Annotated in this window: 51 protein-coding genes and 3 tRNA genes (1 of these 54 running past the window's edge); 27 read left to right on the forward strand and 27 right to left on the reverse strand. The window is 37.4% G+C overall.

Annotated elements, in window-relative coordinates; all coding sequences use genetic code 11:
* Positions 1-160: 160 nt before the first annotated feature.
* The 3 genes from HX062_RS08825 (at position 161) to HX062_RS08835 (ending at position 2,122) form a co-directional block, all read left to right on the forward strand.
* The gene (locus HX062_RS08825; RefSeq protein WP_286467141.1) at positions 161-1,012 is read left to right on the forward strand and encodes a TraB/GumN family protein; all 852 of its coding nucleotides are present in this window, start codon (positions 161-163) and stop codon (positions 1,010-1,012) included.
* 86 nt (positions 1,013-1,098) lie between these two features.
* On the forward strand, positions 1,099-1,530 hold the full coding sequence (locus tag HX062_RS08830; RefSeq protein WP_430530113.1) for an RNA polymerase sigma factor: 432 nt from the start codon (positions 1,099-1,101) through the stop codon (positions 1,528-1,530).
* A complete protein-coding gene (locus tag HX062_RS08835; RefSeq protein ID WP_182628193.1) occupies positions 1,520-2,122 on the forward strand; it encodes a hypothetical protein in 603 nt (200 codons plus the stop codon). The genes HX062_RS08830 and HX062_RS08835 overlap by 11 nt, the downstream gene beginning before the upstream one ends.
* A gap of 214 nt (positions 2,123-2,336) precedes the next feature.
* Here the strand turns inward: HX062_RS08835 and HX062_RS08840 are convergent, their stop codons facing one another.
* The 3 genes from HX062_RS08840 to HX062_RS08850 all read right to left on the reverse strand — a co-directional run bounded on the left by HX062_RS08840 (position 2,337) and on the right by HX062_RS08850 (position 6,559).
* Complete coding sequence (locus tag HX062_RS08840; protein ID WP_286467143.1) at positions 2,337-4,322, reverse strand: heavy metal translocating P-type ATPase; 1,986 nt, start codon at positions 4,320-4,322, stop codon at positions 2,337-2,339.
* Positions 4,323-4,430: 108 nt separating this feature from the next.
* The gene (locus tag HX062_RS08845) at positions 4,431-5,762 is read right to left on the reverse strand and encodes an MATE family efflux transporter (RefSeq protein ID WP_286467144.1); all 1,332 of its coding nucleotides are present in this window, start codon (positions 5,760-5,762) and stop codon (positions 4,431-4,433) included.
* A gap of 110 nt (positions 5,763-5,872) precedes the next feature.
* The gene (locus HX062_RS08850) at positions 5,873-6,559 is read right to left on the reverse strand and encodes an OmpW/AlkL family protein (RefSeq protein WP_182628196.1); all 687 of its coding nucleotides are present in this window, start codon (positions 6,557-6,559) and stop codon (positions 5,873-5,875) included.
* 165 nt (positions 6,560-6,724) lie between these two features.
* On the opposite strand from HX062_RS08850, the gene HX062_RS08855 reads away from it, so the two are divergent.
* The gene (locus HX062_RS08855; RefSeq protein WP_286467145.1) at positions 6,725-7,084 is read left to right on the forward strand and encodes a CoA-binding protein; all 360 of its coding nucleotides are present in this window, start codon (positions 6,725-6,727) and stop codon (positions 7,082-7,084) included.
* Here the strand turns inward: HX062_RS08855 and HX062_RS08860 are convergent.
* Positions 7,061-8,560, reverse strand: coding sequence for a sodium:solute symporter (locus HX062_RS08860; RefSeq protein WP_286467146.1), 1,500 nt, complete (start codon positions 8,558-8,560; stop codon positions 7,061-7,063). The two genes, HX062_RS08855 and HX062_RS08860, sit on opposite strands and share 24 nt — an antisense overlap.
* 195 nt (positions 8,561-8,755) lie before the next feature.
* On the opposite strand from HX062_RS08860, the gene recR reads away from it, so the two are divergent.
* The 3 genes from recR to feoB all read left to right on the forward strand — a co-directional run bounded on the left by recR (position 8,756) and on the right by feoB (position 12,009).
* Positions 8,756-9,376 carry a recombination mediator RecR gene (gene recR / locus HX062_RS08865; protein WP_182628199.1) on the forward strand — a complete coding sequence of 207 codons (621 nt, stop codon included), beginning with the start codon at positions 8,756-8,758 and terminating at the stop codon, positions 9,374-9,376.
* 194 nt (positions 9,377-9,570) lie between these two features.
* The gene (locus HX062_RS08870; RefSeq protein ID WP_182628200.1) at positions 9,571-9,804 is read left to right on the forward strand and encodes a FeoA family protein; all 234 of its coding nucleotides are present in this window, start codon (positions 9,571-9,573) and stop codon (positions 9,802-9,804) included.
* A 21-nt stretch (positions 9,805-9,825) separates the two neighbouring features.
* Positions 9,826-12,009, forward strand: a complete 2,184-nt coding sequence (feoB, locus tag HX062_RS08875) for a ferrous iron transport protein B (protein WP_286467147.1) — start codon at positions 9,826-9,828, stop codon at positions 12,007-12,009.
* A gap of 41 nt (positions 12,010-12,050) precedes the next feature.
* Here the strand turns inward: feoB and HX062_RS08880 are convergent, their stop codons facing one another.
* The 6 genes from HX062_RS08880 to udk form a co-directional block, all read right to left on the reverse strand.
* On the reverse strand, positions 12,051-12,710 hold the full coding sequence (locus HX062_RS08880) for a SanA/YdcF family protein (RefSeq protein ID WP_286467148.1): 660 nt from the start codon (positions 12,708-12,710) through the stop codon (positions 12,051-12,053).
* A gap of 20 nt (positions 12,711-12,730) precedes the next feature.
* Positions 12,731-13,978 (reverse strand): DEAD/DEAH box helicase, encoded by a 1,248-nt coding sequence (locus tag HX062_RS08885; protein WP_182628203.1) that lies wholly within the window; start codon positions 13,976-13,978, stop codon positions 12,731-12,733.
* Between the two features lie 124 nt (positions 13,979-14,102).
* A complete protein-coding gene (locus HX062_RS08890; RefSeq protein WP_286467149.1) occupies positions 14,103-15,509 on the reverse strand; it encodes a methylmalonyl-CoA mutase family protein in 1,407 nt (468 codons plus the stop codon).
* Positions 15,510-15,520: 11 nt separating this feature from the next.
* On the reverse strand, positions 15,521-16,882 hold the full coding sequence (locus HX062_RS08895; RefSeq protein WP_286467150.1) for a methylmalonyl-CoA mutase family protein: 1,362 nt from the start codon (positions 16,880-16,882) through the stop codon (positions 15,521-15,523).
* Positions 16,883-16,903: 21 nt separating this feature from the next.
* Complete coding sequence (locus tag HX062_RS08900) at positions 16,904-17,209, reverse strand: FtsB family cell division protein (protein WP_255492456.1); 306 nt, start codon at positions 17,207-17,209, stop codon at positions 16,904-16,906.
* Between the two features lie 42 nt (positions 17,210-17,251).
* Positions 17,252-17,860: a uridine kinase gene (udk, locus tag HX062_RS08905; protein WP_182628207.1), complete on the reverse strand. Its 609-nt coding sequence runs from the start codon at positions 17,858-17,860 to the stop codon at positions 17,252-17,254.
* Between the two features lie 223 nt (positions 17,861-18,083).
* Here udk and HX062_RS08910 point away from each other — a divergent pair, with 223 nt between their 5' ends.
* The 4 genes from HX062_RS08910 (at position 18,084) to yajC (ending at position 20,870) form a co-directional block, all read left to right on the forward strand.
* Positions 18,084-18,908, forward strand: coding sequence for a siderophore-interacting protein (locus tag HX062_RS08910; RefSeq protein ID WP_182628208.1), 825 nt, complete (start codon positions 18,084-18,086; stop codon positions 18,906-18,908).
* A 244-nt stretch (positions 18,909-19,152) separates the two neighbouring features.
* Positions 19,153-20,094, forward strand: a complete 942-nt coding sequence (gene nusB / locus HX062_RS08915; RefSeq protein WP_182628209.1) for a transcription antitermination factor NusB — start codon at positions 19,153-19,155, stop codon at positions 20,092-20,094.
* Positions 20,095-20,121: 27 nt separating this feature from the next.
* Complete coding sequence (locus HX062_RS08920; RefSeq protein ID WP_286467152.1) at positions 20,122-20,574, forward strand: DUF1573 domain-containing protein; 453 nt, start codon at positions 20,122-20,124, stop codon at positions 20,572-20,574.
* 20 nt (positions 20,575-20,594) lie between these two features.
* On the forward strand, positions 20,595-20,870 hold the full coding sequence (yajC, locus tag HX062_RS08925; RefSeq protein ID WP_182628211.1) for a preprotein translocase subunit YajC: 276 nt from the start codon (positions 20,595-20,597) through the stop codon (positions 20,868-20,870).
* Between the two features lie 130 nt (positions 20,871-21,000).
* Here yajC and gap read toward each other — a convergent pair whose 3' ends face one another.
* On the reverse strand, positions 21,001-22,011 hold the full coding sequence (gene gap, locus HX062_RS08930; RefSeq protein WP_182628212.1) for a type I glyceraldehyde-3-phosphate dehydrogenase: 1,011 nt from the start codon (positions 22,009-22,011) through the stop codon (positions 21,001-21,003).
* 48 nt (positions 22,012-22,059) lie between these two features.
* A complete protein-coding gene (gene lipA, locus HX062_RS08935) occupies positions 22,060-22,932 on the reverse strand; it encodes a lipoyl synthase (protein WP_182628213.1) in 873 nt (290 codons plus the stop codon).
* Positions 22,933-23,167: 235 nt separating this feature from the next.
* Here lipA and HX062_RS08940 point away from each other — a divergent pair, with 235 nt between their 5' ends.
* Both HX062_RS08940 and nhaA read left to right on the forward strand, forming a co-directional pair.
* A complete protein-coding gene (locus HX062_RS08940) occupies positions 23,168-24,001 on the forward strand; it encodes a DUF4261 domain-containing protein (RefSeq protein WP_286467153.1) in 834 nt (277 codons plus the stop codon).
* 308 nt (positions 24,002-24,309) lie between these two features.
* Complete coding sequence (nhaA, locus tag HX062_RS08945; protein ID WP_286467154.1) at positions 24,310-25,653, forward strand: Na+/H+ antiporter NhaA; 1,344 nt, start codon at positions 24,310-24,312, stop codon at positions 25,651-25,653.
* A 63-nt stretch (positions 25,654-25,716) separates the two neighbouring features.
* On the opposite strand, the gene HX062_RS08950 is transcribed toward nhaA, so the two are convergent.
* The 3 genes from HX062_RS08950 to HX062_RS08960 form a co-directional block, all read right to left on the reverse strand.
* Complete coding sequence (locus HX062_RS08950) at positions 25,717-27,066, reverse strand: DEAD/DEAH box helicase (RefSeq protein WP_182628216.1); 1,350 nt, start codon at positions 27,064-27,066, stop codon at positions 25,717-25,719.
* Positions 27,067-27,149: 83 nt separating this feature from the next.
* Complete coding sequence (locus HX062_RS08955; protein ID WP_182628217.1) at positions 27,150-27,914, reverse strand: C40 family peptidase; 765 nt, start codon at positions 27,912-27,914, stop codon at positions 27,150-27,152.
* Positions 27,915-28,002: 88 nt separating this feature from the next.
* A complete protein-coding gene (locus HX062_RS08960; RefSeq protein ID WP_182628218.1) occupies positions 28,003-29,181 on the reverse strand; it encodes an acetyl-CoA C-acyltransferase in 1,179 nt (392 codons plus the stop codon).
* A 421-nt stretch (positions 29,182-29,602) separates the two neighbouring features.
* Between HX062_RS08960 and HX062_RS08965 the strand changes: the two genes are divergently transcribed.
* The 5 genes from HX062_RS08965 (at position 29,603) to HX062_RS08985 (ending at position 31,490) form a co-directional block, all read left to right on the forward strand.
* Positions 29,603-29,686, forward strand: a tRNA-Ser gene (locus tag HX062_RS08965).
* A 6-nt stretch (positions 29,687-29,692) separates the two neighbouring features.
* Positions 29,693-29,770: transfer RNA gene (locus tag HX062_RS08970), tRNA-Pro, on the forward strand.
* Between the two features lie 15 nt (positions 29,771-29,785).
* Positions 29,786-29,859 (forward strand) — tRNA-Arg (locus tag HX062_RS08975).
* A 159-nt stretch (positions 29,860-30,018) separates the two neighbouring features.
* The gene (locus HX062_RS08980; protein WP_286467155.1) at positions 30,019-30,855 is read left to right on the forward strand and encodes a helix-turn-helix domain-containing protein; all 837 of its coding nucleotides are present in this window, start codon (positions 30,019-30,021) and stop codon (positions 30,853-30,855) included.
* Between the two features lie 86 nt (positions 30,856-30,941).
* Positions 30,942-31,490, forward strand: a complete 549-nt coding sequence (locus HX062_RS08985) for a YbhB/YbcL family Raf kinase inhibitor-like protein (RefSeq protein ID WP_286467156.1) — start codon at positions 30,942-30,944, stop codon at positions 31,488-31,490.
* Between the two features lie 195 nt (positions 31,491-31,685).
* Here the strand turns inward: HX062_RS08985 and HX062_RS08990 are convergent, their stop codons facing one another.
* The 4 genes from HX062_RS08990 to HX062_RS09005 form a co-directional block, all read right to left on the reverse strand.
* Complete coding sequence (locus HX062_RS08990) at positions 31,686-31,910, reverse strand: CDGSH iron-sulfur domain-containing protein (RefSeq protein WP_286467157.1); 225 nt, start codon at positions 31,908-31,910, stop codon at positions 31,686-31,688.
* Between the two features lie 845 nt (positions 31,911-32,755).
* Complete coding sequence (locus HX062_RS08995; RefSeq protein WP_286467158.1) at positions 32,756-33,256, reverse strand: hypothetical protein; 501 nt, start codon at positions 33,254-33,256, stop codon at positions 32,756-32,758.
* A 700-nt stretch (positions 33,257-33,956) separates the two neighbouring features.
* On the reverse strand, positions 33,957-34,634 hold the full coding sequence (locus HX062_RS09000; protein WP_286467159.1) for a hypothetical protein: 678 nt from the start codon (positions 34,632-34,634) through the stop codon (positions 33,957-33,959).
* Positions 34,635-34,902: 268 nt separating this feature from the next.
* Positions 34,903-35,463, reverse strand: coding sequence for a hypothetical protein (locus tag HX062_RS09005; RefSeq protein WP_286467160.1), 561 nt, complete (start codon positions 35,461-35,463; stop codon positions 34,903-34,905).
* A gap of 161 nt (positions 35,464-35,624) precedes the next feature.
* On the opposite strand from HX062_RS09005, the gene HX062_RS09010 reads away from it, so the two are divergent.
* A complete protein-coding gene (locus HX062_RS09010; protein WP_286467161.1) occupies positions 35,625-36,410 on the forward strand; it encodes an alpha/beta fold hydrolase in 786 nt (261 codons plus the stop codon).
* Here HX062_RS09010 and HX062_RS09015 read toward each other — a convergent pair.
* From HX062_RS09015 to HX062_RS09025, 3 genes are read right to left on the reverse strand one after another with little or no spacing between them, the layout of a single operon-like run.
* A complete protein-coding gene (locus HX062_RS09015) occupies positions 36,405-36,608 on the reverse strand; it encodes a hypothetical protein (RefSeq protein ID WP_286467162.1) in 204 nt (67 codons plus the stop codon). The genes HX062_RS09010 and HX062_RS09015 overlap by 6 nt on opposite strands.
* Positions 36,609-36,661: 53 nt before the next feature.
* Complete coding sequence (locus HX062_RS09020; RefSeq protein ID WP_182628225.1) at positions 36,662-37,558, reverse strand: lytic transglycosylase domain-containing protein; 897 nt, start codon at positions 37,556-37,558, stop codon at positions 36,662-36,664.
* Between the two features lie 2 nt (positions 37,559-37,560).
* Positions 37,561-38,217 (reverse strand): alpha/beta hydrolase, encoded by a 657-nt coding sequence (locus tag HX062_RS09025; protein ID WP_286467163.1) that lies wholly within the window; start codon positions 38,215-38,217, stop codon positions 37,561-37,563.
* A gap of 214 nt (positions 38,218-38,431) precedes the next feature.
* On the opposite strand from HX062_RS09025, the gene HX062_RS09030 reads away from it, so the two are divergent.
* Complete coding sequence (locus tag HX062_RS09030; protein WP_002990470.1) at positions 38,432-38,713, forward strand: GNAT family N-acetyltransferase; 282 nt, start codon at positions 38,432-38,434, stop codon at positions 38,711-38,713.
* A 109-nt stretch (positions 38,714-38,822) separates the two neighbouring features.
* Here the strand turns inward: HX062_RS09030 and mtaB are convergent, their stop codons facing one another.
* Entirely contained in the window at positions 38,823-40,142 is a 1,320-nt protein-coding gene (gene mtaB, locus HX062_RS09035) for a tRNA (N(6)-L-threonylcarbamoyladenosine(37)-C(2))-methylthiotransferase MtaB (protein ID WP_286467164.1), read from the reverse strand.
* A gap of 89 nt (positions 40,143-40,231) precedes the next feature.
* Between mtaB and HX062_RS09040 the strand changes: the two genes are divergently transcribed.
* The 7 genes from HX062_RS09040 (at position 40,232) to trpB (ending at position 51,229) form a co-directional block, all read left to right on the forward strand.
* Positions 40,232-41,842: an ABC transporter substrate-binding protein gene (locus tag HX062_RS09040; RefSeq protein ID WP_286467165.1), complete on the forward strand. Its 1,611-nt coding sequence runs from the start codon at positions 40,232-40,234 to the stop codon at positions 41,840-41,842.
* Between the two features lie 107 nt (positions 41,843-41,949).
* The gene (locus tag HX062_RS09045) at positions 41,950-42,675 is read left to right on the forward strand and encodes a LytR/AlgR family response regulator transcription factor (protein WP_182628229.1); all 726 of its coding nucleotides are present in this window, start codon (positions 41,950-41,952) and stop codon (positions 42,673-42,675) included.
* The gene (locus HX062_RS09050) at positions 42,672-45,641 is read left to right on the forward strand and encodes a sensor histidine kinase (protein WP_286467167.1); all 2,970 of its coding nucleotides are present in this window, start codon (positions 42,672-42,674) and stop codon (positions 45,639-45,641) included. The genes HX062_RS09045 and HX062_RS09050 overlap by 4 nt, the downstream gene beginning before the upstream one ends.
* 116 nt (positions 45,642-45,757) lie before the next feature.
* Positions 45,758-46,897: a metallophosphoesterase gene (locus tag HX062_RS09055; protein ID WP_286467169.1), complete on the forward strand. Its 1,140-nt coding sequence runs from the start codon at positions 45,758-45,760 to the stop codon at positions 46,895-46,897.
* A 58-nt stretch (positions 46,898-46,955) separates the two neighbouring features.
* Positions 46,956-48,815: an ABC-F family ATP-binding cassette domain-containing protein gene (locus tag HX062_RS09060; RefSeq protein ID WP_182628232.1), complete on the forward strand. Its 1,860-nt coding sequence runs from the start codon at positions 46,956-46,958 to the stop codon at positions 48,813-48,815.
* A gap of 287 nt (positions 48,816-49,102) precedes the next feature.
* A complete protein-coding gene (locus HX062_RS09065) occupies positions 49,103-49,753 on the forward strand; it encodes a peptidoglycan-binding protein LysM (protein ID WP_182628233.1) in 651 nt (216 codons plus the stop codon).
* Between the two features lie 294 nt (positions 49,754-50,047).
* Positions 50,048-51,229, forward strand: coding sequence for a tryptophan synthase subunit beta (trpB, locus tag HX062_RS09070; protein ID WP_286467170.1), 1,182 nt, complete (start codon positions 50,048-50,050; stop codon positions 51,227-51,229).
* 117 nt (positions 51,230-51,346) lie between these two features.
* Here the strand turns inward: trpB and HX062_RS09075 are convergent, their stop codons facing one another.
* From HX062_RS09075 to HX062_RS09090, 4 genes are all read right to left on the reverse strand, one after another.
* Positions 51,347-53,560, reverse strand: coding sequence for a peptidase domain-containing ABC transporter (locus tag HX062_RS09075; protein WP_286467171.1), 2,214 nt, complete (start codon positions 53,558-53,560; stop codon positions 51,347-51,349).
* On the reverse strand, positions 53,535-54,512 hold the full coding sequence (locus tag HX062_RS09080) for an SPASM domain-containing protein (RefSeq protein ID WP_286467172.1): 978 nt from the start codon (positions 54,510-54,512) through the stop codon (positions 53,535-53,537). Before HX062_RS09080 ends, HX062_RS09075 begins: the two co-directional genes overlap by 26 nt.
* Before the next feature lie 194 nt (positions 54,513-54,706).
* Complete coding sequence (locus HX062_RS09085) at positions 54,707-55,672, reverse strand: ATP-grasp domain-containing protein (RefSeq protein ID WP_286467173.1); 966 nt, start codon at positions 55,670-55,672, stop codon at positions 54,707-54,709.
* A gap of 379 nt (positions 55,673-56,051) precedes the next feature.
* Positions 56,052-57,671 carry the 3' portion of an outer membrane beta-barrel family protein gene (locus HX062_RS09090; protein WP_286467174.1) on the reverse strand. Its footprint extends 753 nt past the window's final position, so 1,620 of the gene's 2,373 nt are visible here — the last part of the coding sequence; the start codon falls outside the window, past its right edge; its stop codon occupies positions 56,052-56,054.

Here is a 57,671-nt window from a genome sequence, read left to right on the forward strand (position 1 = left end):
CGCGAACCGCGCAACTAACAAACCGCGCAAAGAACAAATCGTAGATTCATCGAGCACCAAAACAAAATATAAACTAGGTGAGATAAACCGTACAAAATAAAGTTGTAACGTTTTTGTATTTTGTATACTAACTCTATAGATACCAAATAATTTGAATTAAATGAGGCATTTACTATTTCTTACTTACTTTTTAGTTTTTAATTTCGTAGCTAGTTCTGCTCAAAACACAACTGATAAATCTAATCTTTGGGAGATTTCTGGCAATGGATTAAAAGAATCTTCTTATCTCTTGGGTACCTTTCATTTACTTTGTGAAACTGATTTGCGGGTTTCTGAGAAAGTCTTGACTGCTATCGAAGCAGTGGAGCAAATTGCCTTAGAGGTAAATCTAGTAGATCCTAATGAATTGCTGAGCTTACAAGACTTACTGGTTTCTTCAACTACCTTATCTTCTCAACTTTCAGAATCTGAGCAAATTGAATTTCGAACTTTGTTGCAAAGTAAGTATGGCATGGATGCATCCGATGTCGATCACATGCCTCCCTTTTTGCTGATGGGCATGTTAGCTACAAAAAATATTCCTTGTGCTATTGCTGGTTACGATATGGCGATCCTACAATTAGGATTGGATAAGAATAAAAATATCTTGGGATTAGAGCGTTTTAAAGATCAAATTGACCTCACTAATCGCATTTATTCTGCCAAAGAAGTTCTCGCTCAATTGAAAGAAAAAGAGAGTGCTGCAATGGATTTCGAAAGCATGGTCAATGCTTTCAATCAAGAAGATATAGAAGCGCTTTATCGCATGGCGATTGATCCTAAATCATTATCCAGTGAGGGCAAACGCTTATTGCTTGACAACCGCAATCGCATGTGGATAGAAAAGATGGTGCATATCATGCCTACAGCTTCTACTTTATTCGCCGTGGGAGCTGGACATCTAGCGGGCGAAGCCGGTGTAATAGCCTTGCTTAAGGAAAAGGGGTTTACTGTTCAAGCAATTTTAAACTAAAACCCGTGCAGATCAAATTAGAACAAGAATTTTTAGAACGGATTAACGTCCATAAAGGTATTTTATTTAAAGTATCTAGGCTTTATATGGACACTAAAGCAGATCAGGAGGATTTGTATCAAGAAATGATTTGTCAGCTTTGGAAGTCTTATACTAACTTCTTAGGGGCTAGTCAATTCTCCACTTGGATGTATCGGGTTTGTATCAATACGGCAATTACGTATTTTAAAAAAAATAGTATAAGAGCCAAGTCGACGACTCGCCTAGACAACGAGAAGCATCAGTTTCAATTGGAGGAAGCTAGTTTTGAAGTAGAAGAACAACTAAAGTATCTCTATGGGGCTATTCATGAACTCAACGATGTGGAAAAAGCGCTAATCTTTTTGTTTTTAGAGGGTTTTTCCCATCTCGAAATCGCAAATAATCTCGGAATTTCTGAAGGAAACGCTCGGGTAAGATTAAATCGAACAAAAAATAAATTACAAGACATAATAAAACGAAAAGGATATGAATTTTGATGAGATAAAAAAATCGTGGAATAATCAATCGATTCAAGCAGAAAAAGTGACTGAAGAGACGCTATTGACCTCTAAAAGTCGATTGCCCCTAGATCGCATTCGCAAGAATACCTTACAGGATATTATACTACAAACTTCCGCCGTGATTGGGATTGCTTTTTTTCCTCAATTGCATGCCATGCCTGAAGACAAGTGGTTTTTCTTTTATGGGATTTACATTTTATTTGCTTTTGTATCTTTTTATTATATTATTAAGATGGCCTTGTTTTATCGCTCGTCGAGTACTTTTGAGATGAATTCAAGAGATAGTTTATATGAAGTGTATTTTCAAACCCGAATGTATGTCCAATTGTATGAGAATTTTTGTTTTTCCTTGGCTCCATTTGTCCTGTTTTTTATTCCCTTTTTTACTAAAATTCCTTTGAATAAAATCAATTTGCTCTTTACTAAATGGTACTTTTTGGTGTTTTTGATTCTTTCTTCTGCTTCTGTTTTTTTTATTTGTAGGTTGTGGATTAAAAGGCTGTATGGACGTTATCTCAAACAGATAAAAGAAACGCTAGACCAATTTAAGACAGTTGCAGATGAATAAGAAGCTATTCTTTATTAATAATATGTAGTAGAATGAGAAAAGAACAACTAAATATTTGTAGCAGAGACCTTATCCGCTTTGCTTTTAAGCTATTTCTGATAGGAGTGATAATTGGAGGCTTTGTTGCGTATAAACAAGCATAAAAAATGCCCCAAAAAGTGTCTATCTTTTCGGGGCATGTAAAGTTGTCCAATCATGTAAGGACTTTTTGTAATTAGATAAATTTCATTTTTTGGATTCGAACTGCATTTAAGATCGCGAGTAAAGCTACTCCAACATCTGCAAAAACTGCTTCCCACATACTAGCAATTCCACCTGCACCAAGAATTAAAACGATAATTTTTACGACTAAGGCAAAGGTTATATTTTGAATGACGATTTTGCGCGTTTCTTTTCCAATGTGAATGGCGGTAGCTACCTTTGATGGCTGATCAGTTTGTATGACAACGTCGGCCGTTTCAATTGCAGCATCACTTCCTAGTCCTCCCATCGCAATACCTACATCACTTAATGCAAGTACAGGAGCATCATTAATTCCATCTCCTACAAAGGCTATTGAACTAGTAGGATTTTCTTTTTTGAGTTTTTCAACTTGTTCTACTTTTCCCTCAGGTAATAGTCCACCTAGAGCAAAATCAATACCTGTTTCTTTGGCCACTTTTTGCGTAATGGTATTTTTATCTCCACTTAACATTACTGTTTTTTGTACCCCCATATGCTTCATAAGGCGAATAGCTTCATGGGCATCTTCTTTGATCTGATCCGCAATGGTGATATAACCTGCGTATGTCTGATTAATGGCAACAACAACTATACTCTCTACAATGTCGTTAATCTCAGCTGGAAAATCAATAGTATGTTGTTCAAGTAAAGCCGTATTTCCAACGAGAATTTCTTGGTTGTTAATCAGGCCAGCCAAACCTTTACCCGAAATTTCTCTAACATTTTCTGCAACTAACGCAGTAGGGTAAGCCTCTACAATCGCTTTGGCAATAGGGTGAGTCGATTGTTTTTCAATGGCTGATACAAGCTGAACAAATTCATCTTGTGGATGGGTTGTCTCTACTTTTTGTACTTTGAATACACCCGCTGTTAATGTACCGGTTTTATCCATGACTACAATATCCAATTTCGCCATGAGTTCCAAAAAGTTAGATCCTTTGAACAAGATTCCATTTCTTGAAGCGGCGCCAATACCACCAAAATAACCTAGTGGAACTGAAATAACCAATGCACAAGGGCATGAGATGACCAAGAAGACTAAGGCGCGCTCTAACCATTGTGTAAAGACATAACCATCTCCCAAAAATAGATAGGGAACAAAAGTGAGTAATACGGCTAAAAAGAATACAATAGGGGTGTAAACTTTGGCAAATTTGCGAATATACAATTCTGTAGGTGCTTTACGAGCACTTGCTTCTTGTACCATTTCTAATATTTTTGCCAAGGAACTATCTTGGTATAATTTTGTTGTGCGAACTTCAATTACCTGTTCTAAGTTGATCATTCCCGTAAGGACAATATCTCTTTTTTTATACGTAGATGGTTTGCTCTCCCCTGTTAATGCTGAAGTGTTAAAGCTTCCTTTATCAGAAAGTAACTCTCCATCTAATGGGATTTTTTCTCCAACTTTTACCTGAATGCGCTCTCCAATCGCTACTTCCTCGGGATTTACAATTGTAAAAGCGTTATTTCTGAATACGTTAGCTTCATTAGGACGGATGTCTAAAAGGGCTTTGATATTGCCTTTGGCTTTGTTTACCGCAGATTCTTGAAAGAGCTCTCCAACGGTGTAAAAGAGCATCACAGCAACAGCTTCTGGATATTCACCAATAGCAAACGCCCCTAAAGTAGCAATACCCATTAAGGAAAATTCATTGAAGAAATCCTTTTTAAGCATCATTGAAAACGCTTCTTTTAAAACGGGAAAACCTACTGGAACATAGGCCGCTACATACCACAGAATGCGCAAGGTGGGATTGTTGATAAACCAATCAGCTTTGAGCACATTGGCAAAGAGTACACCCAAAAAGAATAAGAGCACACTAAAACCAATTGTGTACTTGCTATTCATATCACCGTGATTGTGATCGTGGTCATCGTGATCGTGATCGTGATCCCCATGGTTATGTTCAGGGGTTGGTTTTTTGTTGAATTCTAGTTTTGAATTGCAACAGCTGTCTTTATCTTGATGTATCATACCTATTTATATTAATTCTAGATACAAAGTTAAGTACTTCTGTACAATATAAATAGGCATGAGACATGTTTGCAACACTGCTACATTTTTGGTTAACGGTTATGAAGGTTAGCGTTGTCCTTTATTCACATAGTTTTTCTTGAAAATGTACATCAATGGGAAACTTCTGCAGCACATCCATATCGCAAAAGCGATCCAAACGCTATACAGTTGAAAGCCTAGATAATCGAAGACCAATAAAGTAGGCAAGAAGCCACAAAAGGTAGCGAATATCAGGTTGTTGCGCAAGAATTTTGCATCTCCCATTCCCTTAAAAATTCCGTCATAGATATAAGCGAGTGAGTTGATAGGTTGTACCAGTAAAATAATCCAGAATACAGAAGTAAACACGCGAATAACCTCGGGATCTTGGTTGAACAATAGACCAATTTGCTCGTAGAATGCGAAGCAAATCCCAATTAAAATAAGGGAGATAAGAATGGCATATTTGCTGATGGCTTTGCTCATTTTCCAAAGTGCGGTATAGTTCTTTTCACCTAGTAATTTTCCAGACATGGCATTACCTGCGGTGGCATAACCATCGATAAAGAAAGAGAAAAATAACCAAATATTCATCAATATGCTTTGAGCGGCTATAAAGTTTTTTCCATATCCAGTGGCATAGGCGTTGGCCAAGTAAATGGCAACATTGAGGGTTGCTGTTCGGATGATAAAGTTAAAGCTCATGATAATGAAGGGCTTCAACGTAGGATTGATATTTTTACTCAATCGCATGCTAAATGGGGTATACTTGAAAAAGTAGTAAAAAGCCATAATTAGCATCACCGATTGAGCTACAACACTAGCATAGGCGGCTCCTTTGATGTGATAGGCAGGAATAATACCTTCGATTCCATAGACGAGTATGTAGGTGAGTATGACATTAAGTGCGGCTCCTGTTAAACTGCACTTCATTGCCCAAATGGTATTTTGTAAACCTCTAAACACACCATATAAAGCAAAGGTGATAAGCGTTAAGGGAAATCCCCAAGCTCGAATCAGGTAGTACTCTTTGGCATAGGTCAAGAGTAAACCTTCTGCATTATAAGCAGTAAAAATTTCGTGCACAAAAAAAGTTGTCGTTAGGAACAGCAAAAGGCTTAGCGTGAAATTAAACAAAATGGCTTGCGGAATTAATGTTTTAATCACCAATAAGCGCTTAGAACCATAATGCTGCGAAACAGTTGCCGATAACGATGTTTTGGTTTGGGCAACAACCCATATAATAGCCGATAAAAAGGAACCCACTAATCCTACCGCTCCTAGGGCTTCTACGCTATTATCTTTTAAATTACCCACAATAGCAATATCCGTAAGCGTGATAATTGATTCCGAGATGCCAGAAAAAATGGCGGGTATTGCAAGTTTATTTATCCCTTTAAAAGTAATTGGCTGATCCATATGATTTATTTCTAGGTAAGGAAAATCCAAAGATCGACAAAATCACAGCACAAAAAAAATGTTCCTAATGCAAGCACTAGGAACATTTTATGAAAAAATCAATTAAATAATTAAAAACGCATACCTACACCAAAACCAATTAACATAGGGTCAATTTTAACTTTTGCTGGTATATTTAGTTGTTCACCAGTAGGGTTAAGATTGGTTGCATCAACTGTTACGTCTGTTTTCAAGAATAATTTTTTGAAGTCAACGTTGATAAAGAATTTATCCGTGATGTCGATGTCAAATCCAAATTGGTATCCCCAACCAAATTTATTGTCATATGAAATGTCCTTTGCTGTTCCCGATTTTTCATTGTAGAAAATCGTGTAGTTTACCCCAACCCCTACATATGGTTTGAAGTTACTTGTTACTGGATAGTGGTATTGTACCATTAACGTAGGTGGTAGCAACCATACACTTCCTAAGTCTACATTAGCGTTGGAACCTTTGTCTACTGCAGTTAAATCAGAACCTAAGGTTCCTACGGTGTGTCTTGAAGTACCTAAGATTAACTCGGCAGCCAAGTTTTCTGTAAAGAAATACGTAAAGTCAAGCTCTGGAATAAAGTTGTTATTCACATCTATTTGTCCTCCAATCGTGCTGATGTCAGCTCTATTGTGAGGAATTACTCCCACACCTCTTAGGCGTACTTGCCATTTGTAAGAGTCTTTCTCTTGTGGTGTTTCTTGAGCAGTTGCTGTATTACCCATTAATAAAACAGCTCCTAATAATGATAGAAATAGCTTTTTCATAGTTATCTGTATTACAATTATACTTTAACAAATGTATCTATTTTTTTAATATAAAAACATGATTTTTATCATTGTGTTATATTTTTGTTTAGATAATATTTGAAACTACTAGTGAATTTGTTTTATTTAAGATAATTTATTATATTTAAAGATAAGACTAAAAAGATGAAAAAGACAGTAGTATTAGGTGCTTCTTTGAAAGAAGAGCGCTATTCCAACCAAGCGATTCGCATGTTGCGAGAATATGGTCATCCGGTAGAGGCTCATGGTTTACGTGCAGGAAAAGTAGCAGATGTGGAGATTCATACGGATTTGAATGCTTATTCCGACATAGACACGGTGACCTTATATCTCAATCCACAACGACAGGAAGCATTTTATGAATACATTATTCAACTGCAACCCCAACGCGTTATTTTTAACCCAGGTACAGAGAATCCAGCTTTTTACAAGCAATTGATAAAGAACAATATCGGATACGAAGAGGCTTGTACCTTAGTCTTACTCCGTACGAATCAATTTTGATCGGCTACTACTCCAAAGTAATAGGAGCGTAATTAATGCATTGACAATGATTAGTTCATTGTCAAACACATATCCGTTTAATAAGTCGCTAGAGTGATTGCTAAACCAAAGCGTAATAAAAGGGGCAAGCAAGCAGATATAAGGCACATATTTGTCCTTTACTTGTCTGTTTTTAAAGAAAATAGCAAAGCTAAATAGTCCCAATAATGGACCATACGTATAGGAAGCGATTTTAAAAATCATACTAACAACAGAGGCATCGTTAATGGCATTGAATAAAATAATAACCAAAAACATGAGAATCGAAAAACCGAAGTGAACCACTTTTCTCTTCCAGACGTTTGCAGGGGAGTCTTTTTGTTTATCCATGTGGAGGAAATCTATGCAAAAAGATGTAGTCAAGGCAGTTAGAGCGGAATCCGTTGTCGCAAATGTAGCAGCGGTTAAGCCCAATAAAAATACTAGTGCAGGAAATAGGGATAAGTGATTAAAGGCTATTTCGGGAAATAGTAAATCTGTTCTGGGTTTTTGCGTTACTGCATCTAAAGGGACCTCGATTCCTTGGTTATTGGCGTAGATGTACAACAAGGCACCAATACCCAAAAACAATAAATTGACCAGCACAAAGATTCCCGTGAATGAGTACATGTTTTTTTGTGCTTCTTTGATATTTTTACAACTCAAGTTTTTTTGCATCAAATCCTGGTCTAGTCCAACCATAGCAATCGTAACGAAAATCCCACCCAAGAATTGCTTGACAAAATGGTAGCGACTCCCCATAAAATCTTCAAAGAAGAAAACTTTGGAATAATTGCTTTCCTTTACTGCTTCAAAGGCTTGAATAGCAGATAAGTCGAGTTGATGACAAATAAATATGATCGTTAATATCACGGAGCTTACCAAGAAAAACGTTTGTAGAGAATCGGTAATGATGATGGTTTTTAATCCTCCTTTATACGTATAGGCATAAATTAGTAACAAGGCAATCAGTACAGTTGCAAAGAATGGAATGCCAAAGAAATCAAATACATAGCGTTGTAAAACAATGACGACAAGATAGAGGCGAAAGGCAGATCCAATCGTTCGACTCAACAAGAATATAGAGGCAGCGCTTTTATAGCTGTACACGCCCATTTTTTTTTCGATATAGGTATATATCGAAACTAAGTTATACTTGTAATACAACGGGAGCAAAACGGAAGCAGTAATAATAAATCCCACTGCATTTCCCAAAATGAATTGAAAATACTTAAATTGTTCTCCGTTGGGCGAACCCACTTCACCAGGAACCGAGATAAATGTTACCCCAGAAAGGGCGGTTCCAATCATGCCAAAAGCGACTAAGTACCAAGTAGCATTTTTATTTGCACTAAAAAACGCATCATTACTACTGTCTTTGTTGCTGGTTAAGCGAGAAATAGCAATTAGTATTCCGAAGTAAACAGCGATAATGAGAATAATAGTTAGTGGCGTCATTGCACAAGTTTGTTTTGCATTTGTATAAAATCAAAAGTAAGTAAATTTTAGTAATACACGTCTATTTCTCCAGGTGAAATGAAGCTGTGTTTTTTGCTTTTGGATCAGAGAATTAACAGGATATAGGTGATAAATACTCCCGTTGGGCATCACATAAAACGTGGAAAATAGTTGTATATTTTATATCTTTGCCCCATGGATTTCCCTTCAAAATTATTAGAAAAAGCAGTAGAAGAAATTTCTCAGCTACCTGGAATTGGTAAACGCACTGCTTTGCGATTGGCCTTACATTTATTAAAACAACCCGAAGAACAGACTTCGCGATTGGTTCAGGCATTGGATAAGATGCGTCAAGAAATTAATTATTGTAACAGTTGTTATAATATTTCCGATGCAGAAATCTGTGAAATCTGTGCGAATCCATCTCGCGATCCACAAGTAATTTGTGTTGTGGAGGATGTGCGCGATGTCATGGCATTGGAAAATACCCAATTATATAAAGGCATCTATCACGTATTAGGTGGTAAAATTTCGCCTATTGATGGTGTTGGCCCAAGTCAATTGAATATTCAATCCCTTGTTGATAAGGTAAAAAACGGCACTGTTAAAGAACTAATTTTTGCCTTGAGTTCAACGATGGATGGAGATACTACCAATTTCTACATTTACAAACAGATCAAAGATTGCGATGTTATTACGTCTACTATCGCACGTGGAATTGCCGTTGGCGATGAGCTAGAATATGCTGATGAAGTAACTTTAGGTCGTAGTTTAGTGCATCGCGTGCCATTTGAAAACGCATTTAAAGCGATTTAAGGCCTTGAGGTCCTGTGCTTACCTTTTTTATGAAGATGGTGTAGCAAGAGGAAAGGCTGATGAATAGCGACTTTTATTGTGCTGTGATGGCTCAAGCTCGTCATTAGTTGTAGTTAAAAACTATAAATTACGCTAAAATTATTGTTAGGCTTGTCTAATTTTGTAATTTTGTACATCTAAACAAAAATAGACAAATGAATTTATCGGATTTAAAAATGGGAAATAAAGGCATTATCAAGGGCATATCAAAAGATTGTCCAAGAGAAGTGCATCAGCGATTTTTAGATTTGGGATTTGTCGCTGGAGCCACTATTGCAGTGCACAGTATTAGTCCCTTGAAAGATCCGGTAGCCTATTTGATATACAACACTATTATTTCTTTGCGCAAAGAGGATGCTAAGATGGTCTTACTAGAAACGAAGAAATAAATTTTGAAGAAAGGACAGCGTATGAGCACAAATTCAGCCTGTGAACTATGTGATTTGAATAAAGCGGCAGATTTAAAAAAACTCGGTAATCTTTCGGGAAAATACGATTATGCAGTTGCTTTAGCAGGAAATCCAAACACGGGAAAAAGCACAATATTTAATGCCTTAACAGGGTTAAAACAACATACAGGAAATTGGCCAGGAAAAACGGTTACCCGTGCTGAAGGTAGTTTCTCGTATAGTGATCAAACGTATCGTTTGATTGATCTACCCGGGACATATTCGTTAATGTCCACTTCTGAAGATGAGGAAGTGGCTCGTGATTATATTTTATTTGGTGAACCCGATGTTACCGTAGTAGTCGTGGATGCAGGACGATTGGAACGCCACTTGAGTTTGGTTGTTCAAATTCAGGAAATTACAACCAAAGTAGTGGTCTGTTTGAATTTAATGGACGAAGCCAAACGTCACGGTATTGAAATTGACGTCCGCGGTTTATCCCGTGATTTAGGGGTTCCTGTGATTCCAACTTCAGCTCGAAATAAAGAGGGAATCACCGATTTACTCCACGCAATTGATCAAGTGGCAAGAGGAACATTTGTAGCCGAACAAAAGAGCATTACTGGAATTTCTGGAGATTCTCGAAAAGCTGTACAAACTATTGCCGCAGACTTATTAGCGCTAGATCCACATATGCCTAGTGTTTCTTGGATTGCTATGCGCTTAATTCAGCAAGACCCTAGTATAGAAACGGCTTTACTAAGTGGAGCATTGTCTGAAGGAATTACTATAGATCAAGTACGTCCCATCATTGAAAAAGCTAAAAAATACCAAGAAACCTTAGGATTGGATTATTCTGATAATGTAGCAGCTGCTATTTTTTCACAAGTATCAAAAATTGTAGAAGGTAGAGTAGAGGCGGATGATAAGCAACGCGCTTTCCGCATCGATCGTACTATTGATCGAGTGGTAACAAGTAAACGTTGGGGTTTTCCCTTAATGCTTGTGATGCTTGGAGGAATTCTATGGTTGACAATCATCGGATCAAATTATCCTTCTAGTGCATTGTCCTACCTTTTATTGGAACAGTTGTATCCCTTTTTGAAAGAAGGGGCTAGCACGTTGCAATTTCCTTGGTGGTTGAGTGGGTTTTTAATTGATGGTGTGTATTTGGCAACAGCTTGGGTTATTGCTGTGATGTTGCCGCCTATGGCTATCTTTTTTCCACTGTTTACTCTACTGGAAGATTTTGGCTATCTACCCCGTGTGGCTTTTAATCTCGACCGTATTTTTAAAGGAGCGGGTGCCCACGGAAAACAAGCCTTGACCATGAGTATGGGCTTTGGTTGTAATGCTGCTGGTGTAGTTGCTACGCGTATTATCAACAGTCCTCGTGAAAAGTTAATTGCTATTATTACCAATAACTTCTCGCTGTGTAACGGACGTTGGCCAACGCAAATTTTAATGGCTACGATTTTTATTGGCGCATTAGTGCCTAAGTATTTAGCTAATACTGTGTCAACATTAGCTGTTGTGGGTATCGTAGTATTGGGGATTGCATTTACCTTCTTTACCTCTTGGATGCTTTCTAAGACCATGCTAAAAGGAGAATCATCCTTTTTTACCTTAGAATTACCACCATACCGTCCTCCGAAAGTATGGCAAACGGTATATACCTCTTTGATTGATAGAACCTTAATCGTATTGTGGCGTGCTGTTGTTTTTGCTGCACCCGCAGGGGCAATTATCTGGTTGGTGTGTAATATTGACATCGCAGATAAGAGCATCGCCCTTTGGCTAATTGATGGCTTAAATCCTTTTGCCTTGCTTATTGGATTGAATGGGGTAATCTTACTGGCTTATATAGTAGCCATTCCAGCTAATGAAATTGTAATACCTACTATATTAATGTTAACAGCCATGGTATTGGGGGATGCAGCAATTGGTCAAGGAGCAGGGGTTATGTTTGAAGTGTCGGATGGAGAAATTGCTACGATTTTACAAGCGGCAGGATGGACCACCCTTACGGGAATTAACCTGATGTTATTCAGTTTACTACACAATCCGTGTAGTACAACAATTTACACTATTTACAAAGAAACACATAGTGTGAAATGGACAACTGTAGCTTCAGTTTTACCAATTATATTTGGTTTGATTGTTTGTTTTACCGTCACTCAAATATGGTATTTGTTCACTTCATAAATGGAAGAGAGAAGCAATATAAACAAGAAAAAGTCGAGTAATTACTCGACTTTTTCTTGTTTTAGTCCTATGCCAATAAGAATTTGAGGACCTAGATATTTTGGTTTTTTATTCGTTAAATTGTCTAGTATTACTTTCACTCGTGCAAATTTTTCACGTAATAGGGTTTTAAATCCATACTTTCGGGTTACATCTTGGGCGTTAAATCCAACCGTCTGCAATTCCAAGTGATTGGCGATAAACACTGCTCTTTCGTTGTGGAAGGGTTGGGAAATGATGGTAAAGGCCTCTTCGTTAAAAATGGCTTTCATGCGATAAACAGAGTCCAAGGTGCGTAATCCCGCGTAATCCAAATAAATGTGATCTTTGGGTACTCCGCGTTCGATCAGTGCTTCTTCCATGTCTTTGGGTTCGTTGTAATTCTCTTGACTGTTGTCGCCACTTACTACTACAAAATCAATTTTTCCTGCGTGATAGAGCTTTGCAGCAGCTTCTATGCGATAGGTAAAATAGTAATTGAGTTGACCAGAACCAAGGTATTTCGAAGTCCCTAAAACAAGTCCCACTTTGTTGTGTGGAATCTGTTCAACAGTATCAAAGAGCTGTGCGCCTGTGCTAGATGCCACGCGTATATTGGCTCCCCATATGCAAACAAATAGGAGGATACAGAGAATTCCGATACAGTAGATTGTTTTTTTCATGCTATTGGATTAAAAGGGCATTAATACCAACGCTTTTTATTTTTCTTTGCGTTTTCGGATTTACGGGCATTGGGATTTTTCGCCTTATTTCGATAATCTTTCTTGGGCGCTGCTTCTCCTTTTTTCGGTTCTTCTTTCCATGGATAGGGATGATCAGAAACAGTTTTCGGTTGCGTACGCGTAAATTTTACAATGGCTTCCCAATACGTTTTTTCTGATTTGTCACAAAAGGAAATTGCTAGACCTTCATTGCCCGCTCTTCCTGTACGTCCAATTCGGTGTACAAAAGTTTCAGGAATGTTAGGTAAATCAAAATTAATCACCACAGGAAGGGAATCAATATCGATTCCACGAGCTGCAATATCAGTGGCAACCAAGACTTTTGTTTCTTTATTTTTGAAACTGTCTAAGGCTTCTTGTCTAAGGTTTTGTGATTTATCTCCGTGAAAGGCTGCGGCCTGAACACCATTTTTTTGTAAGGCTTCTACTACAGAATCCGCACCGTGTTTTGTACGGGTGAAGACCAGTACATCACTTAGTTTTTGATTGCGAATGAGGTGGTACAACAATTTTTTCTTCTCTCCTTTTTCTACAAAATACACCTGTTGTTTTACTGTTTTTGCACTCGATGAAATTGCATCTACAGCTACGTATTGGGGTTGTTTGAGGAAGGTATGAGCTAGTTCTCGGATAGGCAACGGCATGGTTGCTGAGAACAACAAGGTTTGTCTGGTATCGGGAGTAACTTGAATTAGTTTTTTTACATCGTCAATGAATCCCATATCCAGCATTAAATCCGCTTCATCCAGCACCAAAAAGTGAAGGTGATCTAAGTCGAGTTGTTTTTGCTTGTATAGATCCAAAAGTCGTCCTGGCGTACCAATGATGATATCTGCACCTTTGTTTAATTGTTCAATTTGAGGTTTACTTGAAACACCACCGTAAATGGTCATCAGGGTTGCGTTGGTGTATTTGGCATATTGGGTGAAGTTATCAGCGATTTGTTGTGCTAATTCTCGCGTTGGGGTTACGACCAATACACGAGCTTTTTTAGTGCGTTTCGTATTGCCTAATCGGTGTAAATAATGGAGAATCGGCATCGCAAAAGCAGCTGTTTTTCCCGTTCCCGTTTGTGCACAACCAATGACGTCCTTTTCTTGTAAAACTAAGGGAATCACTTGTTGTTGAATAGGTGTAGGGGTTTGATACTCCAATTCCTCAAGGGCTCGTAAAATATTTTTATTCAGTTGTAAATCTTCAAATGTCATAACCTATACATATATTATCAGACAAAGGTAAGCGATTTGAAGTCAATTTATGGAAAACAGCTAAAAAAAGCCTTCTCTTGTATTTTTAATACCTTGTTAATGAGTGTTTTGATGTGATAAAGAATTAGTGTAGGAGTGCTTGATGAATTGCATCTAGCGTTGCTCCTACTTTAGCTGCTTCAATGGCTGAGGCTAATACATTTTCTCCTTTTGTCTGAACACTGTGAGTGAGTTTCGCTAAAGCGCCTGCTACTTCTTTACGCAGGGGAATAGAAGGTATTGGGCCATGCTCGTTTGCTTTTGCTTGAATACGCGCGGCAAGTACCGATTGAATACCGCCTCGCTCTGTTAGAGAAGGAAGGAGGTTTATTGTTTTTTCAACGAGATCCAAAGTGAGTTTTTCTACATAATAGCTTCCTGCCCATGGGTCAATCGTTTTACAACTCTTAATTTCTTCCATGAGAAAACGCTGCATTTGCCCTGCCGTTAGAGTTGTTGATGCAGTTGGAGGTAGTTGTAAATAAAGGGCTTGAGTTCCTCCAAATACAGCCGCGGTAGCTTCTATGGTTGCACATGCTAAGGTATCCATAGGCTCGGTAGTTTGGAGGTCTATGTCTGAGGTTTGGGTGCGAATGGGTAAGGCTAAGGCTTGTTCATCCTTGAGGTTAAAGGGGCGAAGTAAAGTTGACCAGATTCCCCTTGCAGCTCTCATCTTGGCGATCTCCACAAAGTGATCGGAACCTAAGATCCACGCATACGAAAGATGTGTCGCTATATAATTAACCGGAATTTGTTGTTTACTTGCTTTTTGAAGTAGATCAATTCCTAAGGTTAGGCTGTAGGCTAATTCCTCCTCCGCAGAGAGATTGAATACTTTTAACGCTTTATTGGAAAGCGATAAGCTGTTAAATTTGGGGTGATGCTGGTGCAGATAGCTGATGGTATCAGTCACTACCTTAGTCGCTTTTTCAAAAGAATAAGCACCGTTGGTGGTTAGGATGGGCAACAACACATCATAGTGGAGATGTCCTGTTATATGTGAGTCTTCAAATCCCAATTCTTGTGCTGCGGCTATAAAGCATGCTAACAAGGGGATGATGGTGTCTGATGAATATAGGGATACCGTAATTTCATCCAACGGAAGTTGGGCAAGGAGCACTTTCATATCTTCAAGGGAAGAGATGGTCGGCTGTGGATTTGTCCTAGATGATTTTGCAGGCGAAATAAGCGTAATTTCCCTTTGTCCTTGGTTTATCTGATTGCGATAAACTTGATTGCATTTTTCTAAGGTTGCGCTTTGGGGCACTTGATTGATTTGCCAAGGGTGCTGTACATGCATTAAAGGAGAGATTCCTCTGACGAAAGGAGCAAATCCTGCGGCAAAATCGATATCTTCTATAGCTTTAGTTGTTTGTTTGCTGTATTTTTTTTGAATAGCAATTCCCTCAACCGTTGTTGTTACAGTGGAATCTGATTGTGTTTCGAATAGAGTAGAATCTATTTTCAAATGTTGTAAATCCTTTCTTTTCATAACGAATAATCTTAGTTGTTTTCCTCTGTTAATCTATGTTGTTCGTAGCTTTCTGCTAGGCGTTTTTCTATCAATGGTGCAAGTAGTGTTTTGCGTGGTTTTTGCTTGACAAAAGGGAAGAGCTCCAATTGCTCTTGTATTTTCTCGTTGGGATTAGCCTGTAAATTTGTACCGACGAGTATTTCTCTTTGCGCATGGAACCAATCTTGTTCTTTCTGGTCAGATTCCGCTATTTTGCGCTGGATTGTCCCTTGATGAAAAGAGGTAATTAATCCATCGGCTTGTTCAATCTGCTTAATGATGTCCAACGCCTTTTCAGCAAGTTGCTTGGTGAGCTCTTCGATGTAGTAAGCGCCTTCTGTTGGGTTGTCTACCGCGTGAAAATGACTGTGTTTTTTTAAAGAAAGAAGTTGATTTCTAGCGATTTGTTGGCTAGCGTAATTCTCTTTTCTGTATAAGGCATCATAGGGTAAGTTGCATACAAAATCTGCACCTCCTAAAACAGCACTCATGCATTCAGTGGTTGTGCGCAAGGCATTGACTGTAGCACCATAAAGCGTTTTGTTTCGCTTGGTCGGTGTGCTTATTATTCTAACAGTTAGGTCGGTATAGTTGTATTCACTTGCAATTAAATCGAATAACAAGCGAAGTACTTTGTGCTTGGCAATTTCAAAAAAGTAATTCGAACCAACGGAAACCTCAATAAAAATGGGTTGTTGTACGGTTTTAACTCTCGACAAATATTCATTGAAGTGAGTGCAAGCATAAGCAATTTGTTGAACAATCGTAGCGCCTGCTTGTTGATATGCTTTGGTATCAATCGTCAGGTTAACGTTGGAATATTGCTGTGTTAAAGCATTCAGGATATTGAAATCGGTATTGAGGTTGTGAAACCAGTTTCCTGATGTGATCAATTGATGAATAGGATCAGTCAACAGGTGTAGGGTGTATTGCTGTTCCCTGGCCCAATGAGCTAGGTTTTCAATATAGGCATGATCTAAAAAGAGACAGCGCAACAAATAGGTTTTGTCTTTGGGCAAAGCTCCTAAGAGTTGGGTAACATCAAGTGTTGGATTTACCAGTGTAAAATAAAGCACTTCCGTACCCTTTTGCAAAGATGTCTTTGCATTGAGAATGGATTTGTCTATTTCTTGTATATAGATGGCTTGAACTATTTGCCATTGAGAGTTCTGCGTAGAAACGGGAATCGTCTGACTTTCATCTCTGTGATAGAACGGACGTACTTTAATTCCTTCTAAACTTTCCCAAACTAGCGTTTCATTGTAATCGGCTCCATGTAGTTCGTATTGAATTTTATTTTTCCATTGCTTGGCAGGAATGGAATTAAATTCTTCGAAAAGTAGATGATTCATAGTACTATAATATCAGGTTTACTAGGAAGATAAGGTATCAAATTCAATAATAAAAATATCTTCATTATCTCGTTTCATATAATATTTTTCTCTTGCGTATTTCTCGATTGCGTCTCCATCTTTCAAGTTTCTGATGGATTGCTTATCCTTGTCAATTTCATTTTGAAAGTAGTCTCTTTTTCCTTCCATTTTATCAATTTCCTGATCAATGGCACGATGTTCGATAAGCGAATAGCTATCAAAAAATACAATCCAAACAATAAAACCAATGGTTATTAAAAAAAACGGGTTTTTTACTATTCGGATGTATCGTAATTTGCGAAGCATACTTTTAGAATCCATTGGCATTATTATTTATATGGGATAAAGTTAACCTATTTTCTCGTTAATTACAGTACGAACAATATCAATTGCTACTGTATTGTAGGTGTCATTTGGAATAATGATATCCGCATAGGCTTTTGATGGTTCAATAAATTGATCGTGCATCGGTTTTAAGGTGTTTTGATAGCGATTTAAAACCTCGATCATATCGCGACCTCGTTCAGCAATATCGCGTTTCAAGCGGCGGATCAAGCGCTCATCAGAATCGGCGTGAACAAAGATTTTAATATCGCATAATTCACGCAGTTCAGGGTTACACAAGATGAGGATTCCCTCGACAATCATTACTTTTCTGGGATGCGTCAGTATATAGTCGTCAGTTCTATTGTGTTTTACAAAAGAATAAACGGGTTGATTCACGCTACTTCCTTCCTTTAACTCCTTGAGGTGTTGTACCAAGAGATCAAAGTCGATTGACCTCGGATGATCAAAGTTGATTAAGGTTCTTTCCTCTAAACTAAGGTTGTCTGTCGCCTTGTAATATGAGTCTTGGGATATGATACCAACTTCTGTTTCAGGGAGTTCGTTCATGATTTGGTGAACAACGGTCGTTTTTCCACTTCCTGTTCCTCCTGCAATTCCAATAATTAACATGTGTGCTTTTAATTTTTAGCAAAAATAGAAATTAATCAAAGAGGGGAAAAACATTTTTTGGTTTTAGGACGTTGTTAAGGCTTTTTAAGCAGGAGGTAAAAGAAGGATTATGTTGGATTATTCGATGGTAGTGTTCTTATTTATACTTGATCTAATTTAAAAAAGCTATATTTGTCTCTTCTGTATCAGGATAAGAGTATTGATTATTATAAACAAAGGATATATGGCTAAGAAAAATGTAGATCGAGGGATATTTACACTCAAAGAAAGAACGTACATCACCCCCCATTATATACGCATTACGTTAGAAGGGAAAGACACTCAAAAGTTCAGTCGTACCACCATAGGGGTAAACAACAAGATATTTTTGGCACCAGAAGGCTGCCCACGCGTTCATTTACCAGAATTTGATTTTGAAAAAGGACAATGGGTACCCATGGATGAGGCAATTCGCCCAAGCGTACGCACTTATACACATAGGGGAATTAATTTAGAAGCGAATGAATTATATGTAGACTTTGTGGCCCATGGCGATGAAGGACCCGCGTCTAAATGGGCGATTCAAGCGCCAATAGGAGCAGAACTTGGGGTAGCAATGGGAACTGAAGCAAGCGAACTCTATCCGGCGGCGAGTCGTTATATTCTAGTAGGAGACGGAACAGCTATTCCTGTATTGGGTGCTATTTTGGAAGATTTACCTGCTAATGTACACGTACAAGCTTTTATAGAAGTAGAAACCAAAGAAGATATACAATCTCTAGCGACAAAAGCAGAGGCATCTATTGAATGGGTAATTAATCCAACGCCAGGTCAGCATACAATACTGGCAGAAAAAGCTATGGCATATATAGAGGAGCAAGGGGAGATGGAATCAAAGTTTGCCTATGTGGCAGCCGAGTTTTCTACGGTTAAGATGTTGCGTAACTTCTTGCGAAAAGAGAAAAACTGGACTAAAGACGAGCTTTATGCGTATTCCTATTGGAAATTCGGCAAGGCAGAAAATGCTTCAGAAGCAGATCGCCGTGCTGAAAAAGCAAGTCTAGACTAAAAAAAGTTGAACCTACATGTATTGTCAAAATAAGGTAGATTCACTCTTCAATACCTTTAATTAAATCTGAAAACGAGGACTAGGGCCCTCGTTTTTTTTATTTATGAAGGAAACTGTCACATAAGTTTATAAAAACAAGTTAAAACTAGACGATCAATCGCGTGATTTTGTTTGATAAGAAATATTATTTGTTACCTTTGTCGGCTGAAATAAAAATTCAAATCATTTTAAGTTCTTTAGTAGCATGTTAAATCGAAGACACATTCGTATCAAGGTTATGCAGACGCTTTATGCCCTGCACCAAAGTAATTCTGACCAAGTTCAAGTTGGTGAGAAATTTTTAAACCACAGCATGGATAGTATACAAGAGTTGTATCTAGTTATGCTAACCCTCCTGATAGAAATTCGAAAAAAAGAAGAAGAATACATCGAAATTTCTCAGAAAAAACATTTAGCTACATCGGAAGAACGCAATCCAAACAAGAAGTTTATCGAAAACCAAGTCCTTGAGTTATTGAGTAATTCTACTTCAATTAGCAATAAAGTGGAAGAGCGCAGTATGGTGTATTGGCAAAGAAAGGATCACTATGTTCAATTGATGTTGGACGAGGTGAAAGCAAGCCAATTGTATAAAGACTACATGAAATCAAAGACGCGTTCGTTTAAAGAAGACCAAGACTTTATCGTTGACATTTACACGGAAATTCTTGCGCCAAACGAGAAAATTTACGACTTCTTAGAAGATACAAAATTAACCTGGGTAGATGATTTACCTGTTGTTAATACTTTGATACAAAAGCAATTAAGACAGTTAAAGGATGCGGAGCAAGCCTTTTTTGTGCCGAAAGTATTCAAAGATAGCGAAGATAAAGAATTTGCTGTTGATTTATACCGTAGAACTGTCCTAAACGGTGCTGAATTTGCCAAAGAATACGACGGCAAAACACCAAATTGGGATACAGAACGCATCGCTGCTATAGATATTATTATTTTGAAAATGGCGATTTGTGAAATGTTGCGTTTCTCTTCTATACCAGTCAAAGTAACAATTAATGAATATTTAGAACTTGCAAAAGAATATTCTACACCAAAAAGTAGTATATTTATCAACGGTATTCTTGATAATATTTCGAAAGAACTAGAAACTCAAGGTCGTTTGAATAAAATCGGAAAAGGACTTTTATAAGACTAAATAACTAAATAACTATATCTCATGAAAAAAGTATTAATGTTGTCATGTGTGGCCTTATTGAGCATGACAGCTTGTAAAAAAAATGATGCCTCTAGTCGTGTTAGCGAAGAAAGCGTAGCTAAAATTGAAGAAAAAGCTGCAGCTAAAAAAAATAGTGGAACGCCAAAAATGGAATTTGTAGAACTTGCTCATGATTTTGGTACTATTGGAAATAACGAAGCGGTAGAAACGGAATTTAGTTTTACTAATACGGGAGATGCTGATTTAGTTATTATTGATGCTCGTGCTACTTGTGGATGTACAGTACCTGAGTATCAAAAAACACCTATTAAACCGGGAGAAACTTCAAAACTAAAAGTTAGATTTCAAACAGGAGCCGTAGGACAACAACAAAAAACCGTTACCTTAACAACGAATACAGAAAAAGGAGAGGAGTTCCTAACAATTAAAGCGAACGTTTCTCCAGCAAACTAATTTTTTAATACTTATATTTTATGGAAGGAATACAACAATTTTTACCCATGATTCTTATTTTTGTTGCGATCTATTTTTTTATGATTCGTCCGCAACAAAAAAAGATGAAACAAGAAAAGGAGTACGAGGCTAGTCTAAAAATAGGAGATCGTATTATTACTAAATCAGGTTTACACGGAAGAATTGCTGAGTTAAATGAATCAACAGTTGTTGTAGAAACAATGGCAGGAAAACTATTAATGGAGCGTTCTGCTATCTCTATGGATATGAGCCAAAAGCTTCAAGAGAAGAAATAAGCGAATAAGCAATCGATATAAGAAAATAGGCATCTCAGTGGATGCCTATTTTTTTTGTATGTAATGGGTTCAAATTCATTAATTAAAAAAGAATTTCCTTGGGTTGTCCCTTGTTTTCGTCAAGCTTTTCTTAGGCTTTTCTTAGGCTATCGATATAGCAAATTAAGTCAATTAAGCGAGAAGAATATCCGATTTCGTTGTCATACCAACCAACTACTTTCACCATGCGATCCAAAACTGAGGTTAGTTGTGCATCGAATAAACAAGAGTGGGTGTTTCCGATAACATCTACAGATACAATAGGGTCTTCGGTATAGGCTAAGATGCCTTTTAATTCGTTTTCTGCGGCAGATTTAAAGGCTTGATTAATCTCCTCAATGCTTACTTCTCGTTGTACATAGCAAGTAATATCGGTTAAAGAGCCATCAGGTACGGGTACGCGAATACCTCCACCGCCAATTTTTCCTTCGTATTCCGGAAAAATTTTGGTTAGCGCTTTAGCGGCACCAGTGGTTGTAGGTACAATGGATTGGGCTGCACCTCTAGCTCTTCTCAAGTCTTTGTGAGGTTGATCGTGTAGGCTTTGATCTGTGGTATAGGAGTGAACCGTGGTTATATAAGCTTGCTCCATCCCACATAATTTTTTGATAATTTTCACCATTGGAGCCGCATTATTTGTCGTGCAACTGGCATTGGAAATGATGCGTTCTTCTCCTGTTAAAATGTGTTCGTTAACTCCTAATACAATGGTTTTTATCTCATTGTCTTCTGGGGGAACAGATAAAATAACGCGTTTTGCACCTTGTTTTAGATGTGCTTCTAACAAGGCAGTTGTTTTGCGTTTTCCCGTTGATTCAACCACGTAATCAACATCCAACCTCGCCCAAGGCAGGTCAGTAATTTCCTTTGTGCTAAAATAGGGAATCTTTTGTTGATTGATAATTAAGTGATCAGCATCATAAGTTACCTCGGCTTGCAAGATTCCGTGAATGCTGTCGTATTTTATTAGATGTGCCATGGTCTGCACATCTGCTAAATCGTTAATAGCCACAACTTCAATGACAGGGTGGTTGAGCAATAATTTAAAGAGGTTTCGGCCAATGCGTCCGAATCCATTAATCGCAACGTTAATTTTTTTCATTGGTTGTAAAAGCAGATGGTCGCTTAGTAGCGACCATCACTATTATAATTATAAAATATGTTTTTGAGCTTTGTAAGAAGAACGTACAAGTGCACCACTTTCCACGTGTCTGAATCCCAATTCTAAACCGATTTCTTCGTATTTCTTGAATTGTTCAGGTGTAATAAATTCTTTTACAGGTAAGTGTTTTTTACTTGGTTGTAAATACTGACCAATGGTAATAACATCTAATCCGACAGCTCTTAAATCGTGCATGGTTTGGATTACTTCTTCTTCTGTTTCACCTAATCCAAGCATAATTCCTGACTTGGTACGTTTTGCACCATTATCTTTTAAGTATTTTAGCACAGCTAAACTGCGGTCGTATTTGGCCTGAATTCGTACTTCTCTTGTTAAGCGACGAACGGTTTCCATATTGTGAGAGATCACTTCAGGAGCTACTTCAAGGATGCGATCCAATAAGCGTTCTTCACCTTGAAAATCGGGAATTAATGTTTCCATTGTCGTTCCAGGACTGATACGGCGTACCGCTTTTACTGTTTCCGCCCAAATGATAGACCCCCCGTCTTTTAAGTCGTCGCGATCTACACTTGTTAGTACAGCGTGCTTAATATTCATTAATTTTATTGATCGAGCCACTTTGTCTGGTTCATCCCAGTCTACTGTTTCTGGACGTCCCGTTTTTACTCCACAGAAGCCGCAAGAACGCGTACAGATATTACCTAAAATCATAAAAGTAGCTGTTCCTTCTCCCCAACATTCTCCCATATTTGGACAACTACCCGAGGTACAAATGGTATGTAATTTATATTTGTCTACCAGTCCTCTTAATTCAGTATATTTCTTACCTGTAGGCAATTTTACACGCAACCATTTTGGTTTGGCCTGCGGTTGTATATTTTTGTCTAAGATTGTATCCATACTTTCATTTTATCAAAGTACAAATATACTGAAATCTTCTCTTTTATCGTTGGTTTTTTGCGAATTATAAAACTGCCTCTAAACTAAGAATAGCCTTGTGTTTCTTGCTTCTTTTTGACGAGATTTTTGAGAATAGTGGTCGTTCAAAAGTCAAGATGGGTCAAATATTAATCGATAGAAATAAATGAGAAATAGCAAGGAATGCGTATTTTTGGATATCTAAAAAAAAGAAGTGATGGGATTATTTAATTGGTTGAAAAAAGAGCAACCTAAAAAGCAGGCGGAAACAACATCCAAAGAAGCAGTCGAACAAGCAGTCGAAGCTACCGATAGTTTGTTGTTGGCTATGCCGATGTTTGAAAAAGGCGAAAAATATAGTATTGAAGCTGTGTTAGCCTACCTCACTCAAACGTGGGGGTATGAAATAGAAGGGCAAGATTATGACGATACAACTGCTGTATTAACTACTCAAGGGACGATGTTTGCAATCGCTTTTATGCCTGCGCCTATCCCTGAAAACGATGTTCAGCATAGCGCTCAATTCGCTTATAATTGGGAAACTGTCTTGGAAGATATCCAAGAAGTGGATAGTCACGCGATAGTTTCTGTAGTTAGTGGCGCTATGGATGTTGTTGAGCGTCATCTTTTGTTGTCGCGTATTTTATTCGCTATCATGGCTACTACGCCCGCTTGCGTAGGGGTATACCAAGGAAGTCAAACCTTGTTGATTCCACGTGAACAATATTTGGACTACGCCCAAGAGTTAGAAGAAGGAAAAGTAGTAGTTCCACTTTGGATTTATATTGGTTTACGTACAACCACAGAAGGAAATAGCCTTTATACGTATGGATTATCAGGCTTTGGCAAGCAAGAAATCGAAATTGTCAATTCTCCTTTAGCCTTAGATGAACTATACGGTTTTCTTGTCAATATATGTTCGTATGTAATAGGGAGCGATGTGGTATTACAGCATGGGGAAACGCTTGGTTATACGGCGGAGCAAAAGATAAATATTACCTCTTCTGCAGGAGTGTTTGTTGAAGGTCAAACATTGAAGTTAGCCATGTAAAGGGGGGAAACCCTATTTTTTATTAACCTTAGGCTTTTTATTTCCTAGTAGTTTGAATAAAAAAACAGTAAAAATGTTTTTATATAATTAACGTACAAAGCAAACTTTTGTTTATTAGTTTTCAAGAAAAGAAATAAGATCTTACCTATTGTTGTTTTAAACTCAAATTTGGTTGGGAAAAAGGTATATTTATAACAAAATTTAGAGTGCTTTTAAAATAAAGGATTTTTAAAAATTATTGGTTTGCTTGGTTAAAAGATAATGAAAAACTATATTTGTTATTAAATATTTATACAAACTCAAAAGAAATGGATGATAATCTAAAGTTGACACCAGCAGATAAGTGGATTGTTGCACCTGTAAATAAATTTATGCAAAAGTCTACATCTGGAGGGATAATATTATTTATTGCTGCCTTGATTGCCATTTTTATGGCGAATTCTGCTTGGGCAGATCAATACACTGCTTTTTGGGAAGAAAATCACATTGCCTTTTCCTTTAATGAATTTTCGTTAAATCACTCATTGAAACATTGGGTAAACGATGGATTAATGGCTATTTTCTTCTTTGTTGTTGGTTTAGAATTAAAAAGGGAATTAACCACAGGAGAATTGTCTTCACCCAAAAAAGCAATGCTACCGATTATTGCGGCGATTGGAGGTATGGTTGTACCAGCTTCTATTTACGCTATTTTTAATGCGGGAACAGATGCTGCGCATGGATGGGGAATTCCAATGGCAACGGATATTGCGTTTGCTTTGGGGGTATTGTATTTACTAGGCGACAAAGTACCAACATCCTTGAAGGTGTTTTTAACTGCTTTGGCAATTGCGGATGATTTAGGCGCCGTAATGGTTATTGCTATTTTTTATACAGAACAGTTGTCGTTGATTAATTTAGGCATCGGGTTGGGCTTTTTCGGGTTGTTGATTATTAGTAACTTAATTGGAATTCGAAATACACTTTACTACGCTATTATTGGAATTGGGGGGATTTGGTTGGCATTTATGTTATCCGGTGTTCACGCGACAATTGCGGCAGTTTTAGCAGCATTTGCTATTCCGTCTACTGCAAAAATTCACGAGCCATTTTTCCGCAAGAAACTTGATCAACTTAGAAACAGATTTAACAGCATTGATCCTAATGACAAGATACCCAACCTAACAGGGGAGCAGATGGATTGTGTTGAGGAGATCAAAGATTTGGCTAAAAACAGCTTGCCACCAGCGATTCGCTTGGAGCACAGCATGCACAATTTCGTTGCTTTCTTCGTTATGCCTGTGTTTGCTTTAGCTAATGCTGCGATTCCAGTTAACATGAGTGAAGGCGAAGGTTTAAGTGCAGTAACAATAGGAGTAGCTTTGGGTTTACTCGTTGGAAAAGTGCTTGGTGTTTTCGGTCTTACGGCTTTGGTTATTAAGTCAGGCCTTGCTAAAATGCCTGAGGGAATGACATACAAAAACCTATTCGGATTGGGGTTATTAGCCGCTATTGGATTTACCATGTCTCTGTTCGTAACAGAATTAGCTTTTGATATTAACATACATCCGGAGTTTCCAGGTCAAGCGAAATTGGGGATTCTAATTGCTTCTGGTTTAGGAGGATTATTGGGATTCATCGTCTTGAGTTTGGTTGGGAAACCCAAGAAGTAAAAGCATATACACAATAAAAAAGCCGAATATAACGCGTTATATTCGGCTTTTTTATTGTGTACCTTAGTCTTTCTTTTTCTTTGCTGCTCGTTTGGCTTCAACCGCACGATTTCTTGGCTTTGTTTTTCTTGGTTTTCTCTTCCCAGGTCCACCCAAGTTAACTTTGGTATTCTTTTCTTTTTTGGCGTGAAAAGCAGCTCCTTTTTCTAATGGCTTTTTCACTTTAACCAATTGCTTGGCTTTGAGTTTTGATTTTTCAAACTCCATTAGTTTGTCCGAAATCTCAACGGTAGCAGGAATTTCCATAGGGCGTAATTCCTTTTCCATCAATTCTTCTGCTTCCAAAAGCATTTCCTCTTCTTTGGGGTCAACAAAAGAAATAGCAATCCCCGTTTTATCTGCACGTCCTGTACGACCAATACGGTGAATGTATTGTTCCGGAGAATCGGTAAACTGTAAATTGATGACATGGCTAATATCAGAGATATCTAATCCACGCGCCATAATATCAGTAGTCAACAAACCTCTTAGAACATTGGCTTGAAATTCAGCCATAGAACGCAAACGGAAGTTTTGAGATTTATTTGAGTGAATAACTGTAAACTCCTCTGGGAATGCCTCTTCTAATTGTTCCATCACAATATCAGCTAAACGCTTGCTGTTGATGAAAATAAGTACGCGATTGAATTCCTCTTTGTTTTGTAACAAGTCCATCAATAGGTTCATCTTCGTATAGAAGTTGGGCACGAGATATACTTGTTGATCGATTTTTTCCAGAGGCGTTCCAGAAGCAGCAAGTGATACTTCTTCTGGGAAATCAAAAAAGTCTTCCAACACTTCATCTACTTCTTCTGTCATGGTAGCAGAAAACAAAATATTTTGTCTTTTGCTTCTCATCATGGCTAAGATTGAAGTTAACTGTGTTCTAAAACCTAAGTTTAGTATTTCGTCAAATTCGTCAATAACTAGTTTTTGTAGGTTGTCAAAGCGCAACACACCATCCAGTGCTAAGTCCATCATACGACCAGGTGTTCCCACTAAAATATCGACACCGTCGTAAACTGCTTTGCGTTGTGTGTTGATATTGGTTCCACCATAAACACCTAACGAGCGAATTGACATGTATTGTGTTAGTTTATTCACTTCATCAACAACCTGAACAACCAATTCGCGTGTTGGTACAATAATAACAACACGAGGTGTATCCACTTGGGCAAATTTCCACTGTTTTAAAATGGGAAGTAAATAAGCATATGTTTTACCTGTACCTGTTTGTGCAATTCCCATCACATCTCTTCCAGATAAAATAACGGGAAATGATTTGGATTGAATTGGTGTAGGTGTAGTAATTTGAAGCTCATCTAGGGCTTTTTGTAAAGCTTTCGGTAGATTAAATTGCTCGAAAGTATGCATAAAATATCTTATTTGGACAAAGATACGTTTTTTTACGCACGTAGTAGATATTGTAAGTAAATTGAATAAAAGGGATGGATCTACTAAAGGATTTTTTTGATTACGCGTAGTTTATGGGTGTGTTTTCCTGAGTCTACATTGTAGATACCCAAATGATCCAAACGATCAATACGCACTTTGCCATGTGCGTGAATAATGTAGTTATTGTCCATTATAATTCCTACGTGAATAATATTGCCTTCGGCATTGTCAAAAAAGGCTAAATCGCCTGCTTCACTTTCTTCAATAAAGCTCAATGCTTCACCAACGGTAGCTTGTTGAGAGGCGTCTCGTGGAATCACATGTCCATTAATTTTGTATACCATTTGTGTAAATCCAGAACAATCAATACCAAAAGGTGTTTTTCCACCCCAAAGATAAGGGGCGTTCAAATACATAAATGCAGTTTTTACAAATTGACTTTTGGTGAATGTACCTGTTATGGAACGCCCTTCGAATGCGAATTTCATCGGATTGGTTGCGGCGTGTTTGAGTACGTTGAGGTTGCTCCCTAGCGGAATAGACATCAGCTGATTGTCTGCAGAATGTAGAAATTCTACAAAATCTCCTGCGTAAATAGGGGCTGTTTGATTAAGGGTTTCAAATTCATTTCTGTCGATGCATTGAAACTGTTTATTGTCTACCCATCCTTGGTATTGATCAAAAGCCAATTCAATTTTAGACCATTTTTCTGTTTGTTCGAGTACTGTAAACAATTCTCCGAATAGCAATTGAGAAACCAATTCGCTTTTATCGCTTGGTTCTGCGCGTAGAGGAACAATCGAAAGATTACAATAGGCAAACGTCATAGTAGGTCTTTTTATTTAGGGTACAAAAATAAAGATGAGTTTGAAGAAATCAAACCCATCTTTGTATAAATATTAGTGTTGAGCAAAATTATGCTCTTTCAATCACAATAGCAGAAGCACCACCACCACCATTACAGATAGCAGCTGCACCAATTTTAGCGTTGTTTTGTTCTAATACATTTAACAAGGTAACAACGATACGTGCTCCTGAACATCCTAATGGGTGTCCTAAAGCTACAGCACCACCGTTTACGTTGATTTTGTCTGTATTTAAGTCTAAGATTTTAGCATTAGCTAAACCTACAACAGAGAAAGCCTCGTTGAATTCGAAGAAATCAACATCCGCAAGGGATAAGTTTGCTTTTTTCAAGGCAATTGGCAACGCTTTTGCAGGCGCAGTTGTGAACCAAATAGGTTCTTGTGCAGCGTCAGCATAACTTCTGATATAGGCTAATGGTTTTAAACCTAAATCTTTCGCTTTTTCTTCGCTCATTAGTACTACAGCCGCAGCTCCGTCATTGATTGTTGATGCGTTAGCAGCAGTAACTGTTCCTTCTTTTGTAAAAGCAGGACGCAATCCTGAAATCTTGTCTAATTTTACGTTTGAGTATTCCTCGTCTTTTGAAACGATGATTGGTTCGCCTCTGCGTTGTGGAACCTCAACGGGAACAATTTCCATATCAAATTTACCTTCTTCCCAAGCTTTAGCTGAACGCTCGTATGATTGGATGGCGAAAGCATCTTGTTCTTCTCTTGAGATGTTGTGTACTTTTGCTGTATTGTCAGCAGCTACACCCATCGCTTGGTTGTCATATGCATCAACAAGACCGTCATTTTGTAATCCATCCACCAAAGTAGTAGGACCAAATTTTTGTCCATTTCTCATATGTACGTAGTGTGGAATCAAACTCATATTCTCCATACCACCAGCAACAACTACCTCAGCATCTCCAGACATAATTGCTTGTGCTCCTTGCATGATCGCTTTCATTCCTGATGCACAAACTTTGTTTACTGTAGTACATGGAACATTACTGCTTAATCCAGCGTAAATAGCTGCTTGACGTGCTGGTGCTTGTCCAACACCTGCTTGAACAACGTTACCCATTAATACTTCGTCAACTAAATTTACATCTAAATTGATTTTATCAATAGCACCTTTGATCGCAACCGCTCCTAATCTTGTTGCAGGAACCGTAGATAGGGATCCTAAGAAGCTACCAATTGGTGTTCTAGCAGCAGATACAATTACTACTCTTTTACTCATAATGTATAGTGTTTAATAAGTTAGATTTATTTTTGATTCTATAGTTATCGACAAATATACATTATAAATTTATTTGTTAGAATTGTATAGGGAAATAATCCATGATATTAACATTAATCTTCCGTAGGACCTTTTATTTGGTGATTTAAAGGAGGCAATCGGGGAATAAAACGATATCTATGAAGAGGAGAGAGTGATAGAATAGGAAATACAAAGGAAGGATAGGCAGATTATACAGCATAATAGTCCCAGTGTAGCAAAAAAAAAGCAAAAAAAAATATAAGGTATGTGCTTGATAGATAATTGATTTGTTCGGGAGGTGTATTTTTTTTAAATTTTTATGTTGGAAATATTTGGAAACAACGAAAACTCGTGCTACTTTTGCATCCGCATTACAGAAGATAAGTCTTCTTAAAGCAACGGAGAGGTGCCGGAGTGGTAACGGAGCAGATTGCTAATCTGTCGACTGGTAACGGTCGCCAGGGTTCGAGTCCCTGTCTCTCCGCTTCTTCGGGGTGTAGCGTAGCCCGGTCATCGCGCCTGGTTTGGGACCAGGAGGTCGCAGGTTCGAATCCTGCCACCCCGACCACTACAATTAGTGTAGGGTCCAATAGCTCAGCTGGATAGAGCAACTGCCTTCTAAGCAGTAGGTCTCAGGTTCGAATCCTGATTGGATCACGAAAAAGTCTTAACGAGAGTTAGGACTTTTTTTGTTTTTATGTAAGCCGTGGATTTTATTTGTACTTTTAACTCGTTCGATCCCGTCAACTTCATCTAGTATCGAACGTATAAAATACGTATCTCGACAGGTAGATTCGCTTTAAAAGAATTTTATCCATGAATATTATTACCCTTCCTAACGATCTGAATCTTGATGGTATGGCCACCATTCAACTATTTGATTATCGCAGTTCCCAAGAAGTAGCTCGACAACAAATCGCGCTCAACCAAAATACATTTAGCTTTTTGCTTGAGGGAACTAAAGAAGTTGTTTTTGAAGATGCACTACAGTCCATTGACCCCGCGAAATTCTTACTGATGAAAGCTGGACATTGTTTAATGACAGAACAATTGTCAAAAGCCAATAGCTACCGAAGTGTCTTGTTGTTTTTTTCCAATGAGATGATTTATAAGTTCATCCAAAAATATGAAGTAGTGCAAAAGAAGCCGAATGACTATAAAACGGTGTATGCTTTCGATTACGATGCCTTTATTCGTCGTTTTGTATGCAGTTTACTCGATATTGCTACCTTGTCAAAAGAAATTCAACAGCATTTATTAGCGGTCAAATTAGACGAAATTCTGTGGTATTTGGTCGAAATAAATGGAAAAGATATGCTCTACTCACTGGTGTATACAACGGATGATAGCGTACAAAAGTTTACCCGCATAATCGAAAGCAATCAGCTGCGTAAATCGACGCTGAAAGAGCTTGCTTTCTTGTGTAATATGAGTGAGTCAACTTGTAAGCGAATGTTTAAAAAACACTATGGAGAATCGCCTATGCGTTGGTTTCAAAACAAGCGATTAGAACAGGCACATTATTTATTGACGGTGGAAAAGAAAACGGCTTCGGAAATTTATCTTGAAGTAGGCTATGAAAGTCTATCGAGTTTTGTTCAAGCCTATCGTGTAAAATATGGACACACGCCCAAACAACATCATAAAATGTGACCTTTTAGCTACAGTTTTTGAGCCCTTATCTATCTGTCTTTGATCGATACAAGGCTACTTTTGTTGGAAATAATAATTCAACTAGAATGAAAAAAGCTCAGTTACTTGTACTGCTGTTTTTGACCGTATCAACGGCAGCATTTGCACAAAAAACATTTACCTTATCGAGTAAAGATTTAGGAGGAGAAGGAACAAAAACATTGGAATTTAATGGGTTTGGATGTAATGGAAATAACCAATCTCCTCAATTGTATTGGGAAAATGCACCGGAGGGAACGCAAAGTTTTGCTATTACTATGTATGATCCAGATGCGCCAACAGGAAGTGGATTCTGGCATTGGGTGGTCTTTGATATTCCATCAACTGTAAGCGAATTAGTCGCTAATGCAGGAAATATTTCCCTTGATCTAGCACCCAAAGGAGCAATTCAGAGTATGACCGATTACGGCAGTAGAGGATTCGGAGGACCTTGTCCACCAGAAGGACATGGATTTCATCAATATATTATCACAGTTTACGCCTTAAAGACAACCAAATTGGGATTAGATGCGCAGGTAAATCCAGCACTTGTTGGGTTTAATCTTTGGAATCAAACGCTTGCAAAAGCTAGTATTGTGGCGTACTATAAACGATAAATCTATTTCGTTTTGCAATGAGCGAAGACTTGTTTTGAAGCGGGAAGGTGTATCTCACTGGGATACGTTTAAATGTTTGAAAGAAAAAAGGTCTTTGGTTTCCCAAAGACCTTTTTTGTGCTATTTCCTATGCCTTACGCTAGTTCAACGCAAGAGTATTTTTTGCTTTATTGTAGCGAATCTGAAAAGAACAGCTTAGACTTTCTTTGGTGGAAGATCGAAGGCAACTGCTTTGTGTTCAAAATGTCCATTGTGTGCACCATCACAAAACGGTTTGTTTTTAGAAAGGCCACAACGACAAATGGATACTACTGTTCTTCCTTGTAATCCGTAGGTATTTCCATTGCGATCTACAATTTCAAAATCCCCTTCGATCTTTACCGATCCGTTATTGTTGATGGTTAGTTTTGTTTTTGACATGTCTATTTGAGTTTCGTTATTTTATACGAAAATAAAATAATAAAATGAGGATGTAGAACCTATAGTTCTATTTAGACAGATTCCTTTTTAGTATACTCATCTAAAATGGACAGCTTAGAAGAAATAGTTAAGGGTTTACAGTATGAGGTTAACCGTTGACACATCCGATGGCGCGCATTTGATCCGTGCCTTCATCTATCCATCCAACTATTTTTAGGGTTTTGAAATAGGTACTATGAATATCCGTTGCTTTGTATTTTGTTTACATTGTTCTATAGATTTAAACAAATAGTATTACCGCACGATTAAAAATCCGCGCAATTGGGGGTTACTGTATAGAAATCTGGTGTAGTAATTGGACGTTTATTGCTGTAAATATTCTCATATTTTGTTAACTCAATTAAATTTTATTACTGTGTTAAGGAAAAAACAAAAACACTTGGTTAGAAGTGTTTTTGTTTTTTAAACTAAAGTGAAAATTATTTATTGTGTTCTTTTTTTTCAAAGCTTATGAATCTTGTAAATATGAAACCAAATAAAAAAGCTATTAGTAAAGCTACATAAAACATAATGTCTTTATAAAAGCAAAACTTAGTAGTCCATAGAACATTAATACTGCCTTTAAAGTAAAATATAAATGTAAACAATAAGGTGGCTACTAAGATTATTATTTTTTTTTTCATTAGTTATCTTAGTTTAAATTTATAATTACGTTACTAGTTTCGGAGGCTTCTTGTAGGTCTATTAAGCTAATTTGAAGTTCTTTAAAAGTTTCTTCTTTATATAATCCATTACCTTGATAATCCAAGGAAGGTTTGATAGGATTTATTCCTTTAAATCTAGGATCATTTGGATAATATGAAATCTATACTTGCCTCAAATGATGCATAAATAGGATATAAAATTTCGTAATCTTCCTTTGTTAACTCTTTGTGAGCAAGCATACTTTTCTTTTGGTCAAGAAAAGTAATTTTTAAATTATCTAAAGGACTGTTGTAAATCTTACTATATAATTCTGACAATAGAGAAGAAACTTGCTTAGAATAATTAAATTTATAGTTAATGTTAATTCTAATAGTATCAGTATTATTTACTTCTTTTGTTTTTACAAAATTTTCATTTTTGTTAAAAGCTTCTAAAGTATATTTTTCAACTTCTTCAAAATTCTTATCCCAATTATCTATTATACTCTTATACATGTCTGATTTAATAGATTCGTAATTTTTATTGAAATGATTTTTTTCACTATTGAGCGTAAAATCATTCTTAAGATCTAAAGAACTTTCGTGATTACAAGCAAATCCTAATAAGCACAAAGATAGAATAGTTAGTAGTTTTTTGTTCATTTTTTTAAAATAATTACAAAGTGATAATAAATTACAATAAGTAAAGTGATTTGTCTCTTATGTGAAGATGAAGTATGTGTTTTTCTCTTGTAGGATATGTGAAAGATTAATCAATTTTTAATCTTTAAGTTTTTATTTTTATTTCAATGATAGCCCTGGAAACTGGTTATATAGAAATATTTATTATGATTGAAAAGATACATTAACGTTTTTCTTTTCATACTTGCTTCAATTGACTAGGTTGGTTTTTTAAACTTTTTTGTAGACATAGTTAAAATAAATGGGTAGATCTATAATTGTAATATCTAAATTAAAAATAGTTGACACTGTATGAAGCAGTTGTTCAAATGTGATAGCAGGAAACGCTTTACCTAAATCTAGATTTGCTTGGGAAGAGGTGATTGCATCGATTGAATCTCTACTAATTTATATGTCAGTCTTATGTTAGGATAAAAGAGTCTCAATGGGAATTGAAACTTTGTTATTTGTGGTTCTTCGGCTCTTTTAGATTTATTGCTAGAGAGGGGATTACGTAAAGTAAAATAACTCTAATAATATATAGGTAACTGTAAGGACTAACCCAACAATGTAATATTTATTATTATTTTTAATCCCTGTTTTATTTGATTTAATTAATAAAAATAATATAATTATAGTCAATAAAATATTTGGTGCGAGTCTTATTAAGTGTGTATTCATTTTATTTAATATTTCGATTCCATAAAGCGAGAGCGTATTTGAAGGTGTTTAACGCGTTAAAATGAATCTCTTGCTCTAGCTCATTCAGCGTTTTATTTTGTTTAACTTCTTCAATTTTTTTATCAAAATAAGTCTCAACATCAAGATCTTTTGCATCTGCAGTTTCAATTAATACCTTTTTAAAATAGGTAGGAACTTTATCGTCTTCATAATTTTCTTGTATAATAGAAACAATATTGTCAATAAAGATGTCAGTGTCCAATTCATCAAATGTTTTAGAGAATTTATCTAAATCACTAACTAGCTTTTTTTTATCAAAAATACTTTCGACTTCTTTTGTGGACATCGAAAAAGATGTTGATAATTTAGTAACAAGAGGTGCATGTAAGGTATCTACAAAATCAGTTGAATTCTTAAATTTATTTAAGTTATCATTAATAAATTCAACAATGAATTTATTGTGTGCAAATCCAACCTGCTGATTTAGATTGTCAAAATGCTGTGCAAATTTATCATCTGCTAGGTAAATCATACTTGGTTGATCCCAATACCAACTCCAAGCACTCGATCCGACTCCACCAATTACGATACCAACTGCTGTACCAAGAGGCCCTAAAGCTGTTCCAGCTGCTCCCCATACATATGCACCAGCTGCGTCAGTAGCAGCATGGTAATCCATTCTTTTTAGGCATAATTTTATCTTTTTGAATTTGAATAAAAGTACTTTTTCTATTACTCTATAATGACTATTTGTGGTCTTTTGTTAAATTTTTAACTAAAAAAATATATAAAACAAATAATAAGATATTTTTTTTATAGTAATGATAATAAGTTTTGTGCTCTAAATGTTGGATAAATGTTAAAAAATAATACGTTTTTATTCATTAAGGTGAAGTTCTGAATTAATCCGTTACACGAGTTATTCTTAGGTATAAACTAGTAACGAACTACCACGCGCGTTTAGCCGTTACAATAGGTTTCGTTAGATCAAACACCACATTAAAGCTAGTTTTAGCACCCGCACGTTGTAGATTATAGCTATATTCCTCCTCGTTAATGGTTACCCACCATAGGTTAGATGCTGCCGCGGGAATGCTCTGGGCTGTTTCTTGATCTGCGGGAAAATACTGTATTGTATCGTTTCCTGTATTGGTGGTTGTTCCTCCATACATGGTGATTTCATCCGGTTGACCGTTGGGTTGACGGTGGTCGTGTTTAAGTTCCAGTCGATCGCCTTTGAGGGTAAATACCCAAGTACGAGAAAGGTCATCCCCAACAAAAAAAGCAATTTTTACCTCTCGATTTGTACAGGATGAAACATACATGATGAGTTCCTTATTTTCAAAATCGGCTGGGATAGGCGTGGAAACAATTTTTCCTTTATAGGCCTTGCCACAGTGTTGTGCGAGGTTAGTCGTGAATTGTTCGGGATAGTTAGGTGTCGTTTGCGCTTGTGTTTGCACCATACTGAAGATACTTAGTAGTAATGCGATTGTTATTTTTTTCATTGTTGTACAGTTGTTATGTAGGTAAATATAGGAGTATAAATCAATTTACACTAAACAGAGGGAAAGGTGGGGAATAGTAGTATTGTAACATTCGCAATTAATCATATACTATTCAAATATATATTGCATTAAAATTTATATTTTTGGGTAAAGCTAAAAAAATGTATAGAATTACGGATAAAATAGTTTCAGTGCAGGGACAAGAGATAGCTGTTCAGCTGTATACCCAGGATCGGCCTACTACGGAAACAACCTTAGTGTTGTTGCACGATTCTTTGGGAAGTATAGCATTATGGCGCGATTGGCCAGGTTTGTTAGCCGAGCATTTGCAGTGTGATGTTATGGTTTATGATCGCGTGGGCTATGGAAAATCCCAACCTATGCAAACTTCTTTTCGCGAGCGAAACTACTTGGAACAAGAAGGGGAGTTTTTAGAGGCTTTGCGCCAAGTTTTGCAGTTGGGTAAAATTGCCGTTTTTGGACATAGTGATGGGGCTTCTATTGCACTTTGGTATGGTATCTTATACCCAGAACATACAGCGGCTATGGTTATTGAGGCTGGTCATGTCTTTGTGGAAGAGGAGACTTTGCAAGGTGTACGAGATGCGAAAAAAGCTTATGAAGAGACAGAATTAAGGCATCGTTTGGCTAAATATCACGGAGAACGCGTGGAAAAGCTGTGCTATGCTTGGTTTGATATCTGGTTGGACCCAGCGTATCGCGATTGGACGATGGTGGCAGAATTGTCTCGTATTACCTCTCCTTTACTTTTTTTACAAGGTGATTTAGACGAGTATGGTTCTTTGGCACAAGTGGAACAAACCCTCCAACATGTAAGTGGGGTAGCAGAAAAGTACATCTTTGAACAAGTGGGACATATCCCCCATAAAGAGCAAAAGGAGACAACCTTAACTCTGATTGTCTCCTTTTTAAATCGCTATTTATAAGCTGAGTAAATGCTCAATTTTTTCGTAAAATAGTTGTTCAATTCTCGGGTCTTTTGCCTGTAAATAGGAAGATCGCAAGCTGTTTAAGTATTGATCTAAATTCGTGATTACACTGCCTTTTGCCAATTCAAAAGGCTCTTGCAGATTCTTGGCTTTAATTGTTTCTAGGGCAGTTTTAATGTATGTTTCTTTGTCCATTTTGGAATTTATAATGAAGTTTAGTTCCCAGTTTAGTTCAACCGTTAACCAATTTATCTCGGTAACTCGATGGTATAGGTTTTACCTTTGGTTTTTAAGTTTGTATTGACTAACCACGGGTTATATAGTTTCAAAATTTTGTAGTTTGAACCTTGTTCTTGTGCAAACATCGGTAGATCTTCTATATCATTGCTTACTGTAATGGTACGCATGGGAATAGGAGGATATTTATCTGCTTTGGGAATATTGTATCCGTAGCGCTCGGGATGGCTCATAATTTCTTTCATTGCAAGGATGCGGAATACATAACGAGAAGTTTCTTGATTTAGAAACAAATCGTAATAGTTGTCTACATATTGGGAGTTCATGGCTTTGGTCATTCCCGCCATTCCTCTGTTATATGCTGCGGCAACCATCGTCCAAGAACCAAAGCGATTTTTAGCGTCGTTGAAGTATTTACAAGCGGCTTCTGTCGCCTTTTCTAAGTGGTAACGCTCGTCTACAGTATCGTCAACGGTCAGGTTGTATTCGCCAGCAGTACCTTTCATGAATTGCCAGAATCCTGTAGCTCCTGCTGAAGAAACTACGTTGGACAAAGTACTTTCGATGACACAAAGGTATTTGAAGTCATCGGGTATATTATTTTTTTTCAAAATTGGTTCAATGATAGGAAAGTAGCGTTCAGCTCTTTTGATCACGAGAGTTGTGGATGAATGTAGGTTAGCGTTGATAATCATTTCGCGGTCAAAGCGCTCTTTGACATCAATAATGTCTAGCGGGGCTGATTCTCCAGCAAAATTTGCAGTTAGCGGTAAAGAAACGTGGTGTTCTGTTGGGCTTTTTTGTTCCGTATTTTGATCAGATGCGCTGTGTGCAGTTGCAAAGATAAACGTAGAAGCCACCCCGACAACTGCTGTTGTGTAAAGTGCGTTTTTTAGATTTTTTTTCATAGTTATTCTAGTATAATTTTTTGTAGATTTTCGTTAAACCATTTGTACTTCACTAGGATCATTGCATGAGTCCCCCCTTTTACTTTAATTGCATTTTTTATGTTTTTTATAGGAAAGATTTCGTCTTTTGTACCGTGAATGTGGATGACCTGATCCAACGCTTCTTTCTGATTCCACGTTACTATCGCTTGAATGCACCAATTGAGGTAGTGTGGATCTCGAATGGACAAATAGCGATTATACAGTTCCACGCGATTTTTTTGTTTGTCACTTCCGTAGCGAGCAACCAGCTTTAGTAAGAATTCCACGCCATGTGTAGGAATTAACTTGTAGAGCTTGGTGTATTTTGCCCATTTAAAACAGGCGGGAAATTCGCGATTGGAACGAACGCTCGAGATGATAATTGTTTTTTGAACCTCAATGCGCTTGGATAATTCCTGTGCTATAATTCCACCGAAAGAAACGCCCACTAAGATAGGATTATTATGTTGAATCAACGGAATGTATTTCGCGGTGTAATCCAATAAATTTTCGTTCTTTTCACAAGGCAACCATTCTAAAAAATGCAGATCAAAAACAGAAGTATCCCATTTTAATCGTTCAAAAATGAGCGAGGTGGAAGACATGCCCGGGAAGAAATAAATTGGTATTTTGTTCATTTTAAATAAATTAACATACTAAATAGGGACGGTTTGGAAAAAAATGACGAACTTTGATAAATATAGCGATAAAAATAGTTGCATTCGCGGTATATATAATCTAAAAATTTCTTACGATATAATTGTTATGAATAGGGGCATTCGCCACCGTTCTTTTTTTGTTGCTATGAAAAGGAGGTATCAGCATAACATGAAAATATAAAATTTTAGTATAATGGAAATTAAAGACAATGAATTGCTTCGTCAGTTTGAGCTCGAAACCGATCAAGGTTTGCTTAGCGTGGAGTATTCACTACAAGAAAGAAAAATCTTTCTTACCAAGTTAAAGGGGTTCGAGGAAGGTGTTCAAGCGCAATCCATCGATTTTCTAAAAGGGGTACTCGATATTGTTAGAGAAAAAAGACTACGCGTAGTTCCTACCCACCCAAAAATTGTTTCTTTCTTTAGGAAAAATCCTATTTACAAAGAAATGCTTCCTCCAGGGATAAGAATTTAATCCTGTGAGATTTAAAAACCACTTATAACACACACAGCATACATACCCCAATTTGGGTGAAAAAAAGCAAAAAACCTGTTTGAACGTCAATTCAAACAGGTTTTTTTATTTAATCTAGAAAATCAAATCGAACAATACCGTCGTCGTCAATTTTCGTTAATTTAATCTCGCGAAGCGTATTGACTAAAGCTGGATCCCACGGTGTTTTTACTTTGACGTAATTCTCGGTAAAACCGTGAATGTATCCTTCCTTGTTTTCGCTCTCAAACAAAACGGTTTTCTCCTTTCCAATTTGAGACTCATAGAAGGCACGGCGTTTTTTTACGGATAAACCGCGAAGCATTTTGCTTCTTTTGTTGCGCACTTCCATCGGTACAACACCTTCCATAGCTATGGCTTCCGTATTGTCGCGCTCCGAATAGGTGAATACGTGAAGGTAAGAAATATCTAGGTTGCTCAGGAAATTGTAGGTGTCTAAAAATTTTTCGTCTGTTTCACCAGGGAAACCAACAATTACATCCACTCCAATACAGCAATCGGGCATTACTGTGCGAATTTTATCTACGCGTTCAACGTATAGTTCGCGCATGTATCGGCGCTTCATTTTCTTTAAAATGTCGTTGCTTCCCGATTGTAGGGGAATGTGAAAGTGAGGTACGAAGGTTCTACTTTGAGAAACAAATTCGATGGTTTCATTTTTTAATAGGTTAGGCTCAATCGAAGAGATGCGCAAACGCTCAATTCCCTCTACTTGATCTAATGCTTGTACAAGCTCTAAAAATGTGTGTTCGTGTTTCTTATTGCCAAACTCTCCTTTTCCGTAATCGCCAATATTTACTCCAGTTAGTACAATTTCTTTGATGTCTTGAGCCGAAATTTCAGCTGCATTTTTCAAGACATTCTCCATTGTATCACTTCGAGAAATACCACGAGCCAACGGAATAGTACAATACGTACATTTGTAATCGCAGCCATCTTGAACTTTTAAGAACGCTCGCGTGCGATCTCCAATAGAGTAGGACCCTACATAAAAATCTGCTTCTGAAATCTCACAAGAGTGTACTTGTCCCATTTCGTTTTTTGAAAGGTCATTGATATAATCGGTTAACTTGAATTTTTCCGTTGCCCCTAAAACCAAATCCACACCATCAACACTGGCTAGTTCAGCCGGTTTTAATTGTGCATAGCACCCCACAGCGGCAATAAAAGCCTTGTCGTTTTTCTTCTGTGCTTTTTTAACTATTTGTTTGAATTGTTTATCTGCATTTTCGGTTACAGAACACGTATTGATTACATAAATGTCTGCCACATCTTCAAATTCAACACGATCAAAACCTTCATCTACGAAACTTCTTGCTATTGTTGAGGTTTCAGAAAAGTTTAGCTTACAGCCTAAGGTGTAAAAAGCTACTTTTTTTCTATTTTCCATAATCATTCTTTACTATGAGTAGTAACTTTGAAGTATATTTACTCTTTGTTGTCACAAAGCGTGCAAATTTACGTACAAAATTCGGTTTGATGAAATCAATAATTTATTATATATCAATTCTTTGTATCTGCTTCACTGTTGCTTCTTGTCGAAATAAAACACAAGAAAAAGTAGAGGGAACAGTCTTTCGCTACAATGAAGATTCTAATATTCAAACACTTGATCCAGCTTTCGCACGCAGTATGGCTGTGATATGGCCCTGTAATCAGTTGTTTAATGGGTTGGTACAACTCGACGATCAATTAAACGTGGTAGGAGACATTGCTCAATCGTGGACTGCTTCTTCCGATGGATTGACCTATGATTTTATTTTGCGCAAAGGGGTGTACTTTCATCCACACCCTGCTTTTGGTGAGGCGCAAACACGCGCGGTAACTGCTGCTGATTTTGTGTATAGTTTAGACCGATTGACCGATGTGAAAACAGCATCTCCCGGTGGATGGATTATGCAAAAAGTTAAGCGCTATCAAGCCGTGAATGACACTGTATTTCGCTTGCAGTTAAAAGAATCCTTTCCCGCAATTCTCGGATTGTTATCCATGCGATATGCTTCCGTGGTTCCTCGAGAAGTCGTGGAAGACCCTCAACATGATTTTAGAACACATCCCATTGGAACAGGACCGTTTTATTTTAAATTTTGGGAGGAAAATGTCAAATTGGTCTTAAGGCGAAATCCCAATTATTTTGAAAGAGATGAGCAAGGGGTTCAACTACCTTATCTCGAGTCGGTAGCCATTACTTTTTTACCTGATAAACAAAGTGCTTTTTTACAGTTTATTCAGGGCAATTTGGATTTTATCTCGGGCTTAGACCCTTCGTATAAAGATGATCTGATTACCCTTGAAGGGAAGTTACAACCCAAATATCAAGAGGAGGTGCAGATGGAAACGGGACCTTACCTCAACACGGAATATTTGGGATTCAATATGGCAGATAAAAATAGCCCTACGAGTGATAAGCGCATTCGTCAGGCATTGAATAAGGGGTTTGATCGCGTTAAAATGTTACAACATTTGCGCAGTGGAATGGGAAGCGCTCAAGTCGGCGGATTTATACCCCGTGGTTTACCAGGGAATACCGTATCGGATGTATTGTACGACGTAGAACAAGCGAGACAGTTGGTACAAGCGTACAAAGAAGAACACAAGCTGTCCAAAGTCGTTATTCCGTTGTCTACTAATGCAGGATATTTGGATATAGCCGAGTATTTGCAAAGAGAATGGCAAAAAATTGGTCTTACCGTAGAAGTCGATGTCATGCCACCAGCTACCTTGAGACAAGGGATGGCTTCAGGTAAAATTGCGTTTTTTAGAGGGAGTTGGATTGCCGATTATCCCGATGCTGAAAATTATCTTTCTCTATTTTACAGCAAAAACAAAGCACCTAACGGACCTAATTATACCTTTTTTGACAACCCAACCTATGACGCGATGTACGAACGCGCCTTTGAGCTTACGGCACTTGATCAACGCATTGCGCTATATGAACAAATGGATCGCTTGATCGCAGAAGAGGTTCCTGCCTTGGTTTTGTTTTATGACCAAGCCGTGAGATTCAGTCGCCGAAATATTCATCAATTGGGCATTAATCCCATGAATAATTTATTTCTGAAGAAGGTAAAGAAAGAGGAAATAAAATAAGTTGATTTTTGTATAAAATTCGTTAGTGATATGTTATATTTGAAACAATAGAAAAGCGATTAGCTAATCTACACACCAACATACAACCTTACAAACGAATTTAGATTATGAATGAGTTAGTCGTTCTAATTGTTGATGACGAGACGAAGGTTGCCGAAGTATTGAAACACCGATTACAAAACAGCATACAGCTCCAACATAAATTGGTTTTTTACACGGCAAAATCGGTCGCAGAAGCAGTAAAAATGATTGAACAATATACACCCGATCTCGTTTTCTTGGACATTCAGATGCCCAAAGAAAACGGATTAGCTTTGTTTGACTATTTCGAAAAACCACTTTCCTTTGAAGTTGTTATTACAACTGCGTATAGTCAATACGCATTAGAGGTATTGAATCAACACCCTTGTTTATACTATTTATTGAAGCCTATTGCCGTGGATAATTTGCAATTGGCATATGACAAATACCTAGAGAAAGAGGGAGAGCAATTGTTTATCAAACTCATCAAGAGCAACCAAAAGCGCGATGTTGTTTCCGTGGATGATATTATCTACTGTAAAGCAGATGACAACTATTGTGAAGTATATTTAAAAGATCAAAAATACCTAGTTTCTAAAACATTAGGAGCAGTTTCAGCCAAGTTACAACACCCTCATTTTTATCGGGTAGGGCGATCTTATGTCGTCAATATGAAACACATTAAACACATTGAAACGGGGAGTAATCGCATTGTTTTCAAACACGAAATTGTCATCAACGATTGTGAAGTCAAGCACGATATTGTTGTTTCTGCTGCTAAAATGAAAGAATTTAGAGCCTTTGAGTTATGATACGGTGGATGATGCTCCTGCTATTTGGGTTATCGCTTCCCTTACTTTATGGGCAGACCACGGTCACAACACGTTATACAACAGCAGATGGGCTGATTGCCAATGATGTTCGTGTTTTGCTCATGGACAGTAAAGGGATGCTCTGGATTGGATCACGAGCGGGCTTGAGCGTGAAAAAACAGGGGCGTATAGTAGTAGATGATGAAGCGCTCAAACATCGGTTTACCAATATAACCTCAATCGTTGAAGATGGAGATCAAGGAATTTGGGCGGGAAGTTATGGACAAGGGATTTTGTATAGAGGCAAAACAAAAACACAATTGTTCAACGCCGCAACGGGATTAGACGAAGATCGCATCAATTGTTTAGCTGTGTTTGACACAAAGTTGTATATCGGTACTTCGGAGGGAATTTCCATTATCGATATTCCTACACTTAAAATAGAGACCTTTTCTAAGCAGCATTCACTTGCTACCCCGAGTGCCGTATCGAGTTTTTACCAAAAGGATCACGCTATTTATGCAACCACTATCAATCACGGGGTGTTTAAAGTTGAAGCCGGACAATTGCATTCCATCGGAGATAAAAAAGAAGTTGTCGCTTCCTTTTTTGATCCCAAACGGCAAGAGTTATTGCTGGGATTGAAGTTCGCTCTTGAAATACAATCTCAGGGATCTCATGGCACTTCACTAAATAACAATGTAAAAGGGACTCGTTTTTTTCAAGCAATAGGGAATAAAGTTTTTTGGGTTAGTGCGGATATTCTCAATGAGGGCGGTGGTATTTATGCGTGGGATGGACATCACATAGAAAAACTCAATCAAACGTACGGCATAGAAAATACGGATCTATACAGCTTAGCCTATGACAGTAAACGAAATTTTTTATACGTAGGGACTAAAGAACATGGATTATATCAAGTGGATTTAGGTTCGCCTTTGCGTTTTGATCCGCGATTCGGTCTTATTGATGCCCTAGTGGTACACGGGGAGTATATTCATGTTTTTGGAGCGAAAGGCTGGTGTGTTGTCCATCAAAATAAAATCGTTCAAACTAAAGGAAAAGAGGCTTTTAAGTCGTTTCAATTGGCGAATAATAAACCGTTTATTGGTGTGACTACTCGTGAAAATAACTTTTTCGAAATAGAACACCGCATTCTCGCCAATCAGATTAAGTTTTACAAAGCCGTTGTCCATGCAGATGCCCTATGGGTAAGCACTAATATTGGTTTTTTCCAACTAACCTTAGATGGACAGCTAAAGCAATATGCTGGCATTCACACCTATCAATTTGATTTTTTCCACAATCAACTCGTTGAAACTGATCCCTATGGAGGAGTTAGAGTGTATGATGATTTAACCACTTTCGACTACCAATACTTCGATCGATCGGATGGAGCTTTTGTTCCACGCGATATCGTTGATATGAAAGAGGTAGAGGGAAAGCTGTACCTAGCAGGCGCTTTGGATGGTTTGTATGTCTATGAAAACAACCAGTTTCGCTCACTCTATCAAGAGGGAGTATTTGTAGAAAATAGATTAAAACACCTAAAAAAAGGTGATGGTGCGCAATTGTATGTGGCTACAGATTTTGGCGATGTATATTGCTTGGACCTCAGTGATTCACAACCTAAAGTAAAATTTAAAATCGAACAAGAGTCTATCCTAGGACACGGAATTACGTTCTTGGAGTACGTTGATCATCAGTTGTATATTGGAACAAATGTGGGGGTCACCGTATTAGATAACAAAGGAACATTTCTGTTTAATAAAGAACAAGGTCTGGATAATTACGCAATAAAAAGCAGTGGTATTATAGGACCGAACTTAGTTTTAGGTACAAAGAAAGGATTATACACCTTAGATCGGCGTCACTTTAATTCCCAACCGATACAGTATAATTTGGTTATTTCTTCAGTAAAAGTTAATGAAACCCTTTTGGAACTTAAGCAAGGACAACTCTTAACCGAAAAAAAACTGGTTTTGCCCAATTATCAAAATTCTATTTTTGTTGATTTTGTTTTACTAGGAGCAAAATATCCCGATAAATTAAAGTTTCAATATCGAGTAAAACCTACGGAACAATGGATTAATTTAGAGCAACCTTCCTTGACCTTACACTATTTGAATGCGGGAAAATACCCGATTGAAATTAGAATTTACGACTATAATAATGGAAGCGAACAAATCGAATTGTTGCTAGATGTTACGATAAAACCTCCCTTTTACTACAGCTGGTGGTTTTTTAGCGTGGTGGGATTGGTGGTGATAGGGATTGTGATGCTGATCTTCAGGCGACTCAAACGACAGCAGGAGATAAAGGATAAACAGTTGCGTTTTGAAAAGAAAGTAGCAGAATTAAAAGTACTCTCCGTGCGCAGTCAGTTGAATACCCATTTTATTTTTAATGTATTGAGTTCGTTTCAGTACTTTATTATTGCACATAAAGAAGAGGAAGCCCTGTACTATCTGGAGCGATTTGCGTCTTTAATACGCAAAACACTCAATCTCTCTATGGTTGAACAAGTGAGTGTTAAGGATGAGATCGACTATATTGAGGGGTATTTTGAATTGGAAAATATGCGTTTAGACGAGCGTGTGCAGTTGGAAATCACTGTAGAGAAGCATTTGAATTTGCATCAGATTACGATTCCACCCCTGTTGTTACAGCCTTTTGTAGAAAATAGCTTGGTACACGCTTTTCCTGAAAGTATTGAACACCCAAAATTGCACATTAATATTTACCAAAAGCAAGCGGATGTTATCCTAGAGGTAATCGACAATGGAATCGGAAATCAACAAGACTTACAACAACGAGCAACTCACGAATCAAAAGGGTTGTATTTGGTGAAAGAACGCATGAAAATGATTCAGGCGTATTTAGATGAGCACTTGACTATTCAATCTACTGAGACGGGGACCCGCGTTCGCTTAGTTTTGAAGGATGCGATTCAGGTAAAGAATTAACTCGTCAATTATTTGTTAATAAAACTCGAGAAAGCAAGAAAGGATCGTATTATTGCTAAAATGGCTAGTAAGCTGCTGTTATTCAGTAGCGCGCTATAGATTTTATTTTAAAACTCATGAAGGGAAGATTGTTTTTTGTAGCCATTTTTGTGGCGTATTTTTTAGCTAATTTGTATTTAGGATTTCGCGTTTATCCATTAGTGGAGCATAAGATTTGGAGTATTCAGGTCATCTATGGTGTGGCGGTGGCTTTTCTGATTGTCTCGCCAATTTTGTTTTTTGCGTTGAGAAAACGCATTAGCGTACCAGAGGCCGCTATTTTATATAAAGTGGGAACGGGCTGGCTAATGTTGATCATCTATTCGTTTCTTCTTGCCCTAGTTTCAGAACTTGTCATAGCTATTTGGGGCAATCATTTCGTGACTTTTAGTGGGGGACTGCTCGTTTTACCTCAATTACAAGCGTGGATTATTGTGCTAGGTACAGCACTTATAGCAGGTATTGGCAATGTCAATTACTACCGTAAGAAAGTTGTTACTTTGCATTTAGAGACCGTTAAACCGTTGGCTGAGCCTATTAAAATGGTTGTATTAAGTGATTTACACTTAGGTCATGCAATTAGCAGACGTGAATTGAAGCGCTGGGTTGCCTTTATTAACGAACAAGATGCTGACGTTGTGTTATTTGCAGGGGATATCATTGACAATAGTCTGTTGCCTTTGACGTATTATAAGTTGGATGAGTTATTGCGGGAAATTAAAAGTAAACACGGCGTTTACGCCTGTTTGGGTAATCACGAGTATTTGGCGAATGTCGAAATGAGTCTTGCTTTTTTGCGCAAAGCCAATATTACTGTTTTGCGCGATGAGGTGGTGAATATAGGTCCTCTACAGCTTATCGGAAGAGATGATAAATCCAATCCTCACCGCAAAGCGCTGTGCGATCTGGTTCAACCCCAACCCAATGTAATACAGATTGTCTTGGATCACCAACCCTATGACTTAGCACAAGCGGCAGAACAACACCTTGATTTTCAGTTTTCAGGACACACCCATCGCGGGCAAGTTTGGCCTTTTTCGTGGATTACAGACTATTTGTTTGAACAATCTCACGGCTATGTAAAGAAGGGAACAACCCAGTTTTACGTTAGTTCAGGCCTTGGGATTTGGGGTGGAAGATACCGCATTGGTACTCAATCTGAATATGTGGTAGCCACAATAAATGCCAACTGCAATGATAAGAAAGAGGAAGCTTAAAATAGACGCCCTTTTTTAATGGAGAATAAAAGGTTATTTTTGTCAAAATTTTGTTGAAGTGAATTATTTATCAGTAGAAAATATATCGAAATCTTTTGGGGCACATACTTTGTTTGAAAATGTGTCATTTGGTATTAATAAAGATCAAAAGATTGCTTTTGTTGCAAAAAATGGATCAGGGAAGACGACCATTTTGCGAATATTAACCGGTGCCGATGATCCCGATCAAGGACAAGTGGTCATGCGCAAGGGAATTCGCATGGAGTTTTTATCTCAAGAACCCAATCTTCAAGATGAATTGACCATTGAAGAAAGTATTTTCGCCTCGGATAACGAAGTTTTGACGGTTATTGAAGCTTATGAAAAGGCATTGGAAAACCCTGAAGATCAAGAGGCGTATCAAAAAGCCTTTGAGCAAATGGAGATTCACAACGCTTGGGATTTCGAAACTCAATACAAACAAATTCTTTCCAAACTGAAACTCGACGATTTAAAGTTGAAAGTGAAAACGCTATCAGGTGGACAGCGAAAACGCTTGGCTTTGGCAATTATCTTAATCAATAAACCCGATTTGTTGATCCTCGATGAGCCAACCAACCACTTGGACTTAGAAATGATCGAATGGTTGGAAAACTATTTTGCAAAAGAGAATATTACATTGTTTATGGTGACCCACGACCGCTTTTTCTTGGAAAATGTGTGTAATGAGATCATTGAGTTAGACAATGGAATTATCTATCAATATAAAGGCAATTATTCGTACTACTTAGAAAAAAAGGAAGAGCGAATAGCCGCAGAAAATGCCAGCATTGACAAAGCACAGAATTTATTTGTCAAAGAGTTGTCGTGGATGCGAAGACAACCCAAAGCGCGTACGACGAAATCCAAATCGCGTATTGACGACTTTTACGTCATCAAAGAAAAAGCCCATAGCAGAAGAAAAGAGCACCAAGTAGAGTTGGAAATCAATATGGAGCGCATGGGAAGTAAGGTGGTCGAATTGCACAAGTTGAACAAATCGTTTAACGGCAAGGTGATTCTAAAGGATTTTAGCTATATGTTTAATAGGGGAGAACGCATTGGAATCATTGGAAAAAATGGTTCGGGAAAATCGACCTTTTTAAATATCTTAACCCAATCGATCAAACCTGATACAGGAAAAGTCGTGATTGGTGAGACCATTAAGATTGGTTACTATACCCAAGGCGGAATCAACGTTAAACCTGAACAAAAGGTAATTGATGTAATTAAGGAGTTTGGTGAGTATATTCCCTTAGCCAAAGGACGTTCTATTTCGGCAGGACAGCTTTTGGAACGCTTCTTATTCGATCGCAAGAAACAACATGACTTTGTGGAGAAATTAAGTGGAGGAGAGTTAAAGCGCTTGTATTTGTGTACCGTTTTGATTCAAAACCCCAATTTCTTGATTCTCGATGAACCAACCAACGATTTGGATATCGTAACGTTAAACGTTTTAGAGAGCTTTTTGTTAGATTATCCTGGCTGTTTAGTTGTGGTTTCTCACGACCGTTATTTTATGGATAAGATTGTCGACCACTTATTTGTGTTTAGAGGTGATGGAGAAATTGAAGATTTCCCTGGAAACTATTCCGATTTTAGAGCCTATGAGGACAGTATAGAACCCGTGAAGGAAGAAGGTCCGAAAGAAAAAGTCAACTGGAAGGAAAATCAAGTGAAAAATGGCCTGACGTTTCAAGAGCAAAAAGAATTGCAAAAAACAGAACGGGAGATGGCAAAGTTAGAAGAGCAGAAACAACAAATTGAAAAGGAATTTGCCGATGGAAAAGTGAGTGATGATCAAATTGAAACCAAGGCAAAAGAACTTCAAAAGATAATAAAAGAACTCGAAGAAAAAGAAGAAAAGTGGTTTGAATTATCAGCCAAAATGGAGGAGTAATTTTCGAGGTAAAAAAAGACAAAAAGAGGACTGAAAAAAGCGTTTTAGTTCTCTTTTTTATTTTTTGAAACTGATTTAAGCTATAAAATATAGTAAAATTTTAAGATTTTTACAAGGGTTTAAATGTTAAAGTTTTTTCTTGTATCTCTTTGTTAATCAGTGTTTGTGTGTAAACGTAAGGTTAAGGGAATGTAATTTAACGATTAAAAAATAGGCAGATTTAAAAAAGGAGGTAACTTTGCGGAGTGAAATTTCAAGTGGTGACAGGGCTTGAGAAATTAATTTTAATGAGGAAAAAATGTTCTTTTTTTATTGGCTTATTACTGCTATTAGGTGGAGTTTTTTCGGGTTTTAAAAAGTACGAAGTTATACTTTTAGAACAGTATAAAATACTTCCCGATGAAGCGCTGTCTTACCATCTTCCAGAAGAGAAAATGACGAAGGAAGTAAAGACAGATGAATTAGCCGTAATACCATTTACAGGGAAAACCTACATTGGTTTTAAACAAGCATTAGGTGCTAGAGAATCTAATGGATTGTATCGAATTGTCAACTCGTATGGTTACATCGGAAAATACCAATTCGGAAGGTTAGCTCTAAGATCAATAGGGATTTTTGATTCTGAAGAGTTTTTGAATGATCCGCAATTACAGGAAAAAGCATTTGATGCCCTGATTGCAAAAAACAAGTGGATTCTTAGAAATGAGATTAAAACGTACGAAGGACGAAGAATCGACGGGATCAGAATCACAGAGTCAGGTATACTGGCTGCGGCACACTTAGGTGGAGCAGGATCTGTGAGAAAATATTTGAAAAGTAATGGAGCTAATTCATTTAGCGATGGATATGGGACATCAATCAAATCCTACTTGAAAAAGTTTAGTGGATATGATGTTTCGGAGATTGATCCAGAGAAGAATGCGTTAGTAATGCTGTAAAAAGTAAAAGCTGTCTGTTGATACAGGCAGCTTTTTTTTTATTTGGTCAACTAAAATTAATTCCTACCTTTACACCGTAAAAATAACAGAAATGAATTTTAAACATACAAACAATTGGTGGTGGAGCAACTTACGTCAAGACGTCGTGAGCTGTCCTGCTATTGGTATGTATGAAGAAAAAATATAAGGAAACGTATATATTATTCCTACACCTCTAAGGGCTTGTCATCACGACAAGCCCTTTTTTTGTGCCCAAAAATTAAAAACAAACCTATTTATTAAATCAGAATCAAGATGAAGTATCAAGTAAATCAAGCAGGATTTTATGGCGATTTTGGAGGTGCTTTTATACCTCCAGCTTTAGAGCCAATTGTCAGTGAATTGCAAGCCGTGTATTTAGAAATAATGAACGAGCCAACCTTTCAAGCTGAGTATCAAAAGCTATTAGCCGATTATGTAGGGCGACCAACGCCTTTGTACTATGCCGCGCGTTTATCGGCTCTGTACAACACAAAAGTGTATCTAAAGCGAGAAGATTTATGCCATACCGGAGCGCATAAGATCAACAATACCATTGGTCAAGTATTACTGGCGAAGCGCTTAGGTAAAAAGAAAATTATTGCCGAAACTGGTGCTGGACAACACGGTGTGGCGACAGCAACAGTATGTGCCTTAGCTGGTTTAGAATGTGTGGTGTTTATGGGAGCTACAGATATTGAACGTCAGGCACCCAATGTAGCGCGTATGAAAATGTTAGGCGCTGAGGTTCGCCCAGCTAAAACAGGTACACAAACGTTAAAAGAAGCAGTAGATGAGGCTTTGCTCTACTGGATTGAAAATCCAACGGATACCTATTATCTAATCGGATCTGTAGTCGGACCTCATCCATACCCTGATATGGTTGGACGTTTTCAATCGGTGATCTCCAAAGAAATTCAACAGCAGTTACTAGAGAAAGAAGGGGTGGATAAACCTAACTATGTCGTGGCTAGTGTAGGGGGTGGAAGTAATGCTACAGGTGCGTTCTACTCCTTTTTGGAAGACCCAACTGTGCAGTTGATCGTTGCAGAAGGTGGCGGTATGGGAGTTAATACCTCACAAACGGCAGCTACCTCGTTTTTAGGCAAGCCAGGGATTCTTCACGGTAGTAATACCTTGTTCATGCAAGATGAAGCAGGACAACCGCTAGAAGCCTATTCTATTTCAGCTGGATTGGATTATCCCGGTTTTGGACCGTTGTTCGCCTTGATGAAACAACAAGGGCGCGCTGAATTCTTTGCCATCAAAGATGAAGAAGCCATGGAAGCCGGATTGGAACTGTGTAAATTGGAGGGAATCATCCCCGCCATCGAAAGTTCACACGCCCTAGCCGCGCTCAAACACAAAACATTTTTGCCCACAGATATCGTAGTGGTTAACCTTTCCGGTAGAGGAGATAAGGATTTACAAAACTACACCAACTACTTTCAGTTGTAGTTTTTCAGAAAAAAGCCCAGCAACACTGCTGGGCTTTTAACATTTAATCCCAGGACTAAGACGATGAAGTGCAACAAGATAATCGAATGTCCTAAGGAAACTCAAACCAATCTGATATTAAATTTCCAATTGGTTCTTTATCAAGGAATAATAAAAGCGATGGTTTTGTATTAGTTCTTTATGCGTGCCTGTTTCCACCACTTTGCCTTTGGATAAAACAATGATTTGATCTGCGTGTTTAACTGTACTTAAACGATGGGCAATGATAATCACAGTTCTGTCCTTGAAAAAAGTTACTAAGTTGTCGTGTATTATTTTTTCATTTTCTGCATCCAAGGCAGAGGTTGCTTCATCGAGTATGAGAATTTTTGGGTTTTTGTACATGGCCCTAGCAATGAGAATGCGTTGGAATTGTCCCTTGCTTAGTCCAATGCCATTCTCGCCGATTCGCGTTTGCTCTTTTTGAGGTAAATTCGCAATAAATTCGCTGCAATTGGATAAGTGGGTTACCTTTTTAAAATGAGTGGGATCAAAAGGAGCTCCTAAGGTGATGTTCTCTTGTACCGTATCCGAAAAGATATAGCCATCTTGAAAGACAACACTTATGAGATCACGCCAAACATCTGATTCTATTTGATTGATGTCTTGCCCTTTAAATGTAATCGTTCCACTTTGGATATGACAGTATTTCAACAGCAATTTAATCACTGTAGTTTTTCCACTTCCACTCGTTCCTACAATGGCACTTACTTTATTGAGGGGAAAAGAAAGGTTTAAATCTTCAAATAAATTGAAGGAATTCCCACCGAAATACGAATATTTCACTTGGTTAAATCGAATGGCATTATTCACGCGATACAAGTTGTGTTTGTTTTTTTCTTTGTGTATAGCATATAATTGACTCTCATCCTTTTGGCGATACACATCAGAAAGCCGATCCAAGCTAATGGAGGCGTCTTGGTAGGAATAGAGGTAGGCAATGAAATTCTCTATGGGAAGTGTCAATTGTCCTATAATAAAGGAAATACTCAATAAGGCTCCTAAGGATAAATGATGGTGAATGACTAAGTAAGAAACATAGGCTATGATGGAAATATTTTTAAGTTGAGATACGTATTTGACGCCAATACTCTGTTTGAGTTCAAGTAAAATCGTCGATTTGTTCAACTTGAATAAATCCAGCTCAATTTCTTTCCACTGTTTTGTTTTATAGTCCGTTGCATTGTTTATCTTAAGGTCGGAAATCCCATTTATTATTTCGTATAGGATGTTCTTGTTTTTGGTTTCGATTTCAAAGCGTCTGTAGTTGATATGTCTTCGACTGTTTTGAAAGGAATATACCCAAAGGACAGATAGGGCAGAGCTGAGAATAAAGAACAAAAATACCATAAGCGAATAGTGTATCAAAAGGATAGAATAGATTCCAAATAGCAAGAGGGAAACCAAAAATTGAAGCGAATGGTTGGAAAAAAACTCCTCAATTCGCTTGTGATCATCGATTCTCAATAGAATATCGGTGGTTAGCTTACTCTCAAAATACATCAGGGGCATCCGAATTAATTTTTTTAAAAAATCGGTGATAAGGCTAATGTTTAATTTTGTGTTTACATGGAGAAACAGCCAACCTTGAATGAATTCGATAGCAGTAGTACTAGTGTATAGGACAAATTGGGCAAGTAAGAGATAGAGAACAACCTGCATATTTTTCATGTGAATTCCTTCATCAACTAAGCGTTCATTGATAAAAGGATAAAAAACGCTAATTCCGGTGATGATTAACAGCAAGAGTAAAAGACCTATGAATGTAGTTTTAAAAGGTTTCAAATAGTTCAAAAAGAACAGGCGCTTATTAAAATCGTCATTGGCTTTTATCTCCTGAATAGTAAAGGTTTCATTGGGGATTAATAATAGGGCAATTCCTTTTTTTTCATCGTCTCTTTTCCAATATTCAAAAAAATCAGCTTGTTTTATCTTTAGCTTGGAAAACCCAGGATCGGCAATGAGGGCTCTACCTTGTTTGTCAAGGCCTAAAAAAACGACATAATGGTTGTCCTTCCAATGGAGAATACAAGGTTTAGGTGCTTTATCAACAAGTTGTCCCATCGTTATTTTAACAGCAACAGCCGTAAAGCCAATATAAGTAGCCGCATCGATTAACTCGGAAAAACTTACGCCACTTTTATTGATGTGACACCAGGTTCTTAACTGGTGAATATTTACTTTTTTGCCGTAGTAGTTCGCTATCATACTTAGGCAAGTAGGTCCACAATCCGCGGATTCAAGTTGTCTTATAAACTTGAATTTTTTATACAATAAGTTGATATTTTCCATCGGCTCGTCTTTTCATATCATGGGTGATAAGGTAGTTGTATCTCAATTCACTGTCTTGAATATCTATAATTTGATCAGGAGTAACATACCAGAATTCTTGAAACTCATCGCTGTTCACTACTTGTTTTAGCGGTTGTTTGGATAGGGATCCAAACACCTTTTTGTTCTTAATACAGTTTTTTATTTGACCTTTAGCGGTAATAGCTACTTTTTTGTTGTAATAGGGGTTGTGGTTTTGACATTCGTGATAGAAGGCTATGTTGTTGATTAAGACTGTAGAGGCTATGGTTGCTTTGGTAATATCTTCAAGACTTTCAGGTATAAAATATACGGTGTGTTTTTCTCTATATACGGTGTGTTTGGCTTCACTAGAGTAAAAGACGATCCTATTGACAATTGGAAATTGATCTAGGGCATTTATTATTTTAGAGCAGTAGGATGGAGCACAGCTTGGCAACATGATTTGAAGGCTACAACAAACGGATTGGGAGCAATATTCAAGTACGTCGACAAGTTCGTTGAGGTTGTTTTCTCTGCAAACGGTTAAGCGGAGTTCTATAAATTTAGTGAGCAAATCATCGAGTTGTACAAAGAGAGATTTTAAATTGTAATGTGTAAAGCTGTATTCTACTATGGCATTGTTTATAATTTCAGGGCTACTCCAAGAGTTTTCTAAGTCAGGAAAATGACTTGCCGCTAGTTCACTTTGAAAGGCAAATTTTTCTTGTAGTAAAAAAGTGACATAGGAAAGGAAAATAGTTTCTTCTGCTTTAAAATATTCTTTTACTGCGAGATAAGGCTGACTTTGGAGCAAGGTTATAACGGTTATCATGGCCTGGGGAATATACTTGATCTTTCCCTTTTGTAAATCACACAGAATATTTTTATCCTTGCCTTTGACGATTTTGCAGTAGGCAAATAAGACGATATAGTTAGATTGAATCAGGGTCATACAGTAAAAAATTAGAAAGGGGTTTATGGGAATTACAAACAATATAATTCGAGCTAAAATGCTTACTACTCTTCGTATACCAACTTTGGGTTCGCAACTCGTGCACGTCTTTGGTGTTTTCGCATTCCATAATTCGGTAGGTCAACGGGAGAAAACACAATTCATCTTCAGAAAAGATGGAGGTTTTGTTCGATTTATGTGTCATGATTGATGAGCCATTTAGCTATTTTTTCTTCTACATTATAATTACAGCGATAGCTAGGTGCATTGTATTGTCCAACAGGATTGATTTCAAGCATTATATATTCACCTGCCTTGCTTTTAATAATGTCTAGCGAACCTGTGTTGAGATTTATCGATTGCATAAATGCAATGAGTTTACTTTCATATTCAATGGGCAATTGATAGGGAATCCAATGAATATTCTCCGAGTAAAAATTGAGCTTAATATCCACGGTATCGGATTGATCTGTAGTGAGTATGATTGCACTTGCATAACATGTTCCATCAAGGTAAAAAACGCGTATTTCATATGCCGCTTCGATACAGGCTTGAAATAAGGTTAATACAAATTGTTCAGGCAATTCACCTACGTCTTCTTTTTTTAGTTTTTGGGTATATATGCTATAAGTGTGCTGGGGCGTAATAAAATAAGAACTGTGTTTAATTGGCTTTACAATTAAATCGCAGTCGACGGTACGCTGAAACTCAAGTACGTCTTGTTTGTTGTTACTCACTATTGTTGTAGGTGTAGCAATATTAAATTGTTGGGCTAGATAGGTCACTTCGAGTTTGTTTAACCTGAATCCTTCTTCTTGAGGCATCCATGTTTTGTGCGCAAGTATTCGCTTTAAGTAAGTAATAGTGTCTATTATTTCCTGATTAATTTCAAATAACGCTTGCGTGAACGGTTTGTTCTTTGGGAGACTTATTTTTACATCACATTCTAGTCGACGATACCAAATCACTTTAATTTTATCTGTTACGTCTTCTCCTTTGATAAAAATTCGGCCATCATTAATCTCTAATCTAAAGGCCTGTTTTTTTTGAATAAAATCTTCTACCGTAACTTTTACAAACTCAGCCTTGTAGTATAAAAGCCAATCAATGACAGGATCTGTGCCCTGCTCGTATTCGTCAAATGAGAGGATTAGAATCATGTTTTAGATATAAAATATTATTATTGCGCTTTGTTACTCCTTGGTTATGATGTAAGAGTGATTAATACTGACTAGTATGGAATTAATCACTCTTTGATTAAGAATTAGACTTATTGCTGATAATCACGACTATTGCTGTCGACATCAAATTTTTTACTGCAGTCATATTGGAATGATGCATTACCTCCTATAATTGTATTAACAAGATCCTTGTTTAATACATCAAATGATTGTAAGGTTTGTAATTTCATGATAATAAAATTTAAGATTAGGAGTCATAAGTTTATTGTCATTTACTCTTGAGGACATTGCTTGCAAGCGCTTCTTAGCTTCGTTACAAAGGCGATTCAATAGCTTGGCGAACACATCGCAGACAGACTTAATCAGTTCTGTTTCTTTCTTCCTCATTGCTAAAGTTTTTCGTTTTTGTAGCGGCTATATTTGTTCCAAATTTGTATACTAACGATAGGCTAATTTGCCGAGTATCATAGTAGTTGGTGTAGGTTTGTTTGATGGTGTTGACCTCGCTTTTAATCGTGTTTTTATTGGTCTTGAATAGGTCACTACCCACCGCGTTAAGTTGGAGCTTTCGATCGAGTAATAGCCATCTTATTCCTATGTCCGTGCGGTGATAGGCGGTGATATAATCCATGCCGCTTATTCCAGGAGCAACGTACTGAAAGGTTACCTCACCAAGGAGGGTTTTCGTTTGGTTGAAGGTGAGGGTATTGCTGAGGGAAAAGTAGAAGTTCAATCCACTTTGTTCGGCTTTTGTACTGGATAAATTTGACTTAATCTCGGTGTAATTTACATTGTATTGGAGGTAAGAGGTAAGCCAATGCCACTCTTTGAACGTATAGGATTGGGATAAACCTATACTGATTTCTTTTAGAAAGTTTTTGCGTATTGTTGCTTGTGTGACCGTATTGGGGGCTGTGAGTGTAATTTGATCCACGCCATTTGTTGTTTTAGAAAGATAAAAAGAGGTGTTTAAGTTATTTTTATAGACATGTGCAAATTCAAAATTATCGCTAAAAAAGGGTTGCAGAAAGGGATTTCCCTCTGTATATGCATAAGGAGTGGAATACCAACGGAAAGGATTTAAAGAAGAATAGGAAGGTCTATTAATCCGCTTGCCGTAGTTGAATGACCATTGGTTATTTTCATTGGTGGTATAGGTGACGTATAAGGTGGGAAACAAATGGGTATAGCGGTTCTCTTGGCGTTCGTTTAACGTTAAGGAAAGCCCTTTCGTTTGTGTGTGCTCTAGGCGAACACCCAATTTTATGTCCCACTTTTTTAGCGTTTTAGAAGCGCTTGCGTACAGCGCTTGTGTGTTTTCGCTATAGTTAAATCGATTCGATTGCCCGAGATCTAATGCCTCGATTCTATGATTATAGGTGCTTATATCGCTGTTGTTTTGCATAAAGGACACTTTACCACCAAAATCGAATTGGACTTTTCCCAAGGGCCATTCAACGTTTACAGTGGAAGTATAGGTGGTAATGCTTTGGTTGGTTGCATTTGTAAAACTGTCGACTTCCTCTCTTTGTGGAATGCGCACATTACTAGTATTGATTCGCTCTTGGGTGTTGGTATAGGTGAAATAATCTAAATCAACAGTCATGTTTTTTCCCAAGGTGTCAAAAACAGTTTTAAAATGTCCATTCAAGGCATGAGAAACTATTTTTTTATCCGTATGAGCCCGTGTTGTAAGTAGAGAATCGATTCCTTTTGAAGGACCATAAATAGGAGTTGAGGTTTGCTCTTGATTATCAGGTCTGTTGCTGTTGCCTAGATATTGAATTCCAATTGTAGAACGATCATTTACTGCATAGTCTATCCCTGTTCTATTCGAAAAAAAACGTGTAAAATATTTTATTTTGGTATCTGTATCCCAAAGCTGAGTGGGATAGTAGATCTTATTCTTCTCTTGTACTTGAATAGCACCATCGTTTTTGTTGGTTGAAGAAAAGATTGACCACTTGTTTTTTTGGTA

The organism is Myroides sp. DF42-4-2 (genome assembly GCF_030326445.1).
GTDB lineage: Bacteria > Bacteroidota > Bacteroidia > Flavobacteriales > Flavobacteriaceae > Flavobacterium.

Excerpts from the sequence above, each read along its gene's own strand:
- HX062_RS08825 (WP_286467141.1), top strand. The coding sequence starts at position 161 with ATGAGGCATTTACTATTTCTTACTTACTTTTTAGTTTTTAATTTCGTA.
- HX062_RS08830 (WP_430530113.1), top strand. The coding sequence starts at position 1,099 with ATGGACACTAAAGCAGATCAGGAGGATTTGTATCAAGAAATGATTTGT.
- HX062_RS08835 (WP_182628193.1), top strand. The coding sequence starts at position 1,520 with ATGAATTTTGATGAGATAAAAAAATCGTGGAATAATCAATCGATTCAA.
- HX062_RS08840 (WP_286467143.1), bottom strand. The coding sequence starts at position 4,322 with ATGATACATCAAGATAAAGACAGCTGTTGCAATTCAAAACTAGAATTC.
- HX062_RS08845 (WP_286467144.1), bottom strand. The coding sequence starts at position 5,762 with ATGGATCAGCCAATTACTTTTAAAGGGATAAATAAACTTGCAATACCC.
- HX062_RS08850 (WP_182628196.1), bottom strand. The coding sequence starts at position 6,559 with ATGAAAAAGCTATTTCTATCATTATTAGGAGCTGTTTTATTAATGGGT.
- HX062_RS08855 (WP_286467145.1), top strand. The coding sequence starts at position 6,725 with ATGAAAAAGACAGTAGTATTAGGTGCTTCTTTGAAAGAAGAGCGCTAT.
- HX062_RS08860 (WP_286467146.1), bottom strand. The coding sequence starts at position 8,560 with ATGACGCCACTAACTATTATTCTCATTATCGCTGTTTACTTCGGAATA.
- recR (WP_182628199.1), top strand. The coding sequence starts at position 8,756 with ATGGATTTCCCTTCAAAATTATTAGAAAAAGCAGTAGAAGAAATTTCT.
- HX062_RS08870 (WP_182628200.1), top strand. The coding sequence starts at position 9,571 with ATGAATTTATCGGATTTAAAAATGGGAAATAAAGGCATTATCAAGGGC.
- feoB (WP_286467147.1), top strand. The coding sequence starts at position 9,826 with ATGAGCACAAATTCAGCCTGTGAACTATGTGATTTGAATAAAGCGGCA.
- HX062_RS08880 (WP_286467148.1), bottom strand. The coding sequence starts at position 12,710 with ATGAAAAAAACAATCTACTGTATCGGAATTCTCTGTATCCTCCTATTT.
- HX062_RS08885 (WP_182628203.1), bottom strand. The coding sequence starts at position 13,978 with ATGACATTTGAAGATTTACAACTGAATAAAAATATTTTACGAGCCCTT.
- HX062_RS08890 (WP_286467149.1), bottom strand. The coding sequence starts at position 15,509 with ATGAAAAGAAAGGATTTACAACATTTGAAAATAGATTCTACTCTATTC.
- HX062_RS08895 (WP_286467150.1), bottom strand. The coding sequence starts at position 16,882 with ATGAATCATCTACTTTTCGAAGAATTTAATTCCATTCCTGCCAAGCAA.
- HX062_RS08900 (WP_255492456.1), bottom strand. The coding sequence starts at position 17,209 with ATGCTTCGCAAATTACGATACATCCGAATAGTAAAAAACCCGTTTTTT.
- udk (WP_182628207.1), bottom strand. The coding sequence starts at position 17,860 with ATGTTAATTATTGGAATTGCAGGAGGAACAGGAAGTGGAAAAACGACC.
- HX062_RS08910 (WP_182628208.1), top strand. The coding sequence starts at position 18,084 with ATGGCTAAGAAAAATGTAGATCGAGGGATATTTACACTCAAAGAAAGA.
- nusB (WP_182628209.1), top strand. The coding sequence starts at position 19,153 with ATGTTAAATCGAAGACACATTCGTATCAAGGTTATGCAGACGCTTTAT.
- HX062_RS08920 (WP_286467152.1), top strand. The coding sequence starts at position 20,122 with ATGAAAAAAGTATTAATGTTGTCATGTGTGGCCTTATTGAGCATGACA.
- yajC (WP_182628211.1), top strand. The coding sequence starts at position 20,595 with ATGGAAGGAATACAACAATTTTTACCCATGATTCTTATTTTTGTTGCG.
- gap (WP_182628212.1), bottom strand. The coding sequence starts at position 22,011 with ATGAAAAAAATTAACGTTGCGATTAATGGATTCGGACGCATTGGCCGA.
- lipA (WP_182628213.1), bottom strand. The coding sequence starts at position 22,932 with ATGGATACAATCTTAGACAAAAATATACAACCGCAGGCCAAACCAAAA.
- HX062_RS08940 (WP_286467153.1), top strand. The coding sequence starts at position 23,168 with ATGGGATTATTTAATTGGTTGAAAAAAGAGCAACCTAAAAAGCAGGCG.
- nhaA (WP_286467154.1), top strand. The coding sequence starts at position 24,310 with ATGGATGATAATCTAAAGTTGACACCAGCAGATAAGTGGATTGTTGCA.
- HX062_RS08950 (WP_182628216.1), bottom strand. The coding sequence starts at position 27,066 with ATGCATACTTTCGAGCAATTTAATCTACCGAAAGCTTTACAAAAAGCC.
- HX062_RS08955 (WP_182628217.1), bottom strand. The coding sequence starts at position 27,914 with ATGACGTTTGCCTATTGTAATCTTTCGATTGTTCCTCTACGCGCAGAA.
- HX062_RS08960 (WP_182628218.1), bottom strand. The coding sequence starts at position 29,181 with ATGAGTAAAAGAGTAGTAATTGTATCTGCTGCTAGAACACCAATTGGT.
- HX062_RS08980 (WP_286467155.1), top strand. The coding sequence starts at position 30,019 with ATGAATATTATTACCCTTCCTAACGATCTGAATCTTGATGGTATGGCC.
- HX062_RS08985 (WP_286467156.1), top strand. The coding sequence starts at position 30,942 with ATGAAAAAAGCTCAGTTACTTGTACTGCTGTTTTTGACCGTATCAACG.
- HX062_RS08990 (WP_286467157.1), bottom strand. The coding sequence starts at position 31,910 with ATGTCAAAAACAAAACTAACCATCAACAATAACGGATCGGTAAAGATC.
- HX062_RS08995 (WP_286467158.1), bottom strand. The coding sequence starts at position 33,256 with ATGAACAAAAAACTACTAACTATTCTATCTTTGTGCTTATTAGGATTT.
- HX062_RS09000 (WP_286467159.1), bottom strand. The coding sequence starts at position 34,634 with ATGGATTACCATGCTGCTACTGACGCAGCTGGTGCATATGTATGGGGA.
- HX062_RS09005 (WP_286467160.1), bottom strand. The coding sequence starts at position 35,463 with ATGAAAAAAATAACAATCGCATTACTACTAAGTATCTTCAGTATGGTG.
- HX062_RS09010 (WP_286467161.1), top strand. The coding sequence starts at position 35,625 with ATGTATAGAATTACGGATAAAATAGTTTCAGTGCAGGGACAAGAGATA.
- HX062_RS09015 (WP_286467162.1), bottom strand. The coding sequence starts at position 36,608 with ATGGACAAAGAAACATACATTAAAACTGCCCTAGAAACAATTAAAGCC.
- HX062_RS09020 (WP_182628225.1), bottom strand. The coding sequence starts at position 37,558 with ATGAAAAAAAATCTAAAAAACGCACTTTACACAACAGCAGTTGTCGGG.
- HX062_RS09025 (WP_286467163.1), bottom strand. The coding sequence starts at position 38,217 with ATGAACAAAATACCAATTTATTTCTTCCCGGGCATGTCTTCCACCTCG.
- HX062_RS09030 (WP_002990470.1), top strand. The coding sequence starts at position 38,432 with ATGGAAATTAAAGACAATGAATTGCTTCGTCAGTTTGAGCTCGAAACC.
- mtaB (WP_286467164.1), bottom strand. The coding sequence starts at position 40,142 with ATGGAAAATAGAAAAAAAGTAGCTTTTTACACCTTAGGCTGTAAGCTA.
- HX062_RS09040 (WP_286467165.1), top strand. The coding sequence starts at position 40,232 with ATGAAATCAATAATTTATTATATATCAATTCTTTGTATCTGCTTCACT.
- HX062_RS09045 (WP_182628229.1), top strand. The coding sequence starts at position 41,950 with ATGAATGAGTTAGTCGTTCTAATTGTTGATGACGAGACGAAGGTTGCC.
- HX062_RS09050 (WP_286467167.1), top strand. The coding sequence starts at position 42,672 with ATGATACGGTGGATGATGCTCCTGCTATTTGGGTTATCGCTTCCCTTA.
- HX062_RS09055 (WP_286467169.1), top strand. The coding sequence starts at position 45,758 with ATGAAGGGAAGATTGTTTTTTGTAGCCATTTTTGTGGCGTATTTTTTA.
- HX062_RS09065 (WP_182628233.1), top strand. The coding sequence starts at position 49,103 with ATGAGGAAAAAATGTTCTTTTTTTATTGGCTTATTACTGCTATTAGGT.
- trpB (WP_286467170.1), top strand. The coding sequence starts at position 50,048 with ATGAAGTATCAAGTAAATCAAGCAGGATTTTATGGCGATTTTGGAGGT.
- HX062_RS09075 (WP_286467171.1), bottom strand. The coding sequence starts at position 53,560 with ATGGAAAATATCAACTTATTGTATAAAAAATTCAAGTTTATAAGACAA.
- HX062_RS09080 (WP_286467172.1), bottom strand. The coding sequence starts at position 54,512 with ATGACCCTGATTCAATCTAACTATATCGTCTTATTTGCCTACTGCAAA.
- HX062_RS09085 (WP_286467173.1), bottom strand. The coding sequence starts at position 55,672 with ATGATTCTAATCCTCTCATTTGACGAATACGAGCAGGGCACAGATCCT.